Source organism: Streptomyces sp. CNH189, assembly GCF_000527195.1.
In genome coordinates this window covers 1-50,304 of record NZ_AZUS01000034.1, presented here as the reverse complement: position 1 = coordinate 50,304, position 50,304 = coordinate 1, and the positions used below count along the sequence as shown (strand labels likewise).

The window sequence follows — 50,304 nt, the reverse complement described above, 5'->3', positions numbered from 1 at the left end:
ACCCGCCAGTCCGGCACGTCGATCCACGGCGAACACGCCCCCAGAGGCGGCAACCGGCAGCTGAAACGAGCGATGTTCCTCTCCGCGTTCGCGGCCCTCCACGATCCCACCTCTCGTGCCTACTACGACCGCTGCAGAGCCCGCGGCAAAACCCACACCCAGGCACTCCTCCGCCTCGCCCGCCACCGCATCAGCGTCCTGTTCGCCATGCTCCGCGACGGAACCTTCTACCAGCCGAGAAGCCCCCGACCTGCTTGACGAAAGACATAGAGGCACCCCCCGGCCGGTCCAGGTGTCGGGCTGGTCAGTCGTCCTTGCCGGCGAGTTTGCCGAAGTCGTGGTCCGGGAGTGGGGGAGGGGACGCGAGGTCCAGGCCGTAGTGGTGGTACAGCTGAAGCTCCTGCTCCGGGGAGAGGTGGCGGCCGACGCCGAAGTCGGGGGCGTCCTTGATGAGGGCGCGTTCGAACGGCACGTGGAGCGCCCCCTCGATCAGCTCGCTCGGCTCCAGGGGCACGAAGGCGTCCCGGCTGAACAGGCCGGTCCGTATCGCCGCCCACTCCGGTACGCCGGTGGCGTCGTCGAGGTAGACCTCGTCGATCGTGCCGATCCGGGTGCCGTTGCGGTCGAACGCCTTGCGGCCGATCAGGTGACGCGGATCGATGTCGGTCTGCACGGGCCCTCCACTCCTCGCAAACTCATCCGTAAGCACCACAAAAAGGCACAATCGGTGGAACGGCCACTCGAAAAGTCCGGGTCCCGGCCTCGCTGGTACGCTGACAACGGCTGCTGACCCCGTGCGGGAGAGTCCTCCAGGCACCATCGGAGGCGCCGAAGGAGCAAATCCTCCCCGGAATCTCTCAGGCACACGTACCGCACGGACGAGGTCACTCTGGAAAGCAGGGCGGGTGTCGACGGCTTCCGCTCTCACCGACGGTGAAAACCGGACCGCCCGCGCGTTCCGGTGAAGCTCTCAGGTTGAGATGACAGAGGGGGAGGCCGTCCGGGCACCTGCGCCGTGGTGCCCCTCGAAGGTCGTCGGACCAGGAGGCCTCCTCAATGACCGCCCCCCGTACCCCGCTCTCCGAGCTCGAACAGGGAATCCCCTTCGAGCAGCGTCACATCGGCCCCGACCACGAGGCCCGGGCGAAGATGCTCGCCCAGGTCGGCTACGGCTCCCTCGACGAGCTGACCGCCGCCGCCGTACCCGACGTGATCAAGAACGCCGACGCGCTCGACCTGCCCGGTGCCCGGAGCGAGGCCGAGGTGCTCGCCGAGCTGCGCGGCCTGGCCGACCACAACCAGGTGCTCGGCTCGATGATCGGCCTGGGGTACTACGGCACCTTCACCCCGCCCGTCATCCTGCGCAACGTGATGGAGAACCCCGCCTGGTACACGGCCTACACGCCGTACCAGCCGGAGATCTCGCAGGGGCGGCTCGAGGCGCTGCTGAACTTCCAGACGATGGTCGCCGAGCTGACCGGCCTGCCGACGTCCGGCGCCTCGCTGCTGGACGAGGGCACCGCGGCCGCCGAGGCGATGGCGCTGTCCCGGCGCATGGGCAAGAACAAGAAGGGCCTCTTCCTGGTCGACGCGGACGCCCTGCCGCAGACCGTCGCCGTCATCGAGACCCGCGCCGAGCCGACCGGCGTCGAGGTCGTCGTCGCCGACCTGGCCGACGGCATCCCCGCAGAGCTCGACGGCCGGGAGATCAACGGCGTCCTGATCCAGTACCCGGGCGCCTCCGGTGCCGTACGGGACATCAAGCCGGTCATCGACCAGGCGCACGAGCGCGGTGCGCTCGTCACCGTCGCCGCGGACCTGCTGGCCCTCACCCTGCTGAAGTCCCCCGGCGAGCTGGGCGCGGACATCGCGGTGGGCACCACGCAGCGCTTCGGCGTCCCGATGGGCTTCGGCGGACCGCACGCCGGTTACATGGCGGTGCAGGAGAAGATGGCGCGCAGCCTGCCCGGCCGCCTCGTCGGCGTCTCCGTCGACGCCGACGGCAACAAGGCGTACCGCCTCGCGCTGCAGACGCGTGAGCAGCACATCCGCCGCGAGAAGGCCACCAGCAACATCTGCACCGCGCAGGTGCTGCTCGCCGTCATGGCCGGCATGTACGCCGTCTACCACGGCCCCGAGGGCCTGCGCACCATCGCCCGGCGCACCCACCGCTACGCCGCGATCCTCGCCGAGGGGCTGCGCTCCGGCGGCGCCGAGGTGGTGCACGGCTCCTACTTCGACACCCTCACCGTCCGGGTTGCCGGGCGGGCCGCCGAGGTCGTTGCCGCGGCCCGGGACAACGGCGTCAACCTGCGCCTCGTCGACGCCGACACCGTCTCCGTCGCCTGCGACGAGACCACGACCCGCGACCAGGTCGCCGCCGTGTGGAGCGCCTTCGGCGTCGAGGCCGACGTCGAGGCCCTGGACGCCTCCGCGTCCGACGCCCTGCCGGACGCGCTGCTGCGCACCGACGACTACCTCACGCACCCGGTCTTCCGGCAGCACCGCTCCGAGACGGCCATGCTGCGCTACCTGCGCCGCCTCGCCGACCGCGACTACGCGCTGGACCGCGGCATGATCCCGCTGGGCTCCTGCACCATGAAGCTCAACGCGACCACCGAGATGGAGCCGGTCACCTGGCCCGAGTTCGGCCAGCTGCACCCGTTCGTCCCGGACGAGCAGGCGCGGGGTTACCTCACGCTCATCCACGAGCTGGAGGAACGTCTCGCCGAGGTCACCGGCTACGACAAGGTCTCCCTGCAGCCCAACGCCGGCTCCCAGGGCGAGCTGGCCGGTCTGCTCGCCGTCCGCGGCTACCACCGCGCCAACGGCGACGAGCAGCGCACCGTCTGCCTCATCCCGTCCTCCGCGCACGGCACCAACGCCGCGTCCGCCGTGATGGCCGGCATGAAGGTCGTCGTGGTCAAGACGTCCGACGACGGCGAGATCGACGTGGCGGACCTGCGGGCCAAGATCGAGCAGCACCGTGACGAGCTGGCCGTACTGATGATCACGTACCCGTCGACGCACGGCGTGTTCGAGGAGCACGTGGCCGACATTTGCGCCGAGGTGCACGAGGCCGGCGGCCAGGTGTACGTGGACGGCGCCAACCTCAACGCGCTCGTCGGTCTGGCCAAGCCCGGCCACTTCGGCGGCGACGTCTCCCACCTGAACCTGCACAAGACGTTCTGCATCCCGCACGGCGGCGGCGGTCCCGGTGTCGGCCCGGTCGGCGTGCGCGCGCACCTCGCCCCGTACCTGCCGAACCACCCGCTGCAGCCGGAGGCCGGTCCGGAGACGGGCGTCGGGCCCATCTCCGCCGCCCCCTGGGGCTCGGCGGGCATCCTGCCCATCTCCTGGGCGTACGTCCGGCTGATGGGCGGCGAGGGCCTGAAGCGGGCCACGCAGGTGGCCGTGCTCAGCGCGAACTACATCGCCAAGCGCCTCGAGCCGCACTACCCCGTGCTCTACACCGGCCCGGGCGGGCTGGTCGCGCACGAGTGCATCATCGACCTGCGCCCGCTGACCAAGGCGACGGGCGTCAGCGTGGACGACGTGGCCAAGCGGCTCATCGACTACGGCTTCCACGCGCCGACGATGTCCTTCCCGGTGGCCGGCACGCTGATGATCGAGCCCACCGAGTCCGAGGACCTCACCGAGCTCGACCGGTTCTGCGAGGCGATGATCGCCATCCGCGCCGAGATCGAGAAGGTCGGCTCCGGCGAGTGGCCCGCGGACGACAACCCGCTGCGCAACGCCCCGCACACCGCCGGCGCGCTCGCCGGTGCGTGGGAGCACGCGTACGACCGCCAGGAGGCCGTCTTCCCGGCCGGGGTGAACGCCGCCGACAAGTACTGGCCGCCGGTGCGCCGCATCGACCAGGCCTACGGCGACCGCAACCTGGTCTGCTCCTGCCCGCCGCTGGACGCGTACGAGGACTGACGCACGACCTGAGGGGCCCCGCCCGGACGATCCGGGCAGGGCCCTTCGGCGTACCCGGGGCCTACCCCGGACCGGTCAGGCGGGGTAGGCGTGCGTCTGCGTGGCCTTGACCGCCGCCCAGACCGGTGCGCCCGGATGCAGGCCCAGTTCGGCCACGGCGACCGTGGTGAGGTCGGCGGCCAGCAGCAGTTCGCCGGTGAGGTCGACCCGGATCTGGTCGCCGTGGCTCTCCAGACCGGCCACCGCGCAGCGCCACAGGTTGCGCGCGCTGGAGCCGGTGGGCCGGTCCCGGTACAGGGTGACGGCACCGGGCGGGAAGGCGACGAAGGCGGGCCCGGTCAGATCCTCCGTGGTGCTGACGGACGGCCCGGCGTCCAGCCGTACCGTGTGGCCGTCCGCCCGGCCGCGGTAGAGGTTCAGGCCGACCAGCTGCGCGATGTACTCGGTGCGCGGGTGCCGGGCGATCTCGGCGGGCGCGCCCTCCTGCACGACCCGGCCACCCTCCACGACGACCAGCCGGTCGGCGAGCACCATGGCGTCCAGCGGGTCGTGCGTCACCAGCACGGCGACCGCCTCGAAGTCGGCCAGGTGACGGCGCAGTTGTGCCCGTACCTCCAGCCGGGTGCGGGCGTCCAGTGCGGCGAGGGGCTCGTCCAGGAGCAGCAGCCGCGGGTCGGTGGCCAGGGCGCGGGCGAGCGCCACACGCTGGGCCTGGCCGCCGGAGAGCCGCCGGGGTTTGGCGCCGGCGTGCTCGGCCAGCCCCATGCGGTCCAGCCAGCCGGCGGCCCGGGCGCGCGCCTCCGCCTTGCCGACGCCCCGGCAGCGGGGACCGAAGGCCACGTTGTCGAGGGCGGTCAGGTGCGGGAAGAGCAGGTAGTCCTGGAAGACGACGCCCACCGGCCGTGACTCGGGCGGGGTGCGGGCGAGGTCTGTGCCGTCCAGTCGCAGACGGCCGTCGGTGAGGGGTGCGAGACCGGCGAGGGCCCGCAGGGCGGTGGTCTTGCCGGCGCCGTTCGGGCCGAGCAGGGCGACCACGTCGCCGGGGGCGGCCGTCAGCGCGGCGTCCAGGCGGAAGGAGCCGCGGTCCACGACCAGGTGGGCGTCCAGGCCCTCGGCCGTCGCCGTGCCGGGGACGGGAGAGGTACCGGATGTCTGTGCGGGGTGCTTCTGCATCGGTCAGACGGCCCTCATCCAGCGGTCCCGCAGGCCGGCCAGGACGGCGACCGACACCGCGAGCAGCACCAGGCTGAGGGCGATCGCGGCGGCCGGGTCGTTCTGCAGGGCGAGGTAGACCGCGAGCGGCATGGTCTGGGTGCGGCCCGGGAAGTTGCCCGCGAAGGTGATCGTCGCGCCGAACTCGCCCAGGGCGCGGGCCCAGGCCAGCACGGCACCGGCCGCGACGCCCGGGGCGATCAGCGGCAGGGTCACGCGCCGGAACGCGGTGAAGCGGGACGCCCCCAGGGTGGCCGCCGCCTCCTCGAACCGCGGGTCGGCGGCCCGTAGCGTGCCCTCGACGCTGATCACCAGGAACGGCAGCGCGACGAACGTCTCCGCCAGCACGACACCGGCGGTGGTGAACGGCAGGGTGACGCCGAACCACGCGTCCAGCCACCGGCCCACGATGCCGTTGCGGCCCAGCGCCAGCAGCAGGGCGACTCCGCCGACCACCGGGGGCAGCACCAGCGGGAGCGTCACCAGGGCGCGGACCAGACTCCGCCCGGGGAAGTCGGTGCGGGCCAGCAGCCAGGCCAGCGGGACACCGACCAGCAGGCTCAGCGCGGTCGCCGTGGTCGCGCAGACCAGCGACAGACGCAGCGCCTCCCACACCGCGGGGCTGGTCAGCTGCTCCGGCAGGCCACTCCACGGCGCCCGTACCACGAGGGCGAGCAAGGGCACCAGGAGGAACGCCAGGCCGAGCAGGGCGGGCGCGAGGAGGGCGAGCGGGACACCGCGGCCGGGAGCCCGGGACGGCCGCCGCCGTGTGCCGCGGGACGCTTCCCGGGTGGTCGTCATGGCGTGAGGAATCCCGCCCCGCCGAGCACCTTCCGCCCCTCCGGCGACGTCACCAGTGCGACGAAGGCGTCGGCCGTCGCGGAGTTGGGGGAACCCTCGAGGCGGGCGATCGGGTAGTCGTTGACGGCCTGGGCGGCCTCCGGGAAGTCCACGCCGTCCACCTTGTCACCGGCCGCCCTGACATCCGTGCGGTACACGACGGCGGCGTCCGCCTCCTTCAACCGCACCTTGGTCAGCGCGCTCTTCACGTCCTGCTCGTACGAGGCGGGCGTGACCCGGACGCCGGCCGCCGTCAGCGCCTTCCGGGCGGCGGCCCCGCACGGCACCGTCTCGTCGCAGAGCACGACCTTCAGGCCGGGATCGGCCAGGTCCTTCAGGGAGCCGATCCCGTGCGGGTTGCCGGGGACCGTGGCGATCTCCAGGCGGTTGCGCGCGAAGGTGGCCGGGGCGCCCGCGGTGAGCCCTTCGTCCGCGACGCGATCCATCGTCGTGGTGCTGGCCGCGGCGAAGACGTCGGCGGGGGCGCCGTTCACGATCCCGGCGGCCAGGGAGTCGCTGCCGCCGAAGTTGAAGGTCACCTCGGTGCCTGGGTGCCGCTTCTCGAAGCGCTCGCCCAGAGCCGTGAAGGTCTCCTTGAGCGAGGCGGCGGCGAAGACGGTGACCGTGCCCTTCGGGCTCCCGTCACCGGTGCCTGCCGCGGAGCCTCCGGAGGAGGAACAGCCGGTGAGCCCGAGGCCGGTCAGGAGCGCGACGGCTGCGAGGCCGGCGGTCCGGCGGGCGGAACGGATCATGCGAGTGCGCTCCCTCGCTGCGCTGGCGTCTGGGGAGGGGCCTGCCCCCCGTGTTCCTTATGATGACGCATCTGCGAGGCATTCCGCACCTGTCTCATCGCACGAGCGAGCGTGCAGTGCGGGATTGACCCGCATGTGCGACTCCACAAACCCTCCCGGCGTCAGGTGCGGTCGATGTGGACGTTCGTCGACTTCACGCGGGCGGTGGCCTCCACGCCGACCTCCAGGCCCAGCTCCTCGACGGCCTCCCGGGTGAGCAGGGAGACCAGACGGTGCGGGCCGGCCTGGATCTCGACCTGGGCGGCGACGTCGCCGAGCTTGATCGCGGTGACGATGCCGGGGAAGGCGTTGCGGGCGGAGGTGTACGGAGTGCCCTCCTCGGGCGTGGCCTCCTTGGCGAGTTCCACGGAGAACGCCGCCAGGTCGCGCCCGTCGACGACCCGCCGTCCGCCGTCGTCGCGCCGGGTGGTGAGGCGTCCGGCGTCCGCCCAGCGGCGGGCGGTGTCCGGGCTCACGCCGAGCAGCCGCGCTGCCTGGCCGATCGTGTAGGACTGCATGCCGGTCACGATAGGGCGCCACGGCCACCGGAGGTGCACCACCGGGTCGGTGCCGACGGTCGGTGAGGGGCCGTGCACATGCGTCGGGGCCGGTTCGCGGGTGTGTCGCGGTCCGGCCCCTGTGGTCGGTGGGCCGGCCCGTCCCGCCCGGATGCGCTCAGGCGGACGTCAGCGTGACGTCCCGAGGACGCTGCGGGGCGATGACGCTGCCGTCGGGCAGGAGTTCACCGGTGTCCTCGAAGAGCACGACACCGTTGCACAGCAGGCTCCAGCCCTGCTCCGGGTGGTGCGCCACGAGACGGGCGGATTCCCGGTCGGCGGAGTCGGCTGAGGGGCACGGTGGCTGGTGCTGGCACATGGGTGGGTTCTCTCGCTTCGTGGTGACCTGTGAGTGGGCTGTTGCGTCAGTCGCGCGGCATGGAACGTCGTTCATGGCCGCCCCCCGTAGTGACAAGTCGGTCGGATCCAGTGTTGCCCCACGGACGAGGATCCGCAGGCATTTCGCGGCACCGCCTCTCACAGGTTCATGACGCGTCACCCGCGCGGACGGTTCATCCCAACTGCACTGTCCTTTTGGGTGGTTCGGGGAGGCCGAAGAGGACTAGTCCGCATGCGCGTACCCCGCCTCCCGGGTCACGGAAGACGGGGTACGCGCAGCTGCCGGGGCAGGTCAGGCCGGTGAGCCGAGCAGGCGGGTGGGTGACACCCGGTGGGTGAGTACCGGCAGCAGGTCGGTGACCCGGTGCGGGCGGTGGGCCGCGATGCCGGGCGGGGCCGGAGCCAGCGGCACCAGCAGGTCGGTGGGGGCCGGGCCGCCGACGGCGCCGTCGGCCTCGGGGTCGCCGTGCAGCCAGAGCGCCAGCATGTACAGGCTGGGCACGGACAGCAGGCGGGGCTGGTACGGCTGCGTCATGCTCTCCGCCTGGCGCAGTGCGAGCTCCGTCGACGTGATGTACGGGCCTTCGAAGAAGCGGGAGAAGGCCCAGCCGTCCGCGGTGAGGACGGTGTCCGCCGCGGCCACCACGCGGTCGCCGGTGCGGATCAGGAAGCGCCAACCGGCGAGCGTCGTCGAGGTCTCGCCGTCGGCGGTGACCCGGTCGAGGACGTGCACGGGAAGCGGAAGCTCGGGCGAGGCGGGCCCTTGTGCGCGGAGCAGGGAGGGAGTTCGGGCGTCGCGCACCGCGGTCGGTGACGAGAGCGCGGTCAGGACGGAACGCAGTGCGGGCGCGGGAGCCGGGGGTACGTGCAGCGGCATGGTGGGTCGCCTCTCATTCGAAGGCACAGTGGCGCGAGGGCGGGGCGTGGCGGTGCGGACGGCGCTGTCAGCTCGCGAAGGTCAGAGAGGCGGGGGCCGGGGTCTGAGCGGGAGACGGGGGTGAGGAGAGAGCCGCACGCCGTCTCACGGCTGGATCACTCGACCATGGGCGCCAACCTGGTTCTGCCTTGTGCACGAAGTTTATACGACACGGGTTGAGACTATGTTTCGTCTAGCTCTCTCCGGTGACTCCGGCAAGGGTATTTCAGGTCGGCGAAATGCGAAAAAGATGCCGATTCCCGAGGGGGTGCACGCCACTGACCTCGGGCAATGACCGCCGCGCGGTCGGCCCATTCCGGTCGGCGTTTTTCACGAGCCGGCAACCGTGCCGTGATACGCGTTCCGCGTATTGCCCCGTGAATGTGCCACTGGACACCTCGACCAGAGTAGCGGCCGCCACACCGATCCGGGGCGTTATCGATCGCATCCGCGGGGCATCCTTGCTTGTGGACCGGGACCCCGGCGGCCGATCTTCGGTACGCCATCCGAGGAGGGACGCTTCGATGGGGGAAAAGGTCGTGGCAGGTCAGTTCGACCTGTCCGATCGCCAGCGCTACCGCGAGAAGCTCCGCAGGTGCCTGACGGGCCTGGAGCGACTCCTGACGGAGAAGCGGTTCGACCGCCCCAAGAACCTCATGGGGCTGGAGATCGAGCTCAATCTCGCGGGCGCCGACGGCATGCCGAAAATGTTGAATGCGCAAGTCCTCGAGAGGATCGCCAGCAGGGACTTCCAAACCGAACTCGCCATGTTCAATCTGGAAGTGAACATCGCCCCGCACCGGCTGGGCGGGCGGGTATTCGACCGGCTCGACGAGGAACTGCGCACCTCGCTCGCCTACGCCGACCGTAAAGCCCAAGAGGTGGACGCGGGCATCGTGATGATCGGCATCCTGCCGACCCTCGACCGCGACGACCTCGTCTCGTCGAACCTTTCCGACGTCGACCGCTACGCACTGCTCAACGATCAGATCGTGGCCGCGCGCGGCGAGGACTTCACGCTCGACATCGACGGCGTGGAGCAGCTGAGCTGTACGTCGAAGTCGATCGCCCCGGAGGCCGCCTGCACCTCGGTGCAGCTGCACCTCCAGGTCACCCCCGAGCGGTTCCCCGACGTGTGGAACGCGGCGCAGGTCGTGGCCGCCGCGCAGATCGCCGTGGGTGCCAACTCGCCGTTCCTGTTCGGCCGCGAGCTGTGGCGCGAGTCGCGGCCGCCGCTGTTCCAGCAGTCCACCGACACCCGCCCGCCGGAGCTCAAGGCGCAGGGCGTGCGGCCGCGCACCTGGTTCGGGGAGCGCTGGGTGACGTCGGCGTTCGACCTCTTCGAGGAGAACCTGCGCTACTTCCCTGCCCTGCTGCCCATCTGCGACGACGAGGACCCGCTCGAGGTGCTGGACCGCGGCGGCGTCCCCTCGCTCGCCGAACTCGTCCTGCACAACGGCACCGTGTACCGCTGGAACCGCCCCGTCTACGACATCGCCGACGGCGTCCCCCACCTGCGGGTGGAAAACCGTGTGCTGCCCGCCGGGCCCACGGTGACCGACGTGGTGGCGAACGCGGCCTTCTACTACGGTCTCGTCCGCGCCCTCGCCGAGGACAGCCGCCCGGTGTGGACCCGGCTGCCGTTCGAGGCCGCCGCCGCCAACTTCGACGCCGCCTGCAAGCACGGCATCGACGCCCGCTTCACCTGGCCCCGGCGCGGCCGGCTCGGCGGCCTGGGCGAGGTGGACGCGGTCACCCTCGTACGGGAGGAGCTGCTGCCGTTGGCCGAGGCCGGGCTGGATGCCTGGGGGATCGAACCCGCCGACCGGGACCGGTACCTCGGGGTGATCGAGGAGCGCTGCCGGCGCCGGGTGAACGGGGCGTCCTGGCAGGCCGCGACGTTCCACCGGGCGCTGGACCTGGGACTCGGACGGGAGGAGGCACTGGCCGCCACCACCCGCCGCTACCGGGAGCTGACCAAGCAGGGCGACCCCGTGCACACCTGGCCGGTCGGGCTGCCCGAGCCGGTGCCGACGGGCTGAGCGGCGCCCCGGACCCGCGGCCGGCCGCACAGGATCTGCCTTCATACTGATCGGACCGATCGGCGAAGTGGAGGCAGGTGTGCAGGCGGAGGCGGCGGGCCCGGGGGCCGATGCGTATCCGGAGCGGACGCTCTCGCGGAGGACACTCCGCGACGAGACACTGCTCGTCCTCGCGCTGTCGCTGGGCGCGAGCGGTGTGTCGGCGCTGATCAGTTTCGTGGGCTCGGTCACCAGGCCGGGCGGACTGAAGGACCAGGCGGCCACGCTCAACGCCTCGGCCGCGCCGGGCCGGCCCTGGCTCGACCTCGCCTGGCAGCTGTTCGGCATCACCAGCGCGCTGGTGCCGGTGGCCCTGGTCGCCCACCTGCTGCTGCGTGAGGGCTCCGGACTGCGCGCCCTCGGTTTCGACCGCACCCGGCCCTGGTCCGACCTCGGCCGGGGTGCCGCGATCGCCGCGGTCATCGGCAGCAGCGGCATCGCCTTCTACCTGGCCGTGCGCGCGCTCGGCTTCAACCTCACCGTGGTGCCGGAGGCGCTGCCCGAGGTGTGGTGGAAGTATCCGGTGCTGATCCTGTCGGCGGCCCAGAACTCGATCCTCGAAGAGGTCGTCGTGGTCGGGTACCTGCTGCGGCGGCTGGACCAGCTCGGCTGGTCGCCGAGGGCCTCCATGGCGGCCAGCGCGGGGCTGCGCGGGTCGTACCACCTCTACCAGGGCATCGGCGGCTTCATCGGCAACATGGTCATGGGGGTGGTGTTCGTGTACCTCTATCGCCGTTGGGGCCGGGTCGGGCCGCTGGTGGCCGCACACACCTTCCTCGACATCGGGGCGTTCGTCGGCTACGCGCTGCTGGCCGGCAAGGTCGGCTGGCTGCCGACGGCGTGAGCCACGGCGAAGGGGGCGTACGGGGGTCGAGCACGGACCATCCGCACGCCCCCTTCGTCGTACCGCCGGGCGGATCAGACCAGCAGGTCGCCCTCCACGACCGTCACCGCCCGCCCGCCGAGCAGGGTGCGGGCGCCGCGCACCTCGGTACGGACGAGGCCCGAACGCGGTGAGGCCTGGAGCCCGGTGAGGGCCGCGCGGCCGAGCCGCTGCGACCAGTACGGGGCCAGCGCGGTGTGCGCGCTGCCCGTGACGTGGTCCTCGTCGATGCCGACGTTGGGGAAGAAGCAGCGGGAGACGAAGTCGTGGCCGAGATCCGGGGCCTCGGCGCGGGCGGTGGCGATGATGCCGCGCTCGGAGCAGGCGGCCAGGGCCCTCAGGTCGGGCCGCAGGGAGCGCACCGTCTTCTCGTCGGCCAGCTCGACCAGCAGGTCCCCGACGTTCGGGCCGGTGTCGAACGCCGTGCGGACGGGAGCACCGAGCGCCTCCGCGACACCCTCGGGGACGTCGACGGCGGTGAGCGGGGCGGTGGGGAAGTCCAGCGTGACGGTGCCGTCCTCGCCGGGCTCGGCGACGAGCACGCCGCTGCGGGTGGCGAACCGCACCGGGTCCTGGTGGGCGCCGGTGGTGTGCAGCACGTGCGCGGTGGCCAGCGTGGCGTGGCCGCACAGGGCGACCTCGGTGGCGGGCGTGAACCAGCGCAGCGCCCAGTCGGCCTCACCGCCGACGGGCAACGGGTGGGCGAAGGCCGTCTCCGCGTGGTTCACCTCCCGGGCGACGTCCTGCATCCAGGAGTCGTCCGGGAAGGCGTCGAGCAGGAGCACGCCGGCGGGGTTGCCGGCGAAGGGCCGGTCGGTGAAGGCATCGACGATTCGGATCCGCATGCGGCGAGGGTACGGGCCGCGCCGCGCCCGGTACCGGGCCAATTCGACGCGGGCGGCCTCGTTTCCGCGCAGTCGCCGCTGCGGGATACGGGGTTCGGGCCGGGGTCGACCGCCCACCCCCGGTGTGGTGACGGCGCCGGAGGCGCGGGGGCGAGGAGGGCGCCGGGTCTTGTCGGGCGGTCGGTTGCGATATATCGTTGAGGTATCGCAATAGATCAACGATGGAGTGGAGTGAGTGCGATGCGTAGCTACGGACACGAGTACGGACATGGTCACGGTGGGCCGCGGGGCGGTCGGGGGGACTTCGACCGGCTGCGGGCCGCCTTCGGGCCGTTCGGGCCCGGAGGGCCGGGGGGAGCCGGTGGTCCCTTCGGGCCCGGGTTCGGCCACGGCGGCCCCTGGGGTGGCCGAGGGCGCGGCGGGCCAAGGGGGCGGGCGCGGCGCGGTGACGTACGGGCCTCGATCCTGGCCCTGCTGAAGGACCGCCCGATGCACGGCTACGAGATGATCCAGGAGATCGCCGAGCGCAGCGGTGGGGCGTGGAAGCCCAGCCCCGGTTCGGTCTACCCCACCCTGCAACTGCTGGAGGACGAGGGCCTGATCATCAGCGAGTCCGAGGGCGGCAAGAAGCTGTTCTCCCTCACCGAGGCGGGACGCACGGCGGCCGAGGACGGCCCCGAGGCCCCCTGGGAGGAGGCCTCGCGCGGGGTCGACTGGGAGGCGCTGAGCGAGATCCGGCAGGCCGGCTTCGGTCTGATGGAGGCCTTCGGGCAGGTCTGGAAGACGGGCAGCAAGGAGCAGCGCGAGAAGGCCCTCGGCGTCATCAACGAGGCCCGCAAGAAGCTGTACCTGATCCTCGCCGACGAGGACTGAGGCCGACGGGCCGAGAGTCGGCCGAAGTAGGTGAGGGGCGTGCGCGGAACGGCGCGCGCCCCTTGGTCGTGTGCGCCCTGATCTCGTCCCCAAGGAGGAGATTTCGCCACGCCGTGTCCACTTCTCGTGGGACGCGAAGATGCCTCCCGGCGGGGATGTACCGGACCGCCGGGGCTGATGAGGTGGGGGATGTGCGATCCCGTATTCCCCGGCAGCAGGCCCCGTGGCCCCAGGCGCAGGCCGCCCGCGCCGCGGCCGACGACGCCGGGATCGGCGCGGAACTGGCGGCGGTGGTGACCGGCGCCCGGCGCAGGGTGGTCCGGGACGGGGACCGGCAGATCGACACCGCCCACCTGCTCCACTCCCTGCTGGAGTCCGACGCCGAGGTACGGGCCGCCTTCGGCGAGGGGCCCACCCTCGCCCGGCTGCTCGGCTACCTGGTGCAGCGCAGCATCGGCTACGGACTGCGCTGGCAGGGCACCGTCGAGGACTCCGGCTCGCTCCCGGCCGTGGACGGCGCGACGGGATTCTCGCCGCTCGCGGCCCTCTGCATGGAGCGGGCCCGCGTCCGTGCCGCCCGCCGGGACGGCGGCCCCGTCCGCGGCACGGACCTGCTCGCCGAACTCGTCGCGGACCCGCAGGCACGCGCCGTCGAGGTGCTGCGGCGCGCCGGGGTGGACCCCCGGGACCTGACCGGCGGGCTCGACGCGCCGTCCACCCGCTGAGACAGGTGCCACAGGGGGTGACGCTCCTGTCGGGCCCTGTCATCATGTGCCGGTGCCTACGACTGCCCTTCCCCGAAGCCCCCACGCCCGGGGCATGGGACTCACCCTCGCGCTGGTGTCCGCCCTGGCCTTCGGCGGGTCCGGAGTGGCGGCCAAGCCGCTGATCGAGGCGGGTCTCGACCCGCTCCACGTGGTGTGGCTGCGGGTGGCGGGCGCCGCCCTCGTCATGCTGCCGCTCGCGGTGCGCCACCGGGATCTGCTGCGCCGCCGGCCCGCGCTGCTCGCCGGGTTCGGCCTGTTCGCGGTGGCCGGTGTGCAGGCCTGCTACTTCGCCGCCATCTCCCGCATCCCGGTCGGGGTCGCGCTGCTGGTCGAGTACCTGGCGCCCGCGCTCGTCCTGGGCTGGGTGCGGTTCGTGCAGCGGCGGCCGGTGACCCGCGCCGCCGCCGTGGGCGTGGTGCTCGCCGTGGGCGGCCTGGCCTGCGTCGTGGAGGTGTGGGCGGGGCTCGGCTTCGACGCCCTCGGCCTGGCGCTCGCGCTCGGCGCCGCCTGCTGCCAGGTCGGCTACTTCGTCCTGTCCGACCAGGGCAGCGACAGTGAGGAGGCGCCCGACCCGCTCGGTGTCATCGCCTACGGCCTGCTGATCGGCGCCGTCGTGCTGACCGTGGTCGCCCGCCCCTGGTCCATGGACTGGTCCGTGCTCAACGGCAGCGCCGACATGGACGGCACCCCCGTCGCCGCCTTCCTGCTGCTGGGCTGGATCGTCCTCGTCGCCACGGTCGCCGCGTACGGCACCGGGGTGCTGTCGGTACGCCGGCTCTCGCCGCAGGTCGCGGGTGTCGTGGCCTGTCTGGAGGCGGTGATCGCCACCGTCCTCGCCTGGGTGCTGCTCGGCGAGCACCTGTCCGCGCCGCAGATCGTGGGCGGCGTGGTGGTCCTGGCCGGTGCCCTCATCGCCCAGTCCTCGGCCCCGGCCCGGTCCACGGAGGACCCGGTGGCGAGCGGCGGGCCCGAACGGCAGTTGTCGACACCGGGGACCACCCCCTAGGGTGCTGATCATGCATACGCGCGCATGTGTTCTTCCGCCGCCGGCCGCCTGAGGCGGGCCCTCCGGTACATCCGCCCGGCAGCGTGCCGGGCGTAGCGGTGCTGCCCGCAGACGAAGTCCGCGGATCCCGTCCCCCCGGCCCCGGCCGGTGCTGACCCCGGATCCCTTCCGAACTTCCGCGCCCACGCCGACGCGTGGTGCGCGCCTCCGCGGAGAGAGAACACGTGTCGAACAACGTCTCCGGCCTGCCCGTCGGGCGGGGCCTCGTCTATCTGGTCGTCGCAGGTGCCGCCTGGGGCACCGCGGGCGCCGCCGCCTCGCTGGTCTACCGGACCAGCGACATGGGGCCGGTCGCCCTGTCCTTCTGGCGCTGTGCCGCCGGGCTGGTCGTGCTGTACGCCGCCCGGCTGGTGTCCGGGCGCGCCTCGCGCGGCGCCGCCCGCGCGCCCCTCGGCCGCCGGGTGCTGCGCGCCGTGGCCACCGGCGTCGGGCTCGCGGTCTTCCAGACCGCCTACTTCGCCGCCGTCTCGGCCACGGGACTCGCCGTGGCCACCGTCGTCACCCTGGGCGCCGGACCCGTACTGATCGCCCTCGGCGCCCGGCTCACCCTGGGCGAGCGGCTGGGACGCGGTGGACTGGCGGCCGTCGTCGGCGCGCTCATCGGGCTGGTGGTGCTCGTCCTCGGCGGCGGGGAGACCACCGTGAATCCGGTGGGCGTCCTGCTCGCCCTGCTGTCGGCCGCCGGATACTCGGCGATGACCCTGCTCACCCGCTGGTGGGGACGGGACGGCGGCACCGACTCGTCCGGCGCCACCGTCGGCGCGTTCGCCGTCACCAGCCTGGTCCTGCTGCCGTTCGCAGCGGTCGAGGGGCTGGTCCCGCACACCGACGCCCCCGGCACCCTGCTGCTCCTGCTGGGGTACGTCGCGTCCGTGCCGACCGCGCTCGCCTACGGGCTCTACTTCGCGGGCGCCGCCGTCGTACGGTCGGCGACCGTGTCCGTGATCATGCTGCTCGAACCGGTCAGCGCGGCGGTGCTGGCTGTCGCCCTGCTCGGTGAGCGGCTGACGGCGGCCACACTCGCCGGCACCCTGCTGATGCTCGGCTCGGTGGCGGGCCTCGCGGTGGGAGAGGCCCGCGGCGCACGGGCCCGCAGGACACGGACGGACACGGTCCCGGCCTGACGTCCGCGCGGTGAGCGGGGGAGGTGGTCCACGGGGGACTGCGTCCCCCGCGTGCCGTCGACGACGAGGCCCTCGGGGGCCCCCGCGTGCCGTCAATGACGAGGCCCTCGGGAAGTGCGCCCCCCGCGTGCCGTCGGGGTGGGCCGGCGGCAGCCGGGGGCCTCCGCTCGCCGGACGGGCGTCCGCCTGCTGCGGCACCGCGCGGTCGGGGGCGGGCGGATCCCTCTGGCGACCTGCGCGGGCCGGGTCCGGGCAGGGAGCGGCGGGGTCCCTTTTGCCGGGCGTGGGCCGACGACGTGCCGCGTTCCGGGCATGCTTGCAGGTCGGGTCAGTCGGGCGGGCTCCGCTCGCCGGACGTCGGCAACCGCGGTGCCGCCTCGCGTGCGTGTGGTAAGGGGCCCGGCGCCTCGATGGATGCGGGCCCGCTTGGCGCACGCCCCCTACGGGGCCGGAGTGCCCGTTCGCCGGATGTGGGTGCGGGCTCCCGCGTCCCGGGGGTGGGCGCGGGTTGCCAGACCGTCGGATATACGGTCGCGGACCGCCTGCGACCGTTTCCCCGCGTACTTGAACTTCGCCCGCACCTCGGTCACCTCCAGCCGCAGCCCGCGGATCCCGGACAGCAGCCTGCCGTACGGCGCCTCGCCCACCGCGGCCCGCGCGGAGCCGCCCTCGGGCTGGAAGTGGCCGACCTGGCGGTTGAGCAGCTCGGCCTTCTCCGCCGGGTCGTCCACGAGGTGGGCACGGCAGTGGAGTTGGACGGCGGCGTACAGGCTGGTCGGCACGCCGTGCTCGGGCGGGTCGCCCGGCTCCGCCTGCCAGGGGCCGGGGACGAACGCGTAGTCGTCGACCACGCTCAGCAGGACGTTCGGGGACGCCTCGACGGCCGGCCAGAGCGGGTTGGGCCGGGCCAGGTGGGTGACGGCCTCGCCGCGCTCGGCGTCGTAGGCGAAGTGCAGGGGCTGGACGTGCGGGGGCTGGCCCGGCGCGCCGTTGACCGCCAGCTGGCCGAAGTCGTGGGCGGCGAGCCACCCCTGCCATGTGTTGTCGCGGGGCGCGTCCCAGGGGTGGATCAGCATCACAGGGCCGTCAGGTAGCCGGGGACCTCGGTGCCGGGGGCCAGGCCCGGGTCGGGCTCGGGGGCGCCGTAGGCGATACGGACCGGGAGGACGCCCGCCCAGTGGGGCAGGGACAGGTCCTCGGGCTCGTCGTTCACACCGCCGGTGCGGAGCTTGGCGGAGACCTCGTCCAGGTCGAGCCGGAGTACCGCGGTGGCCGCCAGTTCCTTCTTGTCGGCCGGTCGGGAGTCGGCGGCCCGCCCAGGTACGACGTGGTCGACCAGGGCGTCCAGCGCCCGCCGCTTCTCGTCCGGGTCCGTCACGTCGTACGCCGTGCCGTGCACCACCACGGAGCGGTAGTTGATCGAGTGGTGGAAGGCCGAGCGGGCCAGCACCAGCCCGTCGACCTGGGTGACCGTGAGGCACACCGGCAGCCCCTCCGCGGACGCGCCGGCCGCGCGCAGCGGGCGGGAGCCGGTGGAGCCGTGGACGTAGAGGACCTCGCCGACGCGGCCGTAGAGCGTGGGCAGGACCACGGGCGCGCCGTCCCGGACGAAGCCGAGGTGGCCGACGTAGCCCTCGTCGAGTATCGCGTGCACCAGTTCCTTGTCGTACGACGCGCGTTGGGGGGAGCGGGTGGGGACGGTGCGCCCGGTGGGCGCGTAGGCGGCGGGTCGCTGCTGCGGTGGCTGGGGCGCCTGCATAGCCTTCTCCATTGCACTAGTGCATAATGAGCTTTGTGCTAGGAGAGTATCGGATCAGTGGGCGGCGTGCAGCGGACATTTCCGCGAGCATCGAGCGGGCGGTGGGGGAGGGTGCGCTGGCACCGGGTGAACCGCTGCCCCCGATGAGGGAGTTGGCCGAGCGACTGGGCGTGAACCCGAACACGGTCGCCGCCGCGTACCGGACCCTGCGCGAACGCGGGGTCATCGAGACGTCCGGCCGGCGGGGAAGCAGGGTGCGGCCCAAACCGGCCACCACGGCCCGCGACCTGATCCGGGTGGAGGTTCCGCCGGGCGTGCGGAACCTCTCCGACGGCAACCCGGACCCTGCGCTGCTGCCCGCACTCGCCGGGGCCTTCGCGGCGGCCGCGGCCCAGGGCGACAAGGAGCCGGTGCTGTACGGGCACGCCCCCGTGGAGCCGGAACTCGCACGCCTGGCACGGGCCGGACTGGGCACCGACGGGGTGCCCGACGGGCCCGTCGTCGTCACCTCGGGCGCGCTGGACGCCGTCGAGCGGGTGCTCACCGCGCACCTGCGGCCCGGGGACGCGGTCGTGGTGGAGGACCCCGGCTGGGGCAGCCTTCTGGACCTCGTCCCGGCGCTCGGCCTGCGCACCGTGCCGGTGGCCGTCGACGACGAGGGCCCGCTGCCCGACGGCGTGCGCAAGGCGCTGGCGGGCGGGGCGCGGGCGCTGATCGTCACGGACCGCGCGCAGAACCCCACCGGCGCCGCGCTGAGCGCCGCACGGGCGCGTGCCCTGCGCGAGGTGCTCGCCGGACACCCCGAGACCCTCCTGATCGAGGACGACCACGGGCACCACATCGTCGACCTGCCGCTGCACCCCCTCGCCGGGGTGACGCACCGGTGGGCCTTCTCCCGCTCGGTGGCCAAGGCGTACGGGCCCGACCTGCGTCTCGCCGTCCTCACCGGCGACGCGGTCACCCTAGACCGGGTGCGCGGCCGGCAGCGGCTCGGGCCGGGCTGGGTGAGCCTGACCCTGCAGCGGGCGGTGGCGCGGGTGTGGGCCGACGGCACGGTCGACCCGGCTGCCGTGGCGGCACGGTACGGGCGGCGCCGGGACGCGCTGGCCGAGGCGCTGCGGCGGCGTGGGATCACGGCGCACGGGCGCAGCGGCATGAACCTGTGGGTGCCGGTCCCCGACGAGACCGGCGTCGTCGCCCGGCTGCTGCACGCCGGGTGGGCGGTGGCGCCCGGCGTGCGGTTCCGGATGAGCGCGCCCCCCGGCGTCCGCGTCACCGTCTCGACGCTCGACGAGGAGGAGATCGAGCCCCTCGCCGAGGCGATCGCCGCGGCGCTGGGCCCCGGCGACGAAGGCCGGCGCACGTACGCCTGAGACGGGACGTACGCCTCGGCGCTGTCGGACGCCCCGCGGACCGGCGGACTACGCGGGCCGCTTCGGCTTCACCTGGGTGAGGGCCGCGCCCGCCAGCACGACCGCCGCGCCGACCGGTGTCGACCAGGTGAGGGTCTCGCCGAGCAGCGCGATGCCGGCCGCGGCGGCGATCACCGGGACGAAGTAGGTGACCATCTGGCCGGTCGTCGGGCCCACTTCGGCGACGATGCCGTACTGCACGAGGACCGCGAGGCCCGTGCCCAGTGTGCCCAGCGCGGCGATCGCCAGCAGCGGCCCGACCTCCAGGCCGGACGGTACGGAGGTGAACAGCGGCGTGACGACCGCCAGTTGCACGGTCGCCAGCAGCAACTGGCCGCCGGTCAGCGACAGGTGGGAGTGGCTGCTGCCCGCCAGGGTGCGCCGGACGTAGATCCAGCCGACGGGGTAGCTCAGCGAGGCCAGCAGGGCCAGGGCCGTACCGCGCGCGTCCAGGCCCTGGAAGCCCTGCCAGGCGCCGAGCACGGTCAGCACCCCGAGGAAGCCCAGCCCCAGTCCCGCCACCCGTACCCGGGACGGCCGGTCCTCGCGCAGCGCCACCAGAGACAATGCCATGCCCCACAGCGGAGAGGTGGCGTTGCAGATGCCGGCCAGGGTGGACGGGATGGTCAGCTCCGCGAAGGCGAACAGCGAGAACGGCAGGGCGTTCAACAGGAACCCGGCCACCGCCAGATGCCCCCAGGTGCGGACACCGCGCGGCAGCCGCTCCCGCCGTACCGCCATGGCGACCGCCAGGACGGCGGTGCCGAACGCCAGCCGTCCCAGCGTGACCTGGAAGGGGGCGTAGCCCTGGGTGCCGACCTTGATGAGGAGGAAGCTGAAGCCCCAGATCAGGGACAGGGCGGCGAAGCGCAACCGCCAGTCCAGGCGCGGACGGGTGCGTGCGGGCGCGGGACCGGCCGGATCGGGCTGGGCGGGGGACGTGGTGGTGGTCGCGGTGACGCTGCTCATGCCGGTAACGATGCTGCAGACTCATCTCGTAGCACAATCGAGAATTCGCACGCCATATCTCGTAGCATCGCTTACATGTTGAACCTGGAGCGCCTGCGCACCCTCGACGCCCTCGCCCGGCACGGCTCGGTCAGCGGGGCGGCGGAGGGGCTGCACATCACGACCTCGGCCGTCTCGCAGCAGATGTCCAAGCTGGAGCGCGAGGTGGGCCAGCGGCTCCTCGCCAAGCACGGCAGGGGCGTCCGGCTCACGGACGCGGGCCGGCTGCTCGCCGAGCACGCCGCGCGCATCCTGTCCCAGGTGGAGCTGGCCCAGGCGGACCTGGAGGCACAGCGCGGCCAGGTGGCGGGCGAGCTGCGGATCTCCGCCTTCCCGACCGCCGCGCGCGGACTGTTCCCGGTGGCGCTGGCCGACCTGCGCGAGCGCCACCCCGCGCTGCGGGTGCGCTCACGCGAGTCGGAGCCCGAGAACGGCATCCGGGGAGTCGTCCGCGGCGACCTCGACCTGGCCGTGGTGCTCGACTGGTACAACAAGCCGATGCCGCTGCCCGACGGGCTGGTCAAGGCACTGCTCCTCGACGACCCCGCCGATGTCGCGCTGCCGGCCGCCCACCCGCTCGCCGGCCGCGAGGAGGTGGACCTCGCCGAGCTGGCCGAGGACGAGTGGATCACCTGGGGCGAGGGCGAGTTCTGCCACGAATGGCTGATGTTCACCCTGCGCTCCAAGGGCGTCGAACCGATCGTCGCCCACCGCGCCGCCGAGAGCCACACCCAGCTCAACCTGGTCGCGGCCGGACTCGGCGTGTGCGTCGCCCCGATGCTGGGCCGCGACCCGCTGCCCGCCGGGGTGGTGACCGTCCCGCTCCGCCAGCGCGTCCGACGGCACGTGTTCGTCGTCTGGCGCGCGGACGCCGACCGCCGCCCGTCCATCCGCGCGGCGGTGCGGGCGCTGCGGGCGGCGGGTGAGCGCTTCGGGGGCGCCCCCGAGGACGGCGCTCCGGTCAGGACAGCTGCGACAGTTTCCTGAAGTCCCAGGACACGATCTTCTCGGGCGTCAGCCGCAGCCAGGCGTGCCGCCCGTCGTGCGGCATCTCGTCCAGGCCGAAGTTCTTGCGGGCGAACAGCGTCTCCGGCACGTCCAGTTCCGCGCGCAGCTCGCCGGTGCGCGGGACCTCGCCCACGAACTCCACCCGTCCGGACAGCTCCGCGCCGCGCAGCTGGTCGTACTCCTCGCCCGTGTCGACCACGATCGCCACCCGCGCATCCCGCCGCAGATCCGTGAACCGCCTGCTGCGCACCACGGAGTACAGCCACATCGAGACGCCGTCCCACACGAACCACAAAGTGCTCACGTGCGGCATGCCGTCGGCGGACACCGTGGCGACCCGGCAGGTGCGCTGCTCGGTGAGGAAGTCGTCCAGCTCCCCGGGCGTCATCATGATCTTGCGACCCCGGCGCTGCGTGGCGGACATACGGCCCCTTCTGCTGTCGTGCTGTTCACGTGCCGTGCACAGGCCCCCCATCGTGCACGGGTCCGGCCGTTCAGGCGAGGGTGATCGAGTCACCGCTCACGGAGATCTGGACCGCCGGGAGCGGCTTGGTCGCGGGACCACTGCTCACACTGCCGTCGGTGATGGAGAAGTTGCTGTTGTGGCACGGGCAGTTGATGAGCCCGTCGGAAACGCTCTTCACCGCGCACCCCTGGTGGGTGCAGGTCGAGGAGAACGCCTTGAACTCGCCCGCCGACGGCTGGGTGACGACCACCTGCTGATCGGCGAACACCTTGCCGCCGCCCTCGGGGATGTCGGCGGTCGAGGCGAGCGGCGCGCCCCCGGCGGCGTTCTCCCCGCCGCCCGAACCGCCGCTGCTCGCCCCGTCGTCCGCCGCGCCTCCGCCGGCGTCCGCCGAGGAGCCCGGCGCGTCGTCGTCGGACCCTCCGCACGCGGCCAGCGCCACGGCGAGGCCGGCCGCTCCGGCGGCCGCCACGACGGTGCGACGGGCAGGTCCCGATGCGGACTCGAACGATACGGTCATGCCAGTGGTGTCCCTTCCGGGGTGGGGCGTGATCTGCGAACAGGTACGGCCGGCGGGCCTGCGCCGTTCAGTGCCTTCCAACGGCCCTCGATGCCCTTCGGCCGGTGCCGAGAGCTTGACCCGCCGACGGTCGGACGGGCGTAAGCCACGGCTGTCGTTTCCCTGTCGCTCACCTGCGCCGCCCACCCGGGCCGCCTCCGACATGCGGTGACACGCCAGTAGCCTGGGGCGATGCTCAAGGAAGTCATCGCGACCCGATTCATCGCGCCGCTGCGCGAGGGCGGCTCGCTCCCCGGACTGATCGAGGCGGACGATCTCGGCACCTACGCGCTGAAGTTCACCGGCGCGGGACAGGGCCGCAAGACGCTGGTCGCCGAGGTCGTCTGCGGGGAGCTGGCCCGCCGGCTGGGGCTGCGGGTGCCGCGCCTGGTCACCGTGGAGCTCGACCCCGTGCTCGGGCTCGGCGAACCCGACCAGGAGGTGCAGCAGTTGCTGAAGTCCAGCGGCGGCACCAACCTCGGGACGGACTTCCTCTCCGGCGCCCTCGGCTTCGACCCGCTCGCCTTCGAGGTGAGCCCCGAGGAGGCCGGCCGCATCGTCTGGTTCGACGCCCTGGTGAACAACGTCGACCGCTCCTGGCGCAACCCCAACATGCTGCGGTGGCGCGAGGAGCTGTGGCTCATCGACCACGGCGCGACCATGATCTGGCACCACAACTGGCCCGGCGCCGACGCCTCCGCCGCCCGCCCCTACGACGCCTCCGACCACGCCCTGAGGGGAGCCGCACCGGACGTCGCCTCGGCGGCGGCGGACCTCGGCCAGCAGGTCACCGACGACCTGCTGGCCGAGGTGACCGCGCAGATCCCCGACGTCTGGCTGGCCGGGGAACCGGGCTTCGACAGCCCCGACGACCTCCGGCGCGCCTACGCCCGGCCGCTTCTCGCCCGCGCGGCCGCGATCCACACCCGCATCGAGGGCCTCCAGGGGGACCGGTGAACGACCTGCACGTCTACGAGTACGCGCTGCTGCGGGTCGTCCCGCGGATCGAGCGCGGCGAACGCGTCAACGCCGGGGTGCTGGTGTACTGCCGGCCGCTGTCCTACGTCGGGGCGCGCACCCACCTCGACGAGGCGCGGCTGCTGGCCCTCGACCCGGCCGTCGACCTGCCCGGGGTCCACGCCGCGCTGCGTGCCGTCGAGAGCGTCTGCGTGGGCGGGGACGCGGCCGGACAGGCGGCACGGGACGACGCCGGACGGCGCTTCCGCTGGCTGATCGCGCCGCGCTCGACCATCGTGCAGCCCGGCCCGGTGCACACCGGCCTCACGGCCGACCCGGCGGCGGAGGTTGACCGCCTGCTCGACCTCCTGGTGCGCTGACACCGGGTGCCGGACGCGGCGCCAGGACCGCCGCGGTCGGGGACCGGGGGGCAGGAGCCGGGCCGGGTCGGGGTGCCGTGACTGAGGCACGGCGTCCGCGTCGGGTGCCGAGTGTCGTGTTCGGCTCGGGCACCGCGACGGGGGAACGGTGACCGGGGCACCGCGTCGTGGGCACGAACGGTGGTCGGGCCGGAGGCGGTGTTCGGCCCGGGTGCCGCGGCTCGAAGCGGCGGCCGGGCAGGTCACCGTGGCTGTCGCCGTGCCTCAGGAGCGGCGGCGTCTGATCACGTAGCCGGCCGCCATCAGGGCGCCCGTCACGAACGTGGCCCCGACGCCGACGCCCCAGCCGCTCGGACCGGAGCCCGAGGAGCCGCCGAGGCCGCCCTGCACACCGCGCGTCGGGGCGGGGGAGACGGACGTGGCCGGCGCGGCGGACGTCCTGGTGGGCGTCGGTGTCGCGGTGGGCGTCCGGGTGGGCGTGACCGGTGCGGAGGTCGGGCTCGCGGAGCGGGTCGGCGACGCCGTGGCGGTCGCGGTCCGGGTCGGGGCGGCGGTCGTCGGTGTCGCCGGGCGCGAGGTCGGGGGCGGTGACGGTGCGGGCCGGAAGGTGGACGAGGTGAGGCCGCGCCGGGGCAGTGCCTCGCAGGCGATCCCGTCGTCCGGGCCGGGGTCCTCGTCGAGTCGGTGCGGATCGCTGCGGTCCATCTCGAAGAAGGTCTGCGCGTCCTCCTGGTAGGTGAAGTCGCTGCAGTCCAGATCCTGGGCGTGGGCGATGTCGGCCGACGGCACGATCGCGGCGAACGCGATCAACGTGCCTATGACACCGGTGCGACGGCGCATCGAGCGCCTCCTTTCCGGCCACGGATGGCTCGCGCTTCGACGCTAGGGCCCGCCCGCCGCGGGGGCGCGCAGCGCTGGGCCGATCGGGTGCTCGGCACCGGCGCCGGACGGCGGACGGGGCCGGACCGGAGGACCGTGGACGGGGGGCCCGGCGGCGGGGAATGGATCACACCCGCGCGGTGTGCCGTTGACACCGGGTGCCAGGGCTTCTAGCGTCACGTCTGCTGAAGGTACTAAGCGGTCGCTCACCGAACTGGGCCGGCCGCCTGAGCCGCATCCCAAGGGCGAGGAGAAGCAGCAATGTCCACCACTGAGCAGCGGGTCGCGATCGTCACCGGTGCCGCGCGCGGCATCGGCGCCGCCACCGCCGTACGACTGGCCGCCGAGGGCCGCGCGGTCGCCGTGCTCGACCTCGACGAGGCCGCCTGCAAGGACACCGTCGAGAAGATCACCGCCGCCGGTGGCAAGGCGATCGCGGTCGGCTGCGACGTCTCCGACGAGGCGCAGGTCGAGGCGGCCGTCGCGCGCGTCACCGAGGAGCTCGGCGCCCCGACCGTGCTGGTCAACAACGCGGGTGTGCTCCGCGACAACCTGCTGTTCAAGATGAGCGTCTCCGACTGGGACACCGTCATGAACGTGCACCTGCGCGGCGCCTTCCTCATGTCGAAGGCCTGCCAGAAGCACATGGTCGACGCCGGCTTCGGCCGCATCGTCAACTTGTCGTCCTCCTCCGCGCTCGGCAACCGCGGCCAGGTCAACTACTCCGCCGCCAAGGCCGGTCTGCAGGGCTTCACCAAGACCCTCGCCAAGGAGCTCGGCAAGTTCGGCGTCACCGCGAACGCAGTCGCCCCCGGCTTCATCGCCACCGAGATGACCAAGGCCACCGCCGACCGCGTCGGCATGGGCTTCGACGACTTCAAGGCGGCCGCCGCCACCCAGATCCCCGTCGCCCGTGTCGGTGAGCCCGAGGACATCGCCAACGCCATCGCCTTCTTCACCGCGGACGCGGCCGGCTTCGTCTCCGGCCAGGTGCTGTACGTGGCCGGCGGACCGCTCGACTAGGGGAGACCGGACATGACGACAGTGGAACCCACCGGCAAGGTCGCGCTGATCACCGGCGCCAGCCGCGGCATCGGCTACGGCGTCGCCGAGGCGCTGGTCGCCCGTGGCGACCGGGTCTGCATCACCGGACGCAACGAGGACGCCCTCAAGGAGGCCGTCGAGCAGCTCGGCGCCGACCGGGCCGTCCACGTGGCCGGCAAGGCCCACGACGAGGCCCACCAGGCACTCGCCGTCGAGCGCGTGATGGAGGCCTTCGGCCGGGTCGACTTCCTGGTCAACAACGCGGGCACCAACCCGGTGTTCGGGCCGATCGCCGACCTCGACCTGAACGTGGCGCGCAAGGTCTTCGAGACCAACGTGATCTCCGCGCTGGGCTTCGCGCAGAAGACCTGGCACGCCTGGCAGAAGGACAACGGCGGGGCGATCGTCAACATCGCCTCCGTCGCGGGCATCGCGCCCTCGCCGTTCATCGCCGCGTACGGCGTCAGCAAGGCGGCGCTGATCAACCTGACCCAGCAGCTGGCGCACGAGTTCGCGCCCAAGGTGCGGGTCAACGCCATCGCCCCGGCGGTGGTGAAGACCAAGTTCGCGCAGGCCCTGTACGAGGGCCGGGAGGCGGAGGCCGCCGCGTCCTACCCGCTCGGCCGGCTCGGCGTGCCGGCCGACATCGGCGGCGCGGCCGCGTTCCTCACCTCGGACCAGTCGGACTGGGTCACCGGTCAGACCCTGGTCGTCGACGGCGGCATCTTCCTGAACGCCGGCGTCGGCTGACCCTCCCGCCGGGCCCGCGCACCACGCGTACGCACGGGCCCCGGCCGCCACTCCCGACACGGGCGCCGTTGACGAAGACGGCGCCCGTGTCGGCGATTTGGGGCCGAAACGCACCTGACAACGTAGTCATCCGCGAGTTGATCTCAAGGCCCGTTCTGAGGAGGGTCAGCGGGCGTGTCACTGCGGTATGGTTCGCCGACCCTTGGTATGGCAGATCGAGGAGCGTGCGCGTGTTCAACCGGAACCGATGCCTGCGGCGGGTGGCGGCCATCGCGTCCATATCGTCCCTGGTGGCCGGATGCGGCGTCCTGTCGTCCGACAGCCCGGAGGACGAGGGACCCATCGTTGTGGGAACCACCAGCTCGCCCAGCACGCTGGATCCTGCCGCGTCCTGGGACAGCTCCTGGGAGCTCTTCCGCAACATCTACCAGACGCTGCTCAGTTACCCGGTGGGCGCGTCCACACCGCAGCCGGACGCGGCGGAGAGCTGCGAGTTCTCCGACACCTCCAACCGGGTGTTCCGCTGCGAGCTGAGGGAGGGCCTGACCTTCTCCGACGGCGACAAGCTCGACGCCCGGGCGGTGAAGCACTCGATCGACCGGATCCGCGAGATCAACGTCAACGGCGGTCCGGCGGGTCTGCTCGGCAGCCTCGAACGGGTCCAGGCGCCGAGCGAGCGGGAGGTCGTCTTCTACCTCAACAAGCCGGACGCCACCTTCCCGTTCGTGCTCGCGACCCCCGCGATGTCGATCGTCGACCCCGACTCCTACCCGGCGGACGCCCTGCGCGAGGACAAGAGCGTCCTCGGGTCCGGTCCCTACACCCTTCAGTCGTACGACGAGGGCAAGGAGGCCCGGCTGGTCGGCAACGACCGCTACAAGGGCTACGCCGAGCGGGAGAACAGCGCGGTGACCATCCGCTACTTCCAGGAGTCGGGCGCCATGGTCGAGGCGCTGCGCGACGAGCGGATCGACGTGACGTACCGCGGCCTGGCCGCCGGTGACATCGTCGAACTCCAGGGCAGGACCTCCAAGGAGGAGGAGATCCAGCTCATCGACGGCACCGGGACCGACATCAACTACCTGGTGTTCAACCCGGAAGACCCGTGGGCCGGCAAGAAGGCGGTGCGCCACGCCATCGCGCAGCTCGTCGACCGCGCGGCGATCGTGCACAAGGTCTACAAGGACACCGTCGACCCGCTGTACTCGATGGTCCCGAAGGGGCTGACCGGCCACACCACCGGCTTCTTCGACGACTTCGGCGAGCCCAGCGTGAAGAAGGCCCGCGAGATCCTCACCGACGCGGGCATCACCGAGCCGGTGCCGCTCACCCTCTGGTACACCTCGGACCGCTACGGCTCCGAGACCGCCCTGGAGTTCAAGGAGCTGGAGCGGCAGTTGGAGTCGTCGAAGCTGTTCGACGTCACGCTGAAGAGCCGACCCTGGAAGACCTACGTCGAGGGTTACCAGAAGGGCGAGTACCCGGTGTTCGGCCGCGGCTGGTTCCCCGACTTCCCCGACGCCGACAACTTCATCGCCCCGTTCGTCGGTGAGCAGAACGCGCTCGGCACGCCGTACGAAGCCAAGAAGATCGTCAACGACCTGCTGCCCAGCTCCCGCCGGGAGAGCGACCGCGGCAACGTGGTGAAGCAGTTCGAGGAGGCCCAGCAGCTCCTCGTCAACGACGCGCGCCTGCTCCCGCTGTGGCAGGGCCGGCAGTACGTGGCGGCGAGCCGGGACATCTCGGGCGCCGAGCGTGCCCTTGACCCCTCCACGATCATGATGATGTGGCAGCTCTCCCGGAAGACCAGCTGGTAGGGCCCCGGAACGGCCGACCGCGGGGCCCGCTGTCAGTGGCCGCCTGTAGGTTCTGATGCCTGGAAGCGACCACGCGTGTGAGGAAGTTGACGTGACCGACATCGCCATGCTGCCCGAGTCCTGGCGCGGGGTTCTGGGTGACGAACTGCAGCAGCCCTACTTCAAGGAGCTGACCGAGTTCGTCGAGGAGGAGCGGGCGCGCGGTCCCGTCTACCCGCCCCGCGAGGAGGTCTTCGCGGCCCTGGACGCCACGCCGTACGACAAGGTGAAGGTCCTGGTGCTCGGCCAGGACCCGTACCACGGCGAGGGCCAGGGTCACGGGCTGTGCTTCTCGGTCCGGCCCGGCGTGAAGGTCCCGCCCTCCCTGCGCAACATCTACAAGGAACTCCACGCCGACCTCGGGACGCCCGTCCCGGACAACGGCTACCTGATGCCGTGGGCCCGCCAGGGCGTGCTGCTGCTCAACGCGGTGCTCACGGTCCGCGCGGGTGAGGCCAACTCGCACAAGGGCAAGGGCTGGGAGCTGTTCACCGACGCGGTGATCCGCGCGGTGGCGAACCGCCCCGACCCGGCGGTCTTCGTGCTGTGGGGCAACTACGCGCAGAAGAAGCTGCCGCTGATCGACGAGAGCCGGCACGTGGTGGTGAAGGGCGCGCACCCGTCGCCGCTGTCCGCGAAGAAGTTCTTCGGCTCCCGGCCGTTCTCGCAGATCGACGAGGCGGTGGCCGCGCAGGGGCACCAGCCGATCGACTGGACCGTCCCGAACCTGGGCTGACCGGCCCACGGTGTCGTCCGGCCGGGTGCGCAGGGGCCCGTGCGCCCTCGCACCCGGCACGTCCCGGAGCGGCTTGTCCGGTATCGCCCCTTCCTGCGGCTAGCGTCGGGGGCGACAGCGGGCGACGGTGCGGAGGACGTGGTGGCGGAGCGACAGGAGCAGACGACGCCGGACGCCGTGCCGGCCCGGATCGGCCAGGTGGTGATGCTGCACCACGCGGGCGACCGTGAGGAGGCCCGGCACCGTTTCCTCGGCCTCTGGGCGGAGATCGGTGAGCACGGCGACCCGCTGCACCGCTGCACGCTCGCCCACTACCTCGCCGACACCCAGGACGACCCCGAGGACGAACTGGCTTGGGATCTGCGGGCGCTGACGGCGGCCGACGAGGCCGACCGGTCCCCGGACCGGCAGGGCGCCCTCGCGGTGCGCGCCCTCTACCCGTCGCTGCATCTGAGCCTGGCCGACGACTACGCCCGCCTCGGCCGCCCCGACGCGGCCCGCACCCACCTGGACCGGGCCCGGGGTGCCGCCCGCACCCTCGCCGACGACCGCTACGGCGACGGCGTACGGGACGCCATCCGGCGGCTGGAGTCATGGCTCGGTGACGACGGGACGCCGCCCGGGGGACTGGGACCGCCCCGCCGGCGCCCCTGAGGTGCTCCGCGGCTCAGCGTCCGTAGGTGTCCTGGCAGATCCGCGCCTGCGGGCTGTCCGCAGGCCAGCCGCCGTACTCCCTGCCCAGCGCGCACACGTCGGAGTTCCCGGACTCCAGTGACCCGCCGACGTCCGGCAGCCGGGTCGGCGGACGCCGGGTGGGCGTGCGCCGGTCCGGCTCGGGCCGCTGAGGGCTCCGGGTCTGCCGGGACCGCTCCTGTCCGTTGCGTGCGTCGGAGGGGGTGTCCGGCCGCGGAGGCCGGGCCGCGGAGGTGGTGCCGGCCGACGGCGAGGCCCCGGGCGACGCGGGCGGATCGACCATCTCCAGCGCCTCCCGCGCGGGCGCCTGCACGACCGGCGACTCCTCGCGTCCCGCCGTGTCGTGCCCGGCCCCGGGTGGTGGTGCCGACGCCGGGCCCGGTGCCAGGGGACGCTGGACCGTCACACAGCCCGAGAGGGCGGCGACCGCCACGGTCACCAGAAGCGTTGCTGTGGTCGTCGTTCGCTGCACCCCCGCCACTTTGCTGGCTCCGCCCTCCGCATGGTGGACGGACAGGCGCCGCATACCCCGCACGGGTGATCTCCGCCCCCCTTCGGGGGTGTCGTCCGTGTGAGAGGTGACGTCACTCGCCGGTGACGCCGTCGATCCGCTGCCGGAGCAGATCCGCGTGGCCGTTGTGACGGGCGTACTCCTCGATCATGTGCGTGTAGATCCAGCGCAGGCTGAACGGATCGGGGCTCGTCCGGTGGCGTCCCCGGGACGGGTCGTCCAGGGCGAAGCCGGCCGCGTTGCGCCGGGCGGCCTCGATCTCCGACTGCCAGGTGGCGTACGCCTCCTTCCAGGTGTCCGCCTCGCCGGGGTGGAACTCCCCGTCCGCGTCGGCCTCGCCGTAGTAGAGGGGCCGGGCGTCCTCGTCGGCGAGCACCCGGCGGAACCACCCGCGCTCCACCTCGGCCATGTGGCGCACCAGCCCCATCAGCGACAGGTCCGACGGCGGCACGGAGGCGGTCCGCAACTGCTCGTCCGTCAGCCCTTCGCACTTCCGGGCGAGCGTCGCGCGGTGGTAGTCGAGCCAGCCCTCGAGCATGCTTCGGTCGTCGGCGTTCTGTGCGGGTTCGGAGCGCTCGGTAGTCATCCCGGCATCCTCTCCTGCCGACGTCGTGTCACACCACGGAATTCACGGAGCCGTCGGACCGCGAGGCCCCGGAACGCGGAGCCCGTGGTCAGGTGCCGGCGGCGGTACGGACGAAGAGGCAGAACGGGTGGCCCACCGGGTCGTACAGGACCCGTACGCCGCCTGGGGCTGGAAGTCGGCCACGGTCGCCCCGAGGGCGACGGCACGCCCGACCGCCGGCGACACCTCGTCCACCTCGATGTCCAGGTGCGACATCATCTGCTGCCCGGACCGGGTGGAAGGCCACCGCGGACGGGTGAAGAGCGGCTCCGTCCGGAACGACAACCCCGCACCGCCGTCGGACGGGTCGATCTCGACCCAGCGCCTTGATGCGCTCCACCTCGGTGACTCGGGCTCGTCCTTCCGTACCGGCCACCCGAACAGGTCCTTGCAGAACCTCGCCGGCTCCTGGGCGTTCGGCGCGTCGAGCGTGGTCGCGGACAACGCGAAACGCGGTGAGGACTCCATGCAACGCTGCTGCCCGGTTTCGCCGCCGCGAGACCGGCCGTCACTCCTCCGCCGGGCTCACCGAGGTACCCAGCATCCCGTGGAGGAGCTCCCGCAGGTCCGTGCGGATGTCCGCCGCCGACGGGACCCGGGCGTGGTAGGAGCCGGCCACGCAGGAGAACATCAGGCCGTCCGCCCAGGCGGTCAGGGAGAGCGCGTGGCGGTCCGGTTCCGTGGAGCCCAGGCCGGTGACGAGCGCGGTGAGCTGGTCGCGGAAGCGGGCGCCGGCCGCGTCGAAGTACGTCCGCAGCTCCGGGCGGCGGGTGGCCTCCAGGGCGAGTTCGTAGCGGGCGAGGGTCAGGTCACGGTTCCGGGTCAGCGCACGGTGGGTGGCCAGCGCGAGCGCGTCCAGCAGGGCGTCGGTGCCCTCCCGGGGGTCGGGCATCTCGTGGAGCGCCAGCACCCGCGCCTCCCGGTCGGCGAGCCTGCGCACCGCCAGCTCCAGCAGCGCCTGCCGGGTGCGCGCCACGTTCGAGGTGGACCCCTGGGGGAGCCCGGCCGCCTCGTCGACCGCGCGGTGGGTCAGTCCCCGCATGCCCCGCTCGGCGAGCAGGGCGAGGGCGGTGTCGGCGACGAGATCGGCGCGGGCGCCGGCGGCGGTGCGTACGGACATGGACGTCAAACTACCCGCCGCACTACGCCTGTAGTACGTTGGAGCCGAGGATTACTACAGATGTAGTCATCGGCCTCGAGGAGGAGCCATGGCAACGGCCGAACGGGCGATCGTGATCGGCGGGGGAATCGGCGGCCTGACCGCGGCGGCCGCCCTGCGGCTGCGCGGGGTGCGGGTGACCGTGCTGGAGCGGGCCGCGACGCTCTGCCCGGTGGGCGCGGCGATCTCGCTGGCCCCCAACGCGCTGCGCGGGCTGGACGTCATCGGGCTGGGCGACGACATCCGCGCCCTGGCCGCCTGGCAGGGCGACGGCGGACTGCGCGCACCGGGCGGCCGGTGGCTGTCCCGCACCGGGGCCGCCGCCGCGGCCGAACGCTTCGGCGGTCCCCTCGTCCTGCTCCGTCGCGCCACCCTCGTCGACCACCTGGCCGGGCGGCTCCCGGCCGGCACGGTCCGTACCGGCACCCCCGCCCGCCTCCTCGACCCCGGCGTCCCGGGCGACCCCGCCCGGCCCGCCCGCGTGGACACACCCGAGGGTGAACTGGAGGCCGACCTGGTGGTGGCCGCCGACGGCATCCACTCCGCCGTGCGCCGCGTCCTCTTCCCCGGCCATCCCGGCGTCGTGTACAGCGGGTTCACCACCTGGCGGACGGTGATCCCGCTGCCCGGCGTCACCTTCTCCTCGCACGAGACCTGGGGCCGGGGCCGCATCTGGGGCACCCACCCGCTCAAGGACGGCCGGGTCTACGCCTACGCCGCCGCCGTCCGGCCCGCGGGGGAGCGGGCCCCGGACGACGAGCGGGCCGCACTGCTGCGGCTCTACGGCGACTGGCACACCCCCGTCCCCGAACTGCTGGCCGCCGTCCGGCCCGAGGACGTCCTGCGGCACGACGTCCACCACATCGACCGGCCGCTGCCCGCCTTCCACCGGGGCCGGGTGGCGCTGCTCGGCGACGCCGCGCACGCCATGCCGCCCACCCTCGGCCAGGGCGGCAACCAGGCGATCGAGGACGCGATCACCCTCGCCTTCCCCCGCCCGCACACGGGGCCCTCGTCGGCGTCCCCCGTCGCCGACCACCTCCCCGGCTACACCGCCGCCCGCCTCCCGCGCACCACCGCGATCACCCGCCGGGCGGTGCGGGTGGCCCGCCTCAACCTCACGACCAGCCGCGTCGCGGCGGCCGTACGCGACCAAGCGGTCGCCGCGCTGTCCAAGGCCGCACCGGCGCTGCTCCTGCGCGGCTTCGACGGCGTGGCCGACTGGCGCCCGCCGGGAGGCCCCCTCGGCGCGGGCGAGGACGGCGACGGGGCACCCCGTATGCTCGCAGCGGACCACGGCAGGCAAGGACCAGAGGAGAACACACCGTGAAGGTCGGCTGCATCGGGCTCGGTGACATCGCGCAGAAGGCCTACCTCCCGGTACTCACCGTCCAGCCCGGGGTGGAACTGCACCTGCAGACCCGCACCCCGGCCACCCTGGAGCGGGTCGCCGACGCCCTCCACCTGCCGGCCGCGAACCGTCACGCGGACCTCGGCTCGCTGATCGGCGCCGGCCTCGACGCGGCCTTCGTGCACGCCCCGACCGACGTCCACCCGGAGATCGTGACCCGGCTTCTTGAGGCCGGTGTGCCGACGTACGTCGACAAGCCGCTCGCCTACGAACTCGCCGACTCCGAGCGGCTCGTGGCGCTCGCCGAGGAGCGCGGCACCAGCCTCGCCGTCGGCTTCAACCGGCGCTTCGCCCCCGGCTACGCGCAGTGCGCCGACCACCCGCGCGAGCTGATCCTCATGCAGAAGAACCGGGTCGGGCTGCCCGAGGAGCCGCGCCGGATGGTCCTCGACGACTTCATCCACGTCGTGGACACCCTGCGCTTCCTGGTGCCCGGTCAGGTCGACGACGTCACCGTCCGCGCCCGCACCGAGGACGGGCTGCTGCACCACGTGGTGCTCCAGCTGTCCGGCGACGGCTTCACCGCCCTCGGGGTGATGAACCGGCTCAGCGGCTCCGCCGAGGAGATCCTCGAGGTGTCCGGCCAGGACACCAAGCGCCAGGTGGTCAACCTCGCCGAGGTGATCGACCACAAGGGTCAGCCGACCGTGCGGCGGCGCGGCGACTGGGTCCCGGTGTCCCGGCAGCGCGGCATCGAGCAGGCGGCGCTCGCCTTCCTGGACGCCGTGCGCGCGGGCAAGGTGCTCAGCGCCCGTGACGCACTGGCCACCCATGAACTGTGCGAACGGGTGGTACAAGCGGTCCACGAGCGCCTCGCCTGAACCGCGCCACACCCACCGCGCCGTAGACCGCGAGGACGAGCAGGGCCCCCTGCGGCGGCCAGTCGCCGAAGCGGACGTACGGCGTGGTGCCGTGCGCCAGCGGTACCTCGTAGACCTGCGCGGCGGAGGCGTCCGTGCCGAGCCACGGGCCGATCCGCCCGCCGTCCGGACCGTACACGGCGGAGACGCCGGTCAGGGTCGCGTGCACCATCGGGCGGCCGGTCTCGGCGGCACGCAGCGCGGCCAGCGAGGCGTGCTGCTCCGGCGCCCAGCTCCGCTGGAACGTCGACGTGGAGGACTGCGCGAGCAGCACGTCGGCGCCGTCCTGCGCGAGATGCCGGCTCATGTCGGGGAAGGCGGACTCGAAGCACACCATCGGGCCGACGCGCGGGCCGCCCGCCACGTCCATGACGACCTGTTCGGTGCCCTGCCGCCGGTCCTCACCGGCCGCCTTGCCGACGGACGTCGCCCAGCCCAGCAGGGAACGGGCCGGGATGTACTCGCCGAACGGCACCAGCCGCATCTTGTCGTACCGGTCGCCGGTCGGGCCGTCCGCACCGACGAGGACCGAGCTCTTGTAGATGCCGGGCTTGTCCGACCGCCTGGCGTCCACGTTGACCAGGACCTCCGCGCCCGTCTCCCGGGACAGCGCGGCCAGCCGCCGGGCGAGGTCGGGGCGGTCGTCCAGGTCGAAGCCGACGCTGCTCTCGCCCCAGACGACCAGGTCGACGTCCTGGCCCGCGAGCTCGCGGGTCAGCCGCTCCTCGCGGTCGAATCGGCGGTCGGCGCTGTCGCGTCCGGCGACGACGCCCGGCTGGACCAGCGCGATCCGCGTCCGGTCGCCGGGGTCCGGGCGGGGCGACCACACCCACGCGGCCGACGTGGCGGCGGCCACGGCGGCCAGCCCCGCCACGGCCGGCACCCGCGCCCGGCGCACCGCGACCAGCACGGCCACGGCGACGTTCAGGGCCACGATCAGGAAGCCGGTCAGCCACACGCCGCCGACCGACGCCAGCCGCAGCGCCGCCTCCACCTGCCACTGGCTCGCGCCGAGTACGCCCCACGGCCCGCCGAGACCCTGCCAGGAGCGGACCAGCTCGACGGCCAGCCAGCCCGACGGCACGACGAGCAGCGCGGCCGCCACCCGGCCCCCGGACGGCACCCCGCCCAGCGTCCGGCGCACCAGCCACCCCCAGGGCGCCCACAGCGCGCCCAGCAGCGCGGCGATGACGAACGTGAACACGTGCAGGCTGGGCAGCAGCCAGTGGTGCATGGCCAGCATGAACCCGAACCCGCCCCACCAGCCGTCGAAGGCGGCCCGCCGCCCGGTCGGCGCCGTACGGAGCAGCAGCAGCCAGGGCACCAGGGCGACGTAGGCGATCCACCACAGGCTCGGGGCGGGGAAGGCCAGGACGGGCAGCGCGCCCGCGAGCGCGGCGGCGAGCGAGCGGCGCCAGGGGGAGGAGAGGTGGTGGCCGATGTGGTTCATGGGCGCCTCCCTACCCCGTAGTGCCTCCAGTGTGCGTCCGGGACACGACCGGATGGGGCGCACGACGGTTCAGTCGATCACAGCATCCGCCCGGAGCCGGGCAGGCGGCGCCACTTCTCGCGCACGACCACCCGGGTCAGCCGCCAGCCGTCGTCCGTCCGCAGCATCGAGAAGTCGCACCGGCCGCCGCTCAGCAGGTCGAGGGCGGCTGCCTCGCCCGCCTCCCCGGCGCGGCTGGCGGGGAGCACGTAGTCGGCCCGCACCTCGGCCCTGTCACCGGTGTCCCGCTCCCAGGTTCCCAGCCGTATGCGTCGGTTGACGAGGAGGTGCTGCCGTACGGGGAACTCCGTGAACCGCTCCGCCAGCCAGCCGGCCACCGTGCGGGCGTCCCCCTCGATGCCGCCGGCGGCACGGTGGTCCGCCCGCCCGTCCGCGGTGAACAGCCGCCGGTACGTCTCCCAGTCGCCGTCGTCGACGGCCACCGCGTAGTCGGTGACGAGCTCGTCCACGGCCAGCCGGTCCCGTACGGTCGCGAGCTCCACACGCTGCGTCATCGGCTCAGTGTTGACCAAGCCGGGAGCGCAGCCAAGAGGCGTGCGCGGACATTCCCCGGCCGGTGGGCCCCCGGCACGACGACCGGCGCGTACGTCTGCGAGCCTGGGGATCTTCGTCTCGCGTTCTGCGCCAGGAGGTACTCATGAAACGTCTGGTCACGGTGGTCACCGGGGGAAGCCGGGGCATCGGTGCGGCGACCTGCCGGCGGCTGGCGGAGGAGGGGCACGACGTGGTGGTGAACTACGTCCGGGACGCCGACGCGGCCGAGAAGGTGGCCGAGGACGTGCGGGCCGCGGGGGCGCGGGCGGTGACGGCGAGGGCGGACACGTCGGTCGAGGCCGACGTGGAGCGGCTGTTCGAGGTGGCGGAGCGCGAACTCGGCCCGCTGACGGGGCTGGTGAACAACGCGGCGGTGACCGGGCCGCTGGGCCGCTTCACGGAGGTCGGCACGGACACACTGCGGCGGGTCGTCGACGTCAACGTGATCGGCACGCTGCTGTGCACGCGGCGCGCCGCCCAGTTGATGACGCCGCGCGGCGAGGGCGTGATCGTGAACATCTCGTCGGGCGCCGCCACCCTGGGCAGTCCCGGCGAGTACGTGCACTACGCGGCGACCAAGGCCGCCGTCGACGCCCTCACCCTCGGACTGTCCAAGGAGCTCGGGCCGGACGGGATCCGGGTCAACGCGGTCGCGCCGGGTCTGATCGACACGGAGATGCATGCCGCGATGGGGGCTCCGGACCGGGTGCGGGACATGGCCGGGAGCATTCCGCTGCGGCGGGCGGGACAGGCGGAGGAGATCGCGGCCGCCGTCGCCTGGCTGATGTCGCCGGACGCCTCGTACACCACAGGGACGGTGCTGCGGGTCGCGGGCGGACGCTGAGAGCGGGGCGGCGCCGGTTGTCGTCAGGGGCGGGGCCGGCGACCCCGTAGTGGCCGGGCAGGCCGGGCGCGGGGCACGTGGGCGGTCAGGCGGCCTCGACGACCCGGCCGCGGATCGCGGCCGCCCACTCGACCACCAGCATTTCGTACTCCTCGCGCTCCTGGGCGGACAGCGAGCCGCCCGCCCGCAGCCACAGGGCGCGGATCTGCTCGTTCACCTCGGCGGCGGACCGCACGGAACCAGGGGGCGTTAAATCGGGGGACATGCGGACAAGCCTAGGGCCAGGGACTGACCCTGCGCTACCGGACGGCTACGGGACCCGTATGGGTTCGGTCACGTGCCGCGGACACGTCCCGGGCGGATGAGCCGCGCCCCGGCCGCCCGCGAGCGCCCGGTCGGCGCCGTGTCCCCGGCGTGGCTCAGCCCGCCGACTCCGCCGCGTGCGGGTTGAGCGCGCCGGCGGCGACCAGGGCGAGGACGACCACCCCGAGCGCGATCCGGTACCAGACGAACGGCATGAAGCTCTTGGTCGAGATGAACTTCATGAACCATGCGATGACGACTTTGACGGAGGGGACTTGACCTGCTGTTTTCCGTCACTTTTCAAGATCGAATGTGAGAGCGGTGGGAGATGGCACCTTCCAGTGCTCTCTCTCGCTGGCAACGAAACGCAGCCACCTGGTGTGCAGCGAACCCGCAGTCTCCGGTTTGCAGCGAACCTGCAACCTCCTGCTCCATGGCCAAAGCAACGGGCGAGTAGAGACCATCCACGCCGGCGACCTCGTGGCCCGTGCGGGTCTCCACGGCGATACGACTGTGTCGATCTTCGTCCAGCCACTCCTTGCCGCCGTGACGAAGCAGGTACAGCCGCTTTCCGGCGCTCGTGGTCGCGGGGAACCGGCCCCTGACCCGTGGTCGAACTGTCCAACAAGGCACTGGCCGCAGTGCGCGCCTCGGTCGCTCACCCGCCCGGATGAGATCTTCGGCAAGGGCAGGACGTGTGAGGCCGACCGGGACGATGAGGACGACAACGTGCCCCGGATGGGCTGATCGGCCAGCGAAGAGCTGTGCCGCGGTGACCTGCATGCCCTGGCGGTCGCCGGAAGTGCTCCAGCGGTCACCGCACCCCAGCGGGGGCTGGCCGCGTTTCTGCGTCTGACCCCCGGGTGATCCCCGCACCCGGGCACCGCTGCTTCGGTACTCGTGCCCGTACGGGGCGGTGTAGCCGGTGGTCGGGTGCACGGTCGCCTCAGCTTGTCGGTGCCTCGGCTGGCGTGCGAGGTATGCGCTACTTCAATACGGCCGGGCCGTGTGCCCCTCATGCGTCACTACCGTGTGCCCCTCATGCGTCACTACATGGTGTCGGGCCCAGGAGCGGCTGCCCAGGGCCTGCGAGTACATCGAGCAGAGCCAGTATTTCGTGGTGCACGCGCCACGGCAGACCGGGACGACAACGGTGCTGGCGGCGATGGCCCGGGAACTGACGGCCTCGGGCCGGTAAGGCGGGTGCGCTAGCCGGGGCCCCGGCGAGCTCCTTGCCGTGGCCCGTGTGGCTCTCGCGCTGCCGTACCGGTATGTGAGAGATGGCCGGCGTCCGCTGTTCTGCGACGCCAATGACCCCGAACCCCACGCTCGCCTCGTCAGCGGCTTCCACCAGCCCGGCACGCCGGCCCGCTGGCGGCGCGAGGCGGAGGCGGACAGCGCGGCGCCGACCTGCCGGGCCCGCCAAGCCGCCTACCTGCCCCGGCAGGACGAGGGATTCGACCAGCTCCGCAACGCCCAGCGCCGGACGCTGCGGGCCATCTGCTCTGTAGTGGGAGCCCGACAATCGCGGGTTCAACCTGCATCCTGATTGGGACGGTCGTCGGGGTTCGACAGGTTGTCGTCCTGCCGGTGTCAAAGCAAATTGACACACCCGGAGTGGTGGTCTGGATGAGGTCGCGGATCGCGGCCACGCCGCGGGCGATGCTGCGGTCTTCGGACTCGCTGCCCACGGAGACCCGGATGTAGCGATCGCATGAGTCGGACACCGGGCAGCCAGGACTCCGCCCGTTCCTCGTGGACCAGCAGGGTTTATCAGGCAGAGGGATTCCGAAGTTTGGGACATGATACTGTCGGCCGCTTCTCCCAAGTCTTCCCGGCTCCCGGAGAGCTGGGTGACAAGTGAATCGTTCGTCGTTCGGCTACGCCATTGTGCGGCTAATGATTCCACCAGGCCCCGGACCTTGAGCAGATCCTTCTCCAGGATTTTCGTGGTGGGTAACACGTTCATTCCTCTCAAAGGCATGTCAAACAACTGTAATTCGGCCCATATCCGATGTAGCCAACGCCGCCCACAGGCAGCGCCGCATCCTGCGCGTCCTGTCGCCTTACATGTCGGCGGTCACGTAATTACGTGACCGCCGACAGCCCGACGAGATCAGCTCTCGGGTGCAGAAGGGCGGGAAGGCGCCTGCGGAGTTCACCGAGCTGGCGGTTCTGACGCCTATCCTGATGATGTGTCGATTCTTGCGGCTGGGGCTGTCCAATTCTGTCGATGTGTAAAGAGAACCTCACACGCTTTGACTGGCAGTGGCAGGTGCTAAGGGGCTGCACTGCACTATCGCACCGCCGAAGTTCCCTTCACGGGCGTGCCCATCACACGGCCGAACGGTCCATGACGGGTATGCCGGGAGTCCACAGTCCACTTCGGATCGGCGATTCTTCAGCAGCACACACAACCGCGCCCCTACTAACCTTGCTGGAGTGATGTCGTGAGGGTCGGCGAGTTGTGCTTATCGCAGTAGGCCGGTGACATGAGGTATCCACAAGGGGGGCGGGCTGACCGCGGACGACGGGCGTTTCGCGAGCACATCCGGATGCGGGTGGCCGAGTTAGTCGCCCTGGGACACGACATTGCCGCCATCACCAAGCAGTTACGTGTCAGCGTGCGGTCGGTACAGCGGTGGTACCAGGCATGGAAGCACGGCGGAACACCGCCCCTGGAGTCGAAGGGGCAGGCGTCCAGGCCCAGCTGAGTGAGGCATTCTTCGAGGTGCTCGAGCAGGAGTGGGCCAGGGGACCGGTCGCTCATGGCTGGCCGGACCAGATGGACACCGGTGCGGAGCGCAGGGCGAAGGAGCACAGGCTGATCAAGATGCTCATCACGGGCGCCGGTCGAGCGCGGCGTCACACGACTGAAGGCGTGGCGGGTTTTCCGCCGGCCCGGTGCAATCCGAATCGAATGCCGTCAATCGCCGCGGCTGTCCATACCCTGGAGCGGCAGGTTTGAAACAGCTCAGTAGATACTTACGGTCGTTGCCGAGAGCGTTCACTTCAAGCCATTGCGGCCTGAACCTCCCATTGAAACTTTAAATCGGACCTGAAAGCCTCATCACTGACACGGCAGCTGCAAGCCTTGATTGTTGAGGTATCCGTGTAGGTCAGGAGGGTGGGCGCGGGAACGGCCACCGTGATCAAGCACGTTTGTGACGACGATCAAGGACCAGGTGGCCGTCGAGGCCACGATAGCCGAGCGGGCCCGGACAGCGGCGTTCGGGTCGCTGATAGCGGCGGTGGCCGTCTGCTTCCCGCGCCGGGACTCGCGGATGCTGGGCAGGACGATGACACGGAGGATGCTGATGGAGTTGGAGCGGCGTATCTGCTGGACGCTCGCACAGGATCTTGGCCCTGACGGGCCGTACCGGCTACGGCACTTTCTTTCGCGCGGCGCCTGGAAGCATGACCTGGCCCGCGAACCTCTCGCCGCCTGGACGGCAGGTACCTTGCTGACGATGAGGCCGTGCTGGTCGTCGACGGGACGGCCGATGAGAAGTCCTCCATTGACTGCGTGGGTGCATCCCCCAGTACTCCGGCGCGCTGGGCGGGTTGGGTCTGTGCCAGGTCGCCGTCCATCTCACCTACGCCTCCGTGCACGTTCACGCACTCATCGGCCGTCAGCGGTACCTGCCGACGGCCTGGGCCGAAGACGAGGAACGCCGGCTGCTGCGGCACGTGCCTGACGAGATCACCTTCGGTACCAAGCCGCAGTTGGCCGCCGCTATGCTGCACCGTGCCCATGAACTGGGCCTTGCTGCCCGCTGGTTCACCGGCGACGAGGTCTACGGCAGTCTGGAGTTGCGCCGCACCGCCCGCACGCTGGGCTTCGACTACGCCCTGGTTGTCACAGCCGACTACCGCGCCACCACCGCCGCCGGCCGCTTAGCGGACACACCGCTGGCCGCGAAGGTCCCGGCCAGGGCCTGGATGCGCCTGCGCACGGGGCAACGGCACCAAGGGCGACCGGCACTACGACTGGGCATTGATCGACGTCCTGCCCGACGACACACCTCCGGGTCAGGACGCAGCCACCACCGGACACGCCTTCCTCCCCGTACGCCGCCACCGCTACACCTGCGAACTGTCCCTCTAACGCTGCCACTCGGCTGCCCTCGTCAGCCTCACGGCTCTCGTGAACATCATCTGCACCCGATGGAAGATGGAGAAGGACTTCCAAGGAGCGAAGGGCCTGCCCGGACTCGACCAGGCAGGTGAGCTGCTGGACCTCCTGGATGAGCTGGAGCCTGATCAGCCTGTTCGCCGCCGCCGTCTTCGCCCTCAGCCACGCCCGCACCCGCACTCGCACCACCGACGGAGCCGGACATGGCCTGGAACTCGCCCCCTGCCAGTGGCCGCGAACTCCTGGCCATCCTGCGGATCACCGCACTTCCGCAACCTCGACGCGACCGGGACCACATCCTGCGCTGGTCCGCCTGGGGCCGCCATCACCAGCACCAGGCCACCGAGGTCCACCGCCGGTGGAACAACATCACCGCCGCGGCAGCCACGTGACCCAAGCCCAGGGATCAAGATTTACAGAATGCCGTGACTGAAGGGAAGGAGAAGGATTTTAAATGCCGATAAGGTCATTTCTAGCAGCTTCTTCGCGCGCATTTCCCAATGCTGAGACATGTGCAAAATGTCAACTCATCCGACAGGCGATAGCTCTCTGGCTGAATGGCTGGTCCGACCGCAGTCTGTATCTTACTGAAGAAGCTGTTGCCAAGACGGCCGCTGACTCTTCATGCGACTGTGACCTGCGTACTGGAATGTGGTTGGCTTTCCTGCTGACAAGGAGAGGCGAATCCAATCGCGTGACGAAACTTCTCTACCATCCAGAGAATCCGAAAAGCAGTCTCTCCGGCCCGGTGATCTCCCCGGCCGGACTCTCGCTGGCCCGGTCACACCTGGCTTTCATGGCCGGAGACCTGGACGCAGCAGCGGCCCTGAGTGACCAGGTATCTGCGCAAGTCGAGGGTAACCGTGAAATCCGTATCGCGAGTCACCTCATCCTGGCATTGATCGCTTTGCGGCGTGGAGAAGTGAATACGGCTTCGTCGCACATGCAGATGATAACCGAGGACGCATTCATGGGACGTCTTACCGTGTTGGCGGGACCGTGCGCATGGGTGAACGTGCGGATAAGCGAAGCCCAAAGGGGAGCCGAGGGTGTCGCACCAATCATCGAGGAACTCGTTGACTTCGGCCCGGTCAGCAGGAACGTACTCCTGTCACAGTCGGCTGCCGCCCCCTGGATCGTGCGGCTGGCGCTGAAATTCGACCAGAAGTCAACGGCGCACAAAGCAGTGAAGCTGGCTCAGAAACTGGCTGAAATGAACCCGCAGCACCATGCGTTGGCCGCATCAGCCCTCCACGCGCAAAGTCTATTCGAGCGAAATTTGGTCGATCTGCGGCTCGCTGCGAAGACGCAGGCTCACTCCTGGGCGCGAGCTTCGACTATAGAAGACATCGGAAAGCTCTTGATCCGTGAGCGGTCGCAACAGGAGCAGGCCATAAGAATATTCGAGCAGAGCGCTGACGCCTACATCAAGGCGGGGGCTCCGCGTGATGCCTTGCGAATCAAGAAGAGACTGTGGGATCTCGGTGTTAGGCACCACCAATCCCGTTGGCGCGCAACCCCACCGACGGCGATCGCGAATCTCACCGAAACAGAAGCCAAGGTAGCTCAATTGGTAGCGCAAGGAATGACCAATGCTCAGACGGCTAAACGCCTCTTTATATCTCCTCATACCGTGGCCTACCATCTAAAGAAAATATTCTGCAAGTTGCAGATCTCCTCACGCGTGGAATTAGCCAGGGACTGGACCAATATTGAGGGTTTCCAGGGTGGCCTCCGGACGGGTAACGGCGGGACCGTACGCAGCGGACAGGGCTCCCGCGCCGTCGGGAGAGGTGTCTAGGTCTCAACTCTCCAGCTCAGGAACTCTGTTGGTCCCATACCCTGCCGCACTCGACCTGCCGCACGCACTGGAGTGGGTGACGATGAGGGTGACCGACGCTGCACACTCCGGTTGCCCAGCCGTGCGGTGATCGCTCTCGCGTACCTGTGTGGACAAAGGGTTCGAAGCCGGCGCCGAAGCGGTGGCACACGCTTCCACCCTCGGTCCATCCCGTGAAATCTGATCACGGGTGCTGAGTGGGTTCCGGGTGCGGGCAGCGTTGATCGCCGGGTACGGGGCAGGGCCAGGACTCCGTCGTTCTCACGGCTGACCCGAAGCCGCAGCAATGGACTCGATACCCCAAGTCGGCGATGACCGGACAGTTTGTGACAGGCAGCGGACCGACGGATCCATCCCGGCTGACCCCGCAGTCGCGAACGCCGGTGGACGTAGTCCTGGGGCCCGTCAGTACAGCGGCGGGCCCAGACCAAGCTCGGTGCTGGGAGATGCCTGTCGAGCTGCGCATGAGGCCAAACCGTACATGCCATTTTCATGGGTCTCATGCCTTCGGTCAGGAGCTACCAGACCAGGGGATGCCTCGCGAAGACCGCACTGTCTAGTGTCGTGCGGGTCAGCTCTCGGTTTCGCGGACCAACTGCGGTCTTGACGAACTGCCCAGCAAATCTCAGGGGTCTGTGTGTCTTCTCTTCTTCACATCGATGCGAGCATCCGCCATGAGGGTTCCACGTCGCGTCAGCTGACCTCGTATTTCGCGACCCAGTGGCGGCAGAACCACCCCGGCGCTGGCTACGTCCACCGCGACCTGGGCGCCCAGCCCATCCCCCATCTCACCCATCCCGTGCGCGAGTACGTTATGGACCCCAGTCGCGATCACGGTCAGACGGACGAGGAGAAGGCGCTCGTCGACACGGTGGTGTCTGAAGTGCATGACGCCGACACGATCGTGCTCGGCGTGCCGATGTACAACTACACGATCCCGTCAAACGTCAAAGCCTGGATCGACCTGCTGGTCAGCCCGGCCCACGCGATCCTCCCGGGGGCCGATTCCGGTCCGCTCAGCGGGAGGTCGGTCATCGTGGTGACCGCGCGCGGCGGCTCCTACGCTCCGGGGACCCCGCGGGAGGGCCACGACTACCAGGAGCCGTACCTGCGGCACATTCTGAAGGCGATCGGTCTCGCGGACAACCTCACTTTTGTCCACGCCGAGTTGACCCTGGCCGCGATCGTGCCGGCCATGGCGGAGCTCAAGCCGCTGGGGGAGAAGTCCCTGGCAACTGCCCAGGAGACGCTCAAGAAGCTCGCAGCCTGATGCCTGCATGCCCGCAGATCTCTTAGGAGTCCGCACCCGCTTGCCGCAACCCGCTGGAGACCGCGGGCGGGCGGAAGCGCATCGCCGGCCGGCCGAGGACAAAGGTCTTCCGGCGCGGCCACCTCTTCCTCGCCGACCGTGCAGCCGAGGTCATCGCCCCGGTGGCCTGGCGGCCCGCGCCCTGATGCATGCGACCGGCGCAGGCCGATGACGCAACCACAAGAAGAAGGCAGCCCTTGCACGAGATCATCAGCGCACTCCTCTCCGAGGAGGTCACATCGGGAGATGTGGCGGGTGTGCGTCTGCCGGAGTACTACCCGGGCGATATGGTGCGCCGGGGGGACACCGCGATGTCCGAGTAGATGGACTCGAAGGCGACGGATCTCCATAAGTCCCTGCGAGTGCAGGAGGCCGCGACACCGTAGCCGGGTCCGGGCGAGGCTTTGATCGCCGTGATGGCGAGCGCGATCGACTACAACACCGTGTGGCCCTCGATCTTCGAGCCCGTGCCGACCTTCGGCTTCCTCGAGCGCTGATGCCTCAGTGAGCAGGCCAGGCGCCACGACCTGCCGCACCGCGTACTGGGCTCGGACCTGGCGGGGGTGGTGCTGCGCACCGGCCCTGGCGTGAACCGGTGGCGACCCGGGGACCGGGCCGTGGCGCACTGCCTTTCCGTCGAGCTGGAGAGCTCCGACGGCCACGACGACACAATGCTCGATCCAGAGCAGCGCATCTGGGGCTTCGACACCAACTTCGGCGGCCTCGCTGAGCCGGCGCCGGTGAAGTCCAACCAGCTGATGCCCGAGCCGGAGCATCTGACCCGGGAGGAGGTCACCTCACCGAGGCTGGCGAACTCGACCGCCTACCGGCAGCTGGTCTCCCGCAACGGCGCGCAGCTGAAGCAGGGCGACAATGTACTGATCTGGGGCGCGAGCGGCGGACTCGGCTCGTACGCCCCCCAGTTGGCGCTTGCCGGGGGAGCGAACCCGATCTGTGTGGTCTCCTCGCCGCAGAAGGCCGCCGTCCGCCGTTCCATGGGAGCCGAAGCGGTCATCGACCGCAGCCGAGGACTACCGGTTCTGGAAGGACGAGACCGACCAGGTGAGCTACAGCACGGGTCACCACCACGGTCTCATAGCTTCGACCGGGACCTACCAGAGCAGGGGATGCCTCGCGAAGGCCGTCCTGTCTAGTGTCATGCAGGTCAGTCCTCGACCTTCGCGGACCATCTGGAGTCTTTCGGCCCCGCTCAGGCTGCGCCAGCCGGTCCAAGACATCGCAAGCTCGGAAGCCGACCGTCACACGGTCCAGCTGACTCACCTCTACGGACATGCACGCTTGCCGAGCAGCAGTTGGCCATCCCCGTTAACCGGTTAGGAGTTCGAGTCAAGGTGCTTCCCGACCTGATCACCCCGCTACCGGTCATCCTGAGTGAGAACGCGGGCCGGTTCCCGGACAAGACCGCTTTCGAGGACGACCGGTACGCGGTCACTTACAGCGAACTCGACGCACGGACGAGGAGACTGGCCGGTCACCTGGTCGGCCTCGGTGTCCGGCGCGGCGACCGGGTGGCTCTGTGTCTCGGCAACTCGGCGGCGATGGTGGAGAGCTACCTCGCCGTGGTACGGGCCGGCGGCATCGGCGTACCGATCAACCCGCAGGCCGCCCCGGCGGAAATCGAATACCTCCTGGCCGACAGTGGAGCGGCGTTCGCCCTCACCGGCGCTGCACACGCAGAGACTTTCCTTCAGTCAATTCCCCGTGCGACCCGCGGGATGTCCGTCGTCGTGGCCGGCGCCCTCGGCGCCGGTGCCGGGCACATGCTGCCCCCGGGCACCGTACCGTTCGAGGAACTCGTCGCCACCGAGCCCGTCAACGATGCCCCAGACGACCTCGGCCTTGACGAGGTGGCCTGGATGTTCTATACGTCGGGTACGACCGGCCGCCCCAAGGGCGTCCTTTCCACCCAGCGCAACTGCCTCTACTCTGTTGCCTCCTGTTACATTCCCGTGCCCGGCCTCTCCGAGCATGACCGCGTGCTGTGGCCACTGCCGCTCTTCCATAGCCTGTCTCACATTGCCTGCGTCCTGTCCGTCACTGTCTCCGGCGCCACCGCCCGGATCATGGACGGCAGTTCGGCCGACGACATTCTGACGGCCCTGCGTGAGGACCGGTCCACCTTCCTGGCCGGCGTCCCCACCACCTACCACCACCTGGTCGACAGGGCCCGCCGTACCGGCCTCTCTCTGCCCGATCTCAGGGTCGGCCTCGTCGGCGGTGCCGTCACCGGCCCTGGACTGCGCCGCTCCTTCGAGGAAGCCTTTGGCATCCCCCTCGTCGACGCCTACGGCAGCACCGAGACCTGCGGGGCCATCACCATCAACCCGCCCGACGGCCACGTGGTCCAGGGTTCCTGTGGCCTTCCCGTGCCCGGTGTCGGAGTCCGGATCGTCGACCCCCGCACCGGGCAGGACGTGCCCGCAGGGCACGAGGGCGAGGTCTGGGTCAGCGGGCCGAACGTCATGGTGGGCTACCACAACAACCCACAGGCCACCGCCGAGGCCCTACAGGAGGGCTGGTTCCACACGGGCGACCTGGCCCGGCGCGACGAAGCCGGCTACTTCACCATCTGCGGCCGTCTCAAGGACGTCATTATCCGCGGCGGTGAGAACATCCACCCCGACGAGATCGAGGCCACCTTGCGCGTGGCCGAGGGCGTGGCCGACGTCGCAGTCGCCGGCATTCCCCACGACACCCTCGGCGAGGTCCCCGTCGCCTGGGTGGTCCCCGGTCCGGCCGGCGTCGACCTCGCCCGGCTGCTCGACCACTGCCGCACCCAACTCTCCCAGTACAAGCTCCCCGAGCGCATATACGAGGCCCGGACCATCCCCAGGACCGCCTCGGGGAAGGTCGTCCGGCGCCTCCTCGCTGACTTGCCGGCCCGGCTGCGATATGCCGCCGACGGTCACCACGAGGGACTGATGCTGAGGGACTGGAGCAGGGTGGCAGTCTCCCCTGACGCGCCGGAAAAGCTGCGCTGGGCAGTGGTTGGCCGGACTGCCATCACCGACGGCCTGGTCGCCGCTCTTCGGAAGGCCGGCGTCGCCGACGTACGGCAATACGCTGACCTTCCAACGTCACGCACCGCCCCTGACACGGCCACCGACGTGACAGTCCTCGCAGAGGCAGACGCGGACACATTGACGCCGACCTGCGCTGGAGGGAGCAAGGAGACCGGGTCCCGGTTCGTCGTCCTCACCCGGGGCGCGATGGGCGTCACCGACCGGGACGAGACGCCAAAGGGCGCCGAAGTTGCCTTGTGGGCAGCCGCACGGGCTGCACAGGCCGATGGGGGTGACGGCGCCCCGCTGACAATCGTCGACGTCGAAGCCTGCACCCCGGAGTCCGAGTACGCTGCGGCGCTAATCGCCGCCGTCTCCTCGGGCCTGCCCCAGCTCGCCGTACGGAACGGGGAACTGATACGGCCCAGGCTCGTGCGCCTCCCCGTCGCCGACAGGCCGGATCTTGCCACGCCGGGGATTGACGGCGTCGTGGTCGTCACAGGTGCCGACACGAAGACTGGCTCGGTCCTCGCCCGCCACCTGGTCACCGAGCACGGAACACGACACCTCGTGCTCGTCCAGGCAACGAATACCAACGACGAGTGGAGCCAGGACGAGCCACTGCCGGAGGGGGTGGATATCGTCCGCGTCGTGGCCGACGGCTCGGATTCGCTGGAGTTGTATGAGGCGCTGACCAGGACCGGTCCAGTGACCGCGGTCGTCCACACCGCTGACGATCCCGAACTCGCCCGCACGCTCCATGACTTCACCGCCGACGACGATCTCGCCGCGTTCGTCGTGGTGACCGACGCTGCCGCACTGGTGGGCGCGCAGTCCGACGGCCTCGCCTCGACGGTGGTCACCGCCGCCCTCACCGAGTCCGTGGTCCGCAACCGCCGACTGCACGGATTGCCCGGCTCGCTGCTGGCCCTCGGCCGGCCGGACGAGGGCCCCGCCGCCTTCGACACGCTGATCGCGACCGGATCCCCGGCCCTGCTGGCGCTTTGGCCGAGCACCATCAATCCCGGCGACCGAGTGCAGACGCTACTCGACACTCTGACGGAACAGGAGCCCCGCGCCACCGCCCAGGCCGACGAGACGATCACCGCCGCCCTACGCGCGCGCCTGGCCGACCTGGACGAGCGGTCCCAGCTTGCCCTGCTCGGCGAGATGATCCGCAAGGAGACTGCCGACGTCCACACCCACACGAGCACCGAACCAACCCCGGTGGGCCGGTCCTTCCGCGACCTCGGCCTCGGCTCCCTCGCCGTCGTCGAGCTGCGCAACCGGCTGACCGAACGGACCGGGCTGCGTCTGCCCACCACCGTGACCTTCGACCACCCGACTCCCGAGTCCCTTGCCGCACACCTTCGGGCCAGAATCCTGGGTCTGCACGACACGGCCAGCGAGGCGACGGCTGACAAGGATCGGACCGGGACCGCAGATCCCACGGAGCCGATTGTCATCGTGGGTATGGCGTGCCGCCTTCCAGGCGGTGTGGCGAGCCCCCAGGACCTGTGGCGGCTCATCAGCGAGGGCCGGGACGGTGTGTCCGGCTTCCCGGAGAACCGAGGCTGGGACCTGGACGGCCTGTTCGATGCCGACCCGGAGAAGACCGGCACGTCGTATGTCGATCAGGGCGGCTTCCTGCACGAGGCGGGCCTGTTCGACGCCGGGTTCTTCGGGATCTCGCCGCGTGAGGCACTTGCCATGGATCCGCAGCAACGGCTGCTGCTGGAGACCTCGTGGGAGGCGCTGGAGCGGGCCGGGATCGACCCGTGGACGCTGAAAGGTCGTGACGTCGGGATCTTTTCAGGCCTGATGGGACAAGGGTACGGGCTGTCGGGTGCGGCTCCGGCGGAACTCGAGGGCTTCGGCGAGACGGGCACGGCGTCGAGCGTGGCATCCGGGCGCGTGTCGTACGTGTTCGGTTTCGAGGGCCCCGCGATCACCGTGGACACGGCCTGCTCATCCTCCCTCGTGGCCATGCATCTGGCGGTCCAGTCGCTGCGCCAGGGCGAGTGCTCCATGGCGCTGGCAGGGGGCGCGACGGTGATGGCGGACCCCTCCACGTTCGTGGAGTTCTCGCGGCAACGTGCACTGTCCTCGGACGGCCGGTGCAAGTCGTATGCGGATGCCGCGGACGGTACTGGCTGGGCCGAGGGTGTCGGGGTGGTGGTGCTGGAGCGGCTGTCGGAGGCGCGGCGCAACGGGCACAGGATCCTCGCGGTGATCCGTGGCAGTGCGGTGAATCAGGACGGTGCGTCGAATGGCCTGACTGCGCCGAANGGTCCGTCGCAGCAGCGGGTGATCCGTAAGGCGTTGGCGTCGGCCGGTCTCTCGGCGGCGGATGTGGATGTGGTGGAGGGGCACGGCACGGGCACGGTACTCGGCGATCCGATCGAGGCGCAGGCGCTGCTGGCGACGTACGGCCGTGACCGGGAACCCGGGCGCCCGTTGTGGCTGGGTTCGTTGAAGTCGAACATCGGTCACACGC

Annotated in this window: 45 protein-coding genes, 6 pseudogenes and 1 riboswitch; of the genes and pseudogenes, 29 read left to right on the top strand and 22 right to left on the bottom strand. The window is 71.4% G+C overall.

Features of this window, described 5'->3' with window-relative positions:
- Positions 1-258: transposase (locus tag B100_RS0132300; protein WP_024886271.1), on the top strand; the 258-nt coding region annotated here is incomplete at its 5' end.
- Positions 259-304: 46 nt separating this feature from the next.
- On the opposite strand, the gene B100_RS0132295 is transcribed toward B100_RS0132300, so the two are convergent.
- Positions 305-673: a PRC-barrel domain-containing protein gene (locus tag B100_RS0132295; RefSeq protein ID WP_024888481.1), complete on the bottom strand. Its 369-nt coding sequence runs from the start codon at positions 671-673 to the stop codon at positions 305-307.
- 114 nt (positions 674-787) lie between these two features.
- A riboswitch (glycine riboswitch) is annotated at positions 788-883 on the top strand.
- 173 nt (positions 884-1,056) lie between these two features.
- Between B100_RS0132295 and gcvP the strand changes: the two genes are divergently transcribed.
- Positions 1,057-3,942 (top strand): aminomethyl-transferring glycine dehydrogenase, encoded by a 2,886-nt coding sequence (gene gcvP / locus B100_RS0132290; RefSeq protein ID WP_024888480.1) that lies wholly within the window; start codon positions 1,057-1,059, stop codon positions 3,940-3,942.
- A gap of 75 nt (positions 3,943-4,017) precedes the next feature.
- Here gcvP and B100_RS0132285 read toward each other — a convergent pair whose 3' ends face one another.
- The 6 genes from B100_RS0132285 to B100_RS0132260 all read right to left on the bottom strand — a co-directional run bounded on the left by B100_RS0132285 (position 4,018) and on the right by B100_RS0132260 (position 8,558).
- The gene (locus tag B100_RS0132285) at positions 4,018-5,115 is read right to left on the bottom strand and encodes an ABC transporter ATP-binding protein (RefSeq protein ID WP_024888479.1); all 1,098 of its coding nucleotides are present in this window, start codon (positions 5,113-5,115) and stop codon (positions 4,018-4,020) included.
- Between the two features lie 3 nt (positions 5,116-5,118).
- Positions 5,119-5,955, bottom strand: coding sequence for a molybdate ABC transporter permease subunit (modB, locus tag B100_RS0132280; protein ID WP_024888478.1), 837 nt, complete (start codon positions 5,953-5,955; stop codon positions 5,119-5,121).
- Positions 5,952-6,746, bottom strand: a complete 795-nt coding sequence (gene modA, locus B100_RS0132275) for a molybdate ABC transporter substrate-binding protein (protein ID WP_024888477.1) — start codon at positions 6,744-6,746, stop codon at positions 5,952-5,954. Before modA ends, modB begins: the two co-directional genes overlap by 4 nt.
- Positions 6,747-6,907: 161 nt before the next feature.
- Entirely contained in the window at positions 6,908-7,303 is a 396-nt protein-coding gene (locus B100_RS0132270) for a TOBE domain-containing protein (RefSeq protein WP_024888476.1), read from the bottom strand.
- 157 nt (positions 7,304-7,460) lie between these two features.
- Positions 7,461-7,661: a DUF5999 family protein gene (locus tag B100_RS0132265; RefSeq protein WP_024888475.1), complete on the bottom strand. Its 201-nt coding sequence runs from the start codon at positions 7,659-7,661 to the stop codon at positions 7,461-7,463.
- 312 nt (positions 7,662-7,973) lie between these two features.
- A complete protein-coding gene (locus tag B100_RS0132260; RefSeq protein WP_024888474.1) occupies positions 7,974-8,558 on the bottom strand; it encodes a hypothetical protein in 585 nt (194 codons plus the stop codon).
- Between the two features lie 563 nt (positions 8,559-9,121).
- Between B100_RS0132260 and B100_RS0132255 the strand changes: the two genes are divergently transcribed.
- Both B100_RS0132255 and B100_RS0132250 read left to right on the top strand, forming a co-directional pair.
- Complete coding sequence (locus B100_RS0132255; protein ID WP_024888473.1) at positions 9,122-10,639, top strand: glutamate-cysteine ligase family protein; 1,518 nt, start codon at positions 9,122-9,124, stop codon at positions 10,637-10,639.
- A 79-nt stretch (positions 10,640-10,718) separates the two neighbouring features.
- Positions 10,719-11,522: a type II CAAX endopeptidase family protein gene (locus B100_RS0132250; protein WP_024888472.1), complete on the top strand. Its 804-nt coding sequence runs from the start codon at positions 10,719-10,721 to the stop codon at positions 11,520-11,522.
- A 74-nt stretch (positions 11,523-11,596) separates the two neighbouring features.
- Here B100_RS0132250 and B100_RS0132245 read toward each other — a convergent pair whose 3' ends face one another.
- Complete coding sequence (locus tag B100_RS0132245; protein WP_024888471.1) at positions 11,597-12,406, bottom strand: PhzF family phenazine biosynthesis protein; 810 nt, start codon at positions 12,404-12,406, stop codon at positions 11,597-11,599.
- A gap of 240 nt (positions 12,407-12,646) precedes the next feature.
- Between B100_RS0132245 and B100_RS36155 the strand changes: the two genes are divergently transcribed.
- The 4 genes from B100_RS36155 to B100_RS0132225 all read left to right on the top strand — a co-directional run bounded on the left by B100_RS36155 (position 12,647) and on the right by B100_RS0132225 (position 16,236).
- Positions 12,647-13,279 (top strand): PadR family transcriptional regulator, encoded by a 633-nt coding sequence (locus B100_RS36155; protein ID WP_024888470.1) that lies wholly within the window; start codon positions 12,647-12,649, stop codon positions 13,277-13,279.
- A gap of 191 nt (positions 13,280-13,470) precedes the next feature.
- Complete coding sequence (locus tag B100_RS0132235; RefSeq protein ID WP_024888469.1) at positions 13,471-14,004, top strand: Clp protease N-terminal domain-containing protein; 534 nt, start codon at positions 13,471-13,473, stop codon at positions 14,002-14,004.
- 94 nt (positions 14,005-14,098) lie between these two features.
- Positions 14,099-15,052 carry an EamA family transporter gene (locus tag B100_RS0132230; RefSeq protein ID WP_106967143.1) on the top strand — a complete coding sequence of 318 codons (954 nt, stop codon included), beginning with the start codon at positions 14,099-14,101 and terminating at the stop codon, positions 15,050-15,052.
- 224 nt (positions 15,053-15,276) lie between these two features.
- Positions 15,277-16,236 (top strand): DMT family transporter, encoded by a 960-nt coding sequence (locus B100_RS0132225; RefSeq protein WP_024888467.1) that lies wholly within the window; start codon positions 15,277-15,279, stop codon positions 16,234-16,236.
- Between the two features lie 440 nt (positions 16,237-16,676).
- Here the strand turns inward: B100_RS0132225 and B100_RS0132220 are convergent, their stop codons facing one another.
- Positions 16,677-17,312 carry an FMN-binding negative transcriptional regulator gene (locus B100_RS0132220; RefSeq protein ID WP_024888466.1) on the bottom strand — a complete coding sequence of 212 codons (636 nt, stop codon included), beginning with the start codon at positions 17,310-17,312 and terminating at the stop codon, positions 16,677-16,679.
- Positions 17,312-17,995, bottom strand: coding sequence for a pyridoxamine 5'-phosphate oxidase family protein (locus tag B100_RS0132215; protein ID WP_024888465.1), 684 nt, complete (start codon positions 17,993-17,995; stop codon positions 17,312-17,314). The genes B100_RS0132220 and B100_RS0132215 overlap by 1 nt, the downstream gene beginning before the upstream one ends.
- Positions 17,996-18,030: 35 nt before the next feature.
- On the opposite strand from B100_RS0132215, the gene B100_RS0132210 reads away from it, so the two are divergent.
- Positions 18,031-19,368, top strand: a complete 1,338-nt coding sequence (locus B100_RS0132210) for an aminotransferase class I/II-fold pyridoxal phosphate-dependent enzyme (protein ID WP_024888464.1) — start codon at positions 18,031-18,033, stop codon at positions 19,366-19,368.
- A 48-nt stretch (positions 19,369-19,416) separates the two neighbouring features.
- On the opposite strand, the gene B100_RS0132205 is transcribed toward B100_RS0132210, so the two are convergent.
- Positions 19,417-20,376: a DMT family transporter gene (locus B100_RS0132205; protein WP_024888463.1), complete on the bottom strand. Its 960-nt coding sequence runs from the start codon at positions 20,374-20,376 to the stop codon at positions 19,417-19,419.
- A 75-nt stretch (positions 20,377-20,451) separates the two neighbouring features.
- Between B100_RS0132205 and B100_RS0132200 the strand changes: the two genes are divergently transcribed.
- Entirely contained in the window at positions 20,452-21,402 is a 951-nt protein-coding gene (locus B100_RS0132200; protein ID WP_024888462.1) for a LysR family transcriptional regulator, read from the top strand.
- Here B100_RS0132200 and B100_RS0132195 read toward each other — a convergent pair.
- Both B100_RS0132195 and B100_RS0132190 read right to left on the bottom strand, forming a co-directional pair.
- Entirely contained in the window at positions 21,377-21,847 is a 471-nt protein-coding gene (locus tag B100_RS0132195; RefSeq protein ID WP_024888461.1) for a pyridoxamine 5'-phosphate oxidase family protein, read from the bottom strand. The genes B100_RS0132200 and B100_RS0132195 overlap by 26 nt on opposite strands.
- 70 nt (positions 21,848-21,917) lie before the next feature.
- A complete protein-coding gene (locus B100_RS0132190; RefSeq protein WP_024888460.1) occupies positions 21,918-22,409 on the bottom strand; it encodes a Rieske (2Fe-2S) protein in 492 nt (163 codons plus the stop codon).
- Positions 22,410-22,640: 231 nt separating this feature from the next.
- Between B100_RS0132190 and B100_RS0132185 the strand changes: the two genes are divergently transcribed.
- Both B100_RS0132185 and B100_RS0132180 read left to right on the top strand, forming a co-directional pair.
- On the top strand, positions 22,641-23,405 hold the full coding sequence (locus tag B100_RS0132185; RefSeq protein ID WP_024888459.1) for a HipA family kinase: 765 nt from the start codon (positions 22,641-22,643) through the stop codon (positions 23,403-23,405).
- Positions 23,402-23,785 carry a DUF3037 domain-containing protein gene (locus tag B100_RS0132180; RefSeq protein WP_024888458.1) on the top strand — a complete coding sequence of 128 codons (384 nt, stop codon included), beginning with the start codon at positions 23,402-23,404 and terminating at the stop codon, positions 23,783-23,785. The genes B100_RS0132185 and B100_RS0132180 overlap by 4 nt, the downstream gene beginning before the upstream one ends.
- A 264-nt stretch (positions 23,786-24,049) precedes the next feature.
- On the opposite strand, the gene B100_RS0132175 is transcribed toward B100_RS0132180, so the two are convergent.
- Positions 24,050-24,625 (bottom strand): excalibur calcium-binding domain-containing protein, encoded by a 576-nt coding sequence (locus B100_RS0132175; protein ID WP_024888457.1) that lies wholly within the window; start codon positions 24,623-24,625, stop codon positions 24,050-24,052.
- Between the two features lie 300 nt (positions 24,626-24,925).
- Between B100_RS0132175 and fabG the strand changes: the two genes are divergently transcribed.
- The 5 genes from fabG to B100_RS0132150 all read left to right on the top strand — a co-directional run bounded on the left by fabG (position 24,926) and on the right by B100_RS0132150 (position 29,704).
- A complete protein-coding gene (gene fabG / locus B100_RS0132170) occupies positions 24,926-25,687 on the top strand; it encodes a 3-oxoacyl-ACP reductase FabG (protein ID WP_024888456.1) in 762 nt (253 codons plus the stop codon).
- 12 nt (positions 25,688-25,699) lie between these two features.
- Positions 25,700-26,458, top strand: coding sequence for an SDR family oxidoreductase (locus tag B100_RS0132165; protein WP_024888455.1), 759 nt, complete (start codon positions 25,700-25,702; stop codon positions 26,456-26,458).
- A 230-nt stretch (positions 26,459-26,688) separates the two neighbouring features.
- The gene (locus tag B100_RS0132160) at positions 26,689-28,275 is read left to right on the top strand and encodes an ABC transporter substrate-binding protein (RefSeq protein WP_024888454.1); all 1,587 of its coding nucleotides are present in this window, start codon (positions 26,689-26,691) and stop codon (positions 28,273-28,275) included.
- 91 nt (positions 28,276-28,366) lie between these two features.
- On the top strand, positions 28,367-29,050 hold the full coding sequence (ung, locus tag B100_RS0132155) for a uracil-DNA glycosylase (protein ID WP_024888453.1): 684 nt from the start codon (positions 28,367-28,369) through the stop codon (positions 29,048-29,050).
- 141 nt (positions 29,051-29,191) lie between these two features.
- On the top strand, positions 29,192-29,704 hold the full coding sequence (locus B100_RS0132150) for a tetratricopeptide repeat protein (protein WP_024888452.1): 513 nt from the start codon (positions 29,192-29,194) through the stop codon (positions 29,702-29,704).
- Positions 29,705-29,717: 13 nt separating this feature from the next.
- On the opposite strand, the gene B100_RS0132145 is transcribed toward B100_RS0132150, so the two are convergent.
- The 4 genes from B100_RS0132145 to B100_RS0132130 all read right to left on the bottom strand — a co-directional run bounded on the left by B100_RS0132145 (position 29,718) and on the right by B100_RS0132130 (position 31,999).
- On the bottom strand, positions 29,718-30,182 hold the full coding sequence (locus B100_RS0132145) for a hypothetical protein (RefSeq protein ID WP_024888451.1): 465 nt from the start codon (positions 30,180-30,182) through the stop codon (positions 29,718-29,720).
- A 145-nt stretch (positions 30,183-30,327) separates the two neighbouring features.
- On the bottom strand, positions 30,328-30,840 hold the full coding sequence (locus tag B100_RS0132140; RefSeq protein WP_024888450.1) for a DinB family protein: 513 nt from the start codon (positions 30,838-30,840) through the stop codon (positions 30,328-30,330).
- 42 nt (positions 30,841-30,882) lie between these two features.
- A complete protein-coding gene (locus tag B100_RS34615; RefSeq protein ID WP_486585754.1) occupies positions 30,883-31,347 on the bottom strand; it encodes a VOC family protein in 465 nt (154 codons plus the stop codon).
- A 40-nt stretch (positions 31,348-31,387) separates the two neighbouring features.
- Positions 31,388-31,999, bottom strand: a complete 612-nt coding sequence (locus B100_RS0132130; protein WP_024888449.1) for a TetR/AcrR family transcriptional regulator — start codon at positions 31,997-31,999, stop codon at positions 31,388-31,390.
- A gap of 88 nt (positions 32,000-32,087) precedes the next feature.
- Here B100_RS0132130 and B100_RS0132125 point away from each other — a divergent pair, with 88 nt between their 5' ends.
- Both B100_RS0132125 and B100_RS0132120 read left to right on the top strand, forming a co-directional pair.
- Positions 32,088-33,368, top strand: coding sequence for an FAD-dependent monooxygenase (locus tag B100_RS0132125; RefSeq protein ID WP_024888448.1), 1,281 nt, complete (start codon positions 32,088-32,090; stop codon positions 33,366-33,368).
- On the top strand, positions 33,365-34,270 hold the full coding sequence (locus tag B100_RS0132120; RefSeq protein WP_024888447.1) for a Gfo/Idh/MocA family protein: 906 nt from the start codon (positions 33,365-33,367) through the stop codon (positions 34,268-34,270). The genes B100_RS0132125 and B100_RS0132120 overlap by 4 nt, the downstream gene beginning before the upstream one ends.
- Here the strand turns inward: B100_RS0132120 and lnt are convergent.
- Both lnt and B100_RS0132110 read right to left on the bottom strand, forming a co-directional pair.
- Positions 34,194-35,759: an apolipoprotein N-acyltransferase gene (gene lnt / locus B100_RS0132115; RefSeq protein ID WP_024888446.1), complete on the bottom strand. Its 1,566-nt coding sequence runs from the start codon at positions 35,757-35,759 to the stop codon at positions 34,194-34,196. The genes B100_RS0132120 and lnt overlap by 77 nt on opposite strands.
- A 77-nt stretch (positions 35,760-35,836) precedes the next feature.
- Positions 35,837-36,313, bottom strand: coding sequence for a nuclear transport factor 2 family protein (locus B100_RS0132110; protein WP_037723938.1), 477 nt, complete (start codon positions 36,311-36,313; stop codon positions 35,837-35,839).
- A 143-nt stretch (positions 36,314-36,456) separates the two neighbouring features.
- Between B100_RS0132110 and B100_RS0132105 the strand changes: the two genes are divergently transcribed.
- Complete coding sequence (locus tag B100_RS0132105) at positions 36,457-37,197, top strand: glucose 1-dehydrogenase (protein ID WP_024888444.1); 741 nt, start codon at positions 36,457-36,459, stop codon at positions 37,195-37,197.
- Between the two features lie 85 nt (positions 37,198-37,282).
- Here B100_RS0132105 and B100_RS35095 read toward each other — a convergent pair whose 3' ends face one another.
- Together B100_RS35095 and B100_RS36150 are read right to left on the bottom strand one after the other, a co-directional pair.
- A complete protein-coding gene (locus tag B100_RS35095; protein WP_063823437.1) occupies positions 37,283-37,462 on the bottom strand; it encodes a hypothetical protein in 180 nt (59 codons plus the stop codon).
- Positions 37,463-37,616: 154 nt separating this feature from the next.
- Positions 37,617-37,757, bottom strand: a pseudogene (locus tag B100_RS36150) (undecaprenyl-diphosphatase); the annotation flags it as partial.
- Between the two features lie 2,235 nt (positions 37,758-39,992).
- On the opposite strand from B100_RS36150, the gene B100_RS36140 reads away from it, so the two are divergent.
- From B100_RS36140 to B100_RS37900, 9 genes and pseudogenes are all read left to right on the top strand, one after another.
- Positions 39,993-40,214, top strand: coding sequence for a helix-turn-helix domain-containing protein (locus tag B100_RS36140; protein WP_106967141.1), 222 nt, complete (start codon positions 39,993-39,995; stop codon positions 40,212-40,214).
- Positions 40,215-41,064: 850 nt separating this feature from the next.
- Positions 41,065-41,376 (top strand): annotated as a pseudogene (locus B100_RS37910) (transposase); the annotation flags it as partial.
- A 462-nt stretch (positions 41,377-41,838) separates the two neighbouring features.
- On the top strand, positions 41,839-42,027 hold the full coding sequence (locus B100_RS0132070; RefSeq protein WP_024888443.1) for a hypothetical protein: 189 nt from the start codon (positions 41,839-41,841) through the stop codon (positions 42,025-42,027).
- A gap of 302 nt (positions 42,028-42,329) precedes the next feature.
- Positions 42,330-43,436, top strand: coding sequence for a LuxR C-terminal-related transcriptional regulator (locus tag B100_RS36130; protein ID WP_158686768.1), 1,107 nt, complete (start codon positions 42,330-42,332; stop codon positions 43,434-43,436).
- A 28-nt stretch (positions 43,437-43,464) separates the two neighbouring features.
- Positions 43,465-43,583 (top strand): annotated as a pseudogene (locus tag B100_RS36810) (IS5/IS1182 family transposase); the annotation flags it as partial.
- 529 nt (positions 43,584-44,112) lie between these two features.
- Entirely contained in the window at positions 44,113-44,745 is a 633-nt protein-coding gene (locus B100_RS0132065; protein WP_024888442.1) for an NAD(P)H-dependent oxidoreductase, read from the top strand.
- A gap of 419 nt (positions 44,746-45,164) precedes the next feature.
- A pseudogene (locus B100_RS34605) lies at positions 45,165-45,846 on the top strand (alcohol dehydrogenase catalytic domain-containing protein); the annotation flags it as partial.
- A 290-nt stretch (positions 45,847-46,136) separates the two neighbouring features.
- A pseudogene (locus B100_RS37905) lies at positions 46,137-47,594 on the top strand (class I adenylate-forming enzyme family protein); the annotation flags it as partial.
- Between the two features lie 1,386 nt (positions 47,595-48,980).
- Positions 48,981-50,304 (top strand): annotated as a pseudogene (locus tag B100_RS37900) (acyl carrier protein); the annotation flags it as partial.

Bases quoted from the DNA above. Each gene is read 5' to 3' on its own strand.
- gcvP (WP_024888480.1), top strand. From the start codon at position 1,057: ATGACCGCCCCCCGTACCCCGCTCTCCGAGCTCGAACAGGGAATCCCC.
- B100_RS0132285 (WP_024888479.1), bottom strand. From the start codon at position 5,115: ATGCAGAAGCACCCCGCACAGACATCCGGTACCTCTCCCGTCCCCGGC.
- modB (WP_024888478.1), bottom strand. From the start codon at position 5,955: ATGACGACCACCCGGGAAGCGTCCCGCGGCACACGGCGGCGGCCGTCC.
- modA (WP_024888477.1), bottom strand. From the start codon at position 6,746: ATGATCCGTTCCGCCCGCCGGACCGCCGGCCTCGCAGCCGTCGCGCTC.
- B100_RS0132270 (WP_024888476.1), bottom strand. From the start codon at position 7,303: ATGCAGTCCTACACGATCGGCCAGGCAGCGCGGCTGCTCGGCGTGAGC.
- B100_RS0132265 (WP_024888475.1), bottom strand. From the start codon at position 7,661: ATGTGCCAGCACCAGCCACCGTGCCCCTCAGCCGACTCCGCCGACCGG.
- B100_RS0132260 (WP_024888474.1), bottom strand. From the start codon at position 8,558: ATGCCGCTGCACGTACCCCCGGCTCCCGCGCCCGCACTGCGTTCCGTC.
- B100_RS0132255 (WP_024888473.1), top strand. From the start codon at position 9,122: ATGGGGGAAAAGGTCGTGGCAGGTCAGTTCGACCTGTCCGATCGCCAG.
- B100_RS0132245 (WP_024888471.1), bottom strand. From the start codon at position 12,406: ATGCGGATCCGAATCGTCGATGCCTTCACCGACCGGCCCTTCGCCGGC.
- B100_RS36155 (WP_024888470.1), top strand. From the start codon at position 12,647: ATGCGTAGCTACGGACACGAGTACGGACATGGTCACGGTGGGCCGCGG.
- B100_RS0132230 (WP_106967143.1), top strand. From the start codon at position 14,099: ATGGGACTCACCCTCGCGCTGGTGTCCGCCCTGGCCTTCGGCGGGTCC.
- B100_RS0132220 (WP_024888466.1), bottom strand. From the start codon at position 17,312: ATGCTGATCCACCCCTGGGACGCGCCCCGCGACAACACATGGCAGGGG.
- B100_RS0132215 (WP_024888465.1), bottom strand. From the start codon at position 17,995: ATGCAGGCGCCCCAGCCACCGCAGCAGCGACCCGCCGCCTACGCGCCC.
- B100_RS0132205 (WP_024888463.1), bottom strand. From the start codon at position 20,376: ATGAGCAGCGTCACCGCGACCACCACCACGTCCCCCGCCCAGCCCGAT.
- B100_RS0132200 (WP_024888462.1), top strand. From the start codon at position 20,452: ATGTTGAACCTGGAGCGCCTGCGCACCCTCGACGCCCTCGCCCGGCAC.
- B100_RS0132195 (WP_024888461.1), bottom strand. From the start codon at position 21,847: ATGTCCGCCACGCAGCGCCGGGGTCGCAAGATCATGATGACGCCCGGG.
- B100_RS0132190 (WP_024888460.1), bottom strand. From the start codon at position 22,409: ATGACCGTATCGTTCGAGTCCGCATCGGGACCTGCCCGTCGCACCGTC.
- B100_RS0132185 (WP_024888459.1), top strand. From the start codon at position 22,641: ATGCTCAAGGAAGTCATCGCGACCCGATTCATCGCGCCGCTGCGCGAG.
- B100_RS0132175 (WP_024888457.1), bottom strand. From the start codon at position 24,625: ATGCGCCGTCGCACCGGTGTCATAGGCACGTTGATCGCGTTCGCCGCG.
- fabG (WP_024888456.1), top strand. From the start codon at position 24,926: ATGTCCACCACTGAGCAGCGGGTCGCGATCGTCACCGGTGCCGCGCGC.
- B100_RS0132165 (WP_024888455.1), top strand. From the start codon at position 25,700: ATGACGACAGTGGAACCCACCGGCAAGGTCGCGCTGATCACCGGCGCC.
- B100_RS0132140 (WP_024888450.1), bottom strand. From the start codon at position 30,840: ATGACTACCGAGCGCTCCGAACCCGCACAGAACGCCGACGACCGAAGC.
- B100_RS34615 (WP_486585754.1), bottom strand. From the start codon at position 31,347: ATGGAGTCCTCACCGCGTTTCGCGTTGTCCGCGACCACGCTCGACGCG.
- B100_RS0132130 (WP_024888449.1), bottom strand. From the start codon at position 31,999: ATGTCCGTACGCACCGCCGCCGGCGCCCGCGCCGATCTCGTCGCCGAC.
- B100_RS0132125 (WP_024888448.1), top strand. From the start codon at position 32,088: ATGGCAACGGCCGAACGGGCGATCGTGATCGGCGGGGGAATCGGCGGC.
- lnt (WP_024888446.1), bottom strand. From the start codon at position 35,759: ATGAACCACATCGGCCACCACCTCTCCTCCCCCTGGCGCCGCTCGCTC.
- B100_RS0132110 (WP_037723938.1), bottom strand. From the start codon at position 36,313: ATGACGCAGCGTGTGGAGCTCGCGACCGTACGGGACCGGCTGGCCGTG.
- B100_RS0132105 (WP_024888444.1), top strand. From the start codon at position 36,457: ATGAAACGTCTGGTCACGGTGGTCACCGGGGGAAGCCGGGGCATCGGT.
- B100_RS35095 (WP_063823437.1), bottom strand. From the start codon at position 37,462: ATGTCCCCCGATTTAACGCCCCCTGGTTCCGTGCGGTCCGCCGCCGAG.
- B100_RS36140 (WP_106967141.1), top strand. From the start codon at position 39,993: ATGAGGTATCCACAAGGGGGGCGGGCTGACCGCGGACGACGGGCGTTT.
- B100_RS0132070 (WP_024888443.1), top strand. From the start codon at position 41,839: ATGGCCTGGAACTCGCCCCCTGCCAGTGGCCGCGAACTCCTGGCCATC.